The sequence below is a fragment of the Isoptericola sp. NPDC056605 genome (assembly GCF_042792795.1).
GTDB lineage: Bacteria > Actinomycetota > Actinomycetes > Actinomycetales > Cellulomonadaceae > Isoptericola.
The window spans coordinates 1-57,038 of record NZ_JBHTVT010000026.1 but is presented as its reverse complement, the minus strand read 5'-3'; the positions used below and the strand labels follow the sequence as shown (position 1 = coordinate 57,038).

Sequence of the window (57,038 nt, the reverse complement as noted above, 5' to 3'; positions counted from 1 at the left end):
CCTGCCGCGCCACCTGGGCATCCACTCCGGCGGGATGGTCATGTGCGACCGCCCGGTGATCGAGGTCTGCCCCGTGGAGTGGGCGCGGATGGAGGGGCGCACGGTGCTGCAGTGGGACAAGGAGGACTGCGCGGACGCCGGGCTGGTGAAGTTCGACCTGCTGGGTCTGGGGATGCTCACCGCCATCCGGTACGCGTTCGACTCGATCGAGGCGCACACCGGCGAGAGGCTCACGCTGCACGGCCTGCCCGACGACGACCCGGCGGTCTACGACCTGCTGTGCGCCGCCGACACGGTCGGGGTGTTCCAGGTGGAGTCGCGCGCCCAGATGGCCACCCTGCCGCGCCTGCAGCCGCGGACGTTCTACGACATCGTCATCGAGGTCGCGCTCATCCGGCCCGGTCCCATCCAGGGCGGCTCCGTGCACCCGTACATCGAGCGGGCGCGGGGCAGGGAGAAGGTGACGTACCTGCACCCGCTGCTGGAGAGCTCCCTCGGCAAGACCAAGGGGGTGCCGCTGTTCCAGGAGCAGCTCATGCAGATGGCGATCGACGTGGCCGGCTTCACCCCTGCCGAGTCCGACCGGCTGCGCCGGGCGATGGGCTCCAAGCGGTCGGTCGAGCGGATGGAGGCCCTGCGCGGGCGCCTCATGGAGGGGATGCGGGCGAAGGGGGTGGACGACCCGGCCGTGCGCGAGGAGATCTACGACAAGCTCAAGGCGTTCGCCGACTTCGGGTTCCCCGAGTCGCACGCCTACTCGTTCGCCTACCTCGTGTACGCGAGCTCCTGGCTCAAGGTGCACCATCCCGCCGCGTTCTACGCCGGCCTCCTGGCCGCGCAGCCCATGGGGTTCTACTCGCCGCAGTCGCTGGCCGCCGACGCGCGCCGGCACGGGGTGCAGGTGCTGCGGCCGGACGTCAACGCCTCCCGCGCGCTGGCCTGCGTGGAGCGTTCGGCGGAAGGCGGGGACGACGGCTCCGCCCGCGAGAATGATTCGGTCGCTCCGCTCCCTCGGCTCTCGCGGGCGGAACCGCCGTCCCCGCCTTCCGAGCATGACGATTTCGGGCCGGCGCCCGACCCGGCGCTGGCCGTCCGGCTGGGGTTGTCGGCGGTGCGGAGCATCGGGGACGACCTGGCCGAGCAGATGGTCGCGGAGCGGGAGGAGCGGGGCCCGTTCCGCGACCTGCGTGACCTGGCCCGCCGGGTCGGGCTCAGCACCGCCCAGCTGGAGGCGCTCGCGACCGCCGGGGCCACGGAGGGCCTCGGCGCCGGACGTCGGGAGGCGCTGTGGGCGGCCGGGGCGCTCGGCCAGGAGGGGCCGGGCACGTTGCCGGGAGTGTCCGTGGGGGTCGACGCCCCGACACTGCCGGGCATGACCCCGGTCGAGACGGACGTCGCCGACGCCTGGGCCACGGGCATCACGCCCGGCTCGACGTCGCCGCTGGAGCACGTGCGCGACGGGCTGGAGCGGGCGGGGGTGCTCACCGTCGCCGGGGTGTGCGCCACGGAGCCCGGCCGGCGGGTGGCGGTGGGCGGCGTCGTGACGCACCGGCAGCGCCCGGGCACGGCGGGCGGCGTGACGTTCCTGTCGCTCGAGGACGAGACGGGCCTGCTCAACGTCATCTGCACGGCGGGGCTGTGGCGGCGTTTCCGCACCGTGGCGCGCGGCGCCCCGGCGATGGTGGTCCGGGGCCGGGTGGAGAGTGCCGACGGGGCGGTCAACCTGCTCGCGGAGCACCTCGCGCCGCTGCGGCTGCCGGTGGCCACCCGGTCGCGGGACTTCCGGTGACGACGACGCCCCGCGGGCGGCGGGCCGGTCCGGTGCCTAGCCTGGCGGGCATGATCTCCGGGCTCCGGGTCGCTCCGGCCGGGGCGGACCGGTTCGACGACGTGGTGACGATGCTCAACCCGCGCGGCCGGCCGCAGGCGTGCTGGTGCCTGCACTGGCGCCAGCCGCGCGGGCTGCCCGCCGACGGGCGTCGCGACCACCTGCACGACCTGACCGGCCGGACCCCGGCACCCGGGCTCCTCGCGCACCTCCCCGACCCGGGACGTGGCGACGAGACGGTCGTGGGATGGGTGGGCCTCGCGCCGGTGTCCGCGTCGTCGTCGCTCCAGCACAGTCGGGTGCTGCCTCGCGTCGACCCCGCCGAGCGGCCGACGACGTGGGCCGTGATGTGCTTCGTCGTCCGGCCCGGGTACCGCCGCCGCGGCGTCGCCCGAGCCCTCCTGGCCGCGTCCGTGGACTACGCCCGCGACCACGGGGCGCACGCCGTCCAGGGGTTCCCGGTGGAGCCCGAGCAGGGGCGCCGTGTCCCGGTCGGCGCGGCGTTCGTGGGCACGGTGGGCCTGTTCGAGTCCGTGGGCTTCGACCGGGTCGGCGACACGTCCGCGACGAGCGGCCGCCTGCCGCGGTGGGTCATGCGCCGGGAGCTGCTCCCTTGACCGACCGGGTCGTGGACGGGCCGGCTCAGCCCGTCCTGTCCGCGGCGTCCTCCTCGCGGGGGCTCGTGGCGCGGCGTCGGGCCCGCCGGCCGCGGGCGACCTCGGTCTCGAGGGCGTCGAGCGGCTGGGCGAACGGGTCGTCGAAGCGCGCCAGCCACAGGCGCACGACGTCGAGCCCGGCGTCGTCGACGGCGTAGAGACGGCGCGTGCCCTCGGCCCGGACGGTGACGAGTCGCGCGTCCCGCAGCACCCGCAGGTGCTGCGAGACGGCCGGCTGCGAGATGCGGGTCTCCGCGCGCAGGGCGTCGACGAGCGCGCCCGCTGGCCGCTCGCCGCCGGCGAGCAGCTCGAGCAGGCGCCGCCGCACAGGGTCGCCCAGAGCCTCGAACGGACCCCGCGGCACGGCCTCGACGGGGCCACGCGGCGCGGGCCGTGCGACCCCCAGGGCCTCGGGGGCTGCCCCCGCCGACGCCGCGGTGCGCGGCATCAGGCCTCCGGCACCGTGGTGTAGAAGGCGACCGTGCGCTCGGCCGCCGCGCGGGCGACGTCCGGGTCGTCCCCGTCGGCGATCGCGGCGTCGGCCCAGCCCGCGGCGGCGAGCCGGGAGAACGCGACGCCCTCGGGCGAGAGCGACCAGGCCTCCGCGGCCTTCGGGTCGATCGCGCCGGTCGGGTCCGCGACATGAAGCCCCAGCCCGACGAGGCCGAGGTCCCAGCCGACGCCGGTGGCGCCCGGGCCGTACTGGTCCCAGAGCTCCTGGGGGACGACGGCCTCGTGCACGAGCTCGAGGACGGTGCTGTCGCCGTCGTCCGTCAGGGCGACGGTCAGCCACGAGACGGAGCCGCCGAACTCCCAGGTGACGGCGAAGCTCGCGGGGGCGTCGCAGCGCTCGACGATGCCTCCGGCGTTCCCCTCGAGCTGGTAGCGCCCGCCGACGGTCAGGTCGCCGCTGACGGGGAGGAACCAGCGGGGGATGCGTGCGGCGGAGGTGACGGCGTCCCACAGGTCGTCACGGTCCGTGGCGTAGGCGCGGCGGGCGACGGCGATCTTCGTGGGCGTGCCGTCCCGCTCGCCGGTGCGGATCTCCCGCGCCACGAGCCCTGCGGTGGCGACCGGGTCGATGGTGATGGTCATGGCGACTCCTTGATATAAGCGGACACTTATATATAACCATGTGCCGACGCCCGGGGGAAGCGGCGGACGGCGTCAGTCCAGGGGAGCGACGACGCAGATCTCGAAGGTCCCGCGTCCGCGCCGCAGGAGGTAGCGGCACCTCTCGTCGGCGATCTCGGCGGCGAGCTCGTCCCGGTACGACCAGCGGACCTCGATCCACAGCAGGGCCCAGCCGACCTCCTCGACGGCCACGAGCTCGGGCAGCGCCGCGACGGCCTCGCGTGCCCGCGGGGCGGCCGGGCGCTGCCTCCACAGGCCGAGCACGTCCTCGGGGGACGTGAGGACGGTCGAGCCCTCCTGGTCGACGAGGAGGGCGGGCAGGTCGTAGCGGTCGGTGACCGCCTCGAGGTCCTCCGCGCCGAGGACCAGGCCCAGGTCCGCGAGGAAGGAGGCGAGCGCCTCGCCGTCGTACGAGCCCGTCGGATCCGCCATCCGATCACGGTAGCCCCGTGGCATGATCGGCGCCCATGAGCCGCCGTCACGCGCGAGCCCTGGCGCCCGCCGTCGTCGCCCTGCTGGCCGTGGGCCTGTCCGCGAGCGGGTGCGCCGACCCGGCCGGGGGTTCCGGGCCGTCGTCGTCCGGCGTCTCGGACGCCCCCGCGACCGGCGAGCGGATCGCCGAGGCGGCCGAGCTCTGGGGTGCCGCCCCGCAGTACGTGCTGACGACGGCGGCTGACGGGTTCGAGGCGGTGCCGTCCGCCGCCGGGGTCTTCGGCGCCGACGGCTTCTCCGTCCAGTTCGGCGGCCGGGCCGGGCACACGTTCATGTTCTCGGCCGTCGAGGGAGCGATGACCGCGGACGACTGCGCGACCGTCGCGGTCATGGACGTCGGCGGGGGCGAGGTCGGCGGGCCCGTGACGTGCGTCGAGGAGGACGGGGCGCTCCGCAGGACGGCCGGGGACGCGGAGGAGTACGCCGTCGTGCGCGACGGCGTACTCGTGCGGGTCTCCGGGAGCTCCGCCGACCACGAGGCGCTGCGCGAGGCGGCCGGGAACGTCCACGTGCCGACGGGCGGCGAGCTCGCCGCGCTCGTCGAGGGCACGCCCGTGGATCCCGGCGCCGTGGATCCCGGCACCGTGGAGCGCGGCGACCTGCCGCCCGGCGACGGCGCTCCGGACAACTCCGTCGACGCGGGCGGCTGACGGGCGCCGTCACCAGGCCTGGGCGAAGACATCGGCGAACAGCACGTCCGGGTCCGCGTCGAGGCCGCGGGACGCGAACCACGTGCACACGTTCCGGCAGTCGCGGTGCAGCAGCTCCGCGCCGAACGGGTTCGCCACGAGGTCCACGACCTGGGGCAGGTCGATGATCACGAGGCGGCCGCCGTCGTCCGGCGTGCCGTCCTCGCCGGTGCCGTCGACCAGGATGTTGTACGGCGACAGGTCGCCGTGCGCCCACCCGAGCCGTGCGATGACGCCCATCCCGTGCCGCAGCTGCTCGAACCAGTCGGCGAGGAGCGACGGGTCGGGGCGGGTGCGGGCGAGGCGCGGCGCGGCCTCGACCGTGCCGTCCGCCGACTCCCGGCCGACGAACTCGAGCAGCAGCTCGGTGCCGTCGATCTGCACGGGGTAGGGCACGGGGGCGCCGGCGTCCCACAGGCGGGACAGGGCGAGGAACTCGGCGTCCGCCCACTGGGTCGCGGCGACGGCCTTGCCCCACGAGGACTTGCGGTCCTCGATGGCGCGCTGGTCGCGGGTGCGGCGCACGCGCCGCCCGTCGGTGTACTCGCCGTCCCGGTGGAACTGGCGGTGGTCGCGACCGCGGTACCGCTTGGCGGCCAGCAGGCTGCGACGGGTCGGGTCGTCGGGCACGGCGCGCTCGACGAGGAAGACGTCCGCCTCCTTGCCGGTCTTGAGCACGCCGAGCTCGGTGTCGAGCGCGGCGTCGGCGGTGACGACCCAGTCGGGACGGGGCTCGGGGCCGCGTTGGCCCTTGGTGACGGCGGTCCAGGTGGACCACCGTTGGTCGGGGCCGGGCTCCACGGGGAGCTCGACGCCGAGGTCTGCCTCGAAGGAACCGGAGGATGAGGCGGGGGAGAAGGGGAAGGTCGAGGGGGTGTGCTGGTGCACGCGAGACTCCTGCTCAGGTCGAGGAGCTCGGGCGCGGCCCCTCAGGATCGGGTGGTGTCCGCCCGCCGGAGAGCCTCCGGGAGGGCGCGCGAGACGACGTCGTCCATCGGTCTGCCCTCCTTCACGTGCGGGCCCGCGCCGATCGCGTGCCGCCTGCGGGGAGCATGGCAGGGGCCGCCCGCGGCGGTCCACGTCTTTTTCGTCCGTAGGGTGCGGGGATGGGGTTCGTACCGGTCGTGGAGGGTGTCCCGGGCGTCGAGGACGTCCTGGTCCGCACCGCCCGGCGGCTGCGCACCACGACCACCCTGGTGCTCGCTCCCGGGGGCGGCGTCGTCGACAACGGTCGCGCGGCGCTCCTGGTCGACCCGGCGTGGGAGGCCGACGAGCTCGTGGCGGTCGCCGACGAGACGAGCGCCCGGGGCGGCCGGCTCGTCGCCGGGTACTCGACGCACGCCCACCACGACCACCTCCTGTGGCACCCGCGTCTCGGCCCCGAGGTGCCGCGCTGGGCGACGGCGCCAGCGGCGCTGGTCGCTCGGCGGGAGCGTCCACGGCTGCTGACGGAGGCGCGCGCCGACGCCGGGAGGTACGGGGGAGCCGGGCACCCGGCCGAGGTGCTCGACCTCCTGGGGCGCGTCGCGCCCGTCCCGGCGGGCGAGCGTGGCGTCCCCGACCCGGACGGTGTCCTGCCGCCCACCGAGCTCGTGGTCCACGACGGCCACGCCCCCGGGCACGGCGCGCTCTGGCTGCCCCGCAGCCGCGTGCTGGTGGCGGGGGACGTGCTGAGCGACGTCGAGCTCCCGCTGCCGCTCGACGAGATCGCGGGCGGCGGCACTGTGGCGAGCACGGTGGCGAACACGGAGGCGGGCTCGGTGGCGGGCTCGGTGGCGGGCTCGGAGGTGAGCACGGAGGCGAGCACAGAGGGCAGCGCGGTGCGCGACGTCGAGCGCTACCTCGCCGGGCTGGACCGGCTCGCGCCGTACGCCGCCCGGTGCGCCGTCGTCGTACCGGGGCACGGGACGCCGACGGCGGACGCGGTGGCTCGCCTCGACGCCGACCGCCGCTACCTCGACGCGGTGCTGGCGGGCCACGCCGTCGACGACCCGCGGCTGGCGCTGCCGGGGGCCGCGGAGGAGGACCGCAGGCTGCGTGCCGCGCTGGCGCGCTGACGCGGGCGTGCCGGTCAGCCGCCGAAGGTGCCGGCCCAGGCGGCCGTGACCTGCTCCCAGACCGGCTGGGTGTCGAAGCCCATCTGTCCCAGGGCGGCCCAGGCCACGCCGACGACCGCGTAGAGGCTGACCGGCGTCATGACGAGCCACTCCCGCCACGACCCGGCGTCGCCGAGGATCGGCAGCGAGAGGTTGCCGCCGTCGCGCCACACGTCGTCGAAGGGCAGCACCCGGTAGCGCCGGACCCAGTAGGGGGAGCGGAACTTCAGCGGCCACAGGAGGGGGACGCCCGCGGTGGTGACGAGGTCTCCGAGCACGTGCACCGTGCAACCGAGGGCGACGGCGAGCGGCATCCAGTTCCACTCCTCGGGGGCGAAGACGGCCACGCACGCGGCGAGGAGCAGCGACAGCGTCCAGGTCCACCAGCGCTTGCCGCCGGTGACCTTCCAGGCGCGCAGCGCGAACGCGATGAGCAGGACGGCCATGACGCCGGGGCCGACCAGGACCTCGCCGAACGTCTCCGTGCTGATCGAGACCATGCCCATCACCCACGCGATCGCGGTGAAGACGGCGATGCCGAGGATGGAGTGGGTGCCGTTGCGGTGCCCGCCGGACACGGTCGCGACGAGCTTGGTGACGCCCTCGGAGACAGGGGGGAGCGAGTGCGCGATGGTGCCGCTGTGGTGATCGGCGTCGGGCAGCAGCGCGGCGCCCGCGCAGACCAGCGCGCCGGTCATCACCCCGACCTCGGAGACCGGGTGCCAGCCGAACGCGAACGGCGCCGTCGACGTGACGGCGACCCAGGCGGCCGCTCCCGACGCGGCGTGGTGCCCACCCATCATGACCTGCGGCGCTCCCGTCCACGGCTGCCGGTTCGCCGCCGTCGTCCCGTTCCTCACCCTTGACCGGTTGGTCCGGGCCGGGCAGGACGCTACACGTCGGCACCGACGCGCGAGCCTGTGACCAGGGACGGGCGTCGCGGTTTGCGAGAGGCCGCCCTCGCCGTGCTATGTTTTTCCCCGCACCGAGACGGCGCTGAGGCGCTGTCGAGGTCCACTCGTCCGGGTGGCGGAATGGCAGACGCGCTAGCTTGAGGTGCTAGTGCCCTTTATCGGGCGTGGGGGTTCAAGTCCCCCTCCGGACACTCGTTGAGACAGCGACGAACCAGCCCCCGGGGTCCACAACCCGGGGGCTTTTTCGTGCCCGGGCACGCGCTCATCTCACCGTCCCGACCCGTGTGGTCCCGACCCGTGTGGCGTAGGCCGCGAGAGCCGCACGGGTCTTGGTCTCCTGGGGCGCACCGAGGTCGACGCCCTGGCTCGCGAGGAACACCTTCGTCTCCGCCGCAGCCTGGAACGCCGCGGCCGGCGCCGCCTTGGCCGACAGCTCGAGGATGCGGTCGCCGTCGGGCAGGAACCACAGCTCGGCGGTCATGGGCCGGGGCAGCCCCGCGGGCGCGAACCGGGCCTTGAGCAGGGTGACGGGGCCCAGCACGCGCAGGTCGTCGAACCCGACGCCGGCCGGGAGGCGCGGCTCGAGCAGAGAGAGCTGCGTCCGGTCGAGCAGGCCGGGCAGGCGACCGACGTCGTCCAGCAGGGCGCGGACGTCGTCGTCGGGGAGCCGGCGCGTGGACGAGCACGAGCAGGTGAACCCGGCCGGCGACGCGTCCACCTCGACCTTGAAGCCGTCGGCCCGCCGCGCGCGGCCGGGGACGTCCGCCGGCAGCATCGGCCGCACCTTCGCGGTGACGTCGCCGGCCTTGCGCTGCGTGCGCCGGGCGCGGACGACGAGCCCGGCGGCGGACAGGTCGAGCGCGGGCGTGTCGAGGAACGCGACCTGGCGGATCGTCGCGTCGAGCGCGTCGATCCCGAGCCGGTCCAGCACGCGGCGATGGTCCGCACCGGGCACGGTGAGCTTCAGCTCGACCGCGTCGACGTCGGGCAGGACGGCGAGGACGGCTGCGAGCGTCTCGGCGTCGTACGCGGGCACCGGCGCGGACGTCGGCGCCGACGGCGCCGACGGCGCCGACGGGTCGAGGATGCTGTGAGGCTGCGGGGACGTCCCGGTCATGGTGGGCTCCTCCTGTCGCCGGGCGACGTGCGTCCATGGTCCGGCGACGGCGGCGCTCGCGCACCGGGCCACCGGTCGGGCGGGAAGAATTCACCCGGGCGGGCGGCACGCGTCGTCCTCCCACGACGGGCGGGCGCCGTGCGGCAGACTGGGCGGACGATCGGCGAGAGGAGCGCACGGGTGGCGAAGCGCACGAGCGAGAACGTCCCGGCCTGGCTGCGGACGTCGGCCGGCTGGTCGTGGAGGCTCATCGCCCTGACCGCGGCGGTCGCGCTCGTGTTCTGGGCGACGGTGCAGGTGCAGCTCGTCTTCGTGGCGGTCTTCCTCGGGCTGGTGTTCGCGTCGGTGCTCAACCCCGTCGCGGACTTCTACGCCAAGGTCATGCCGCGCCCGCTTGCCACCGCGCTCGCGATCCTCAGCGCGTTCCTCGTGCTCGGCGGCCTCCTCACGTACGTCGTCGCCTCCGTGGCCGGGCAGTGGGAGAACCTCGCCGGCCAGTTCGACACCGGCGTGCAGCAGATCCTCCAGTACGTGGAGAGCGGGCCGTTCGGGCTGTCCGTGACCGGCGACCAGATCAACGAGTGGATCGACCAGGGCCGGCAGTGGGTCGCCGACAACGCCGACTCGCTGGTCAGCCAGGCGGCGCAGAGCGCGGGCTCGGTCTTCGAGGGCTTCGCCATCTTCGCCCTGTCGATCTTCTGCACGGTCTTCTTCGTCGCGTCGGGCGGCAAGATGTGGCGCTGGTTCCTGGGCCAGATCCCGGAGGAGCACCGCACCCGGTGGCAGGCCGCCGCGGGGGCCGGCTGGTACAGCTTCTCCGGCTACGCGCGCGGCACCGTGATCATCGCCTTCGTCGACGGCGTCCTGGCGTTCATCCTGCTGACGATTCTCGGGGTGCCGCTCGCGGCCCCCCTGGCCGTGCTGGTCTTCATCGGTGCGTTCATCCCGCTGATCGGCGCGCCGCTGGCGATGATCATCGCGGCCGTCGTCGCGCTCGCGGCCAACGGGTTCGTCACGGCGCTCATCGTCACGATCGGCATCGCGCTCATCGGGCAGCTCGAGGGGCACGTGCTGCAGCCGCTCATCATGGGCAAGCAGGTGGCCCTGCACCCGCTGGTCATCGGCCTCGGGGTCACCGCCGGCACCGTGCTGGCCGGGATCCTCGGCGCGATCATCGCGGTCCCGCTCATGGCGGTCGCGTGGACCGTGTTCTCGACGCTGCGGGGCGACCGGCCGCACCCCGAGCTCGACGAGCCGCCCGGGCCGGGCGACAGGCCGCTCGCCGTGGCCCCGATCCTCGCGTCGCCGGACGCCGCCGCGGCAGGCGGGGCCACCGAGGGATCCGAGGAGACCCCGGACAAATAGCGATGAAGCCGTCGGGCCCGGCGTGCCACGATGCCCCGATGGAGCCGTTCGTCCTCGCCACCGACCGCGTCCGCCTGTCCGTCCCGACCTCCGCCGACGTCGACCGCATCGCCGACATCTGCGCGGACCCCGCGATCGCGCGGTGGACCACGGTGCCGTCGCCGTACACGCGCGACGACGCGGTCGGGTTCGTCGACAGGTTCGTCGCCGACGGCTGGGCCGAGGAGAAGGACTTCACCTGGGCGGTCCGCGCGCCAGGGGCTTCCGACACCCCCGTGCTGGCGATGGTCGGGATCTCGCGGGAGGGCGCGCCGGGCGTGCAGCCCGCGGGCGAGCTGGGCTTCTGGTGCGCCCCGGACGCCAGGGGCCGGGGGCTGATCACCGATGCGGCACGGCTCGTGGTCGACTGGGCCGTCGACCCGGAGGGCCTCGGCCTCGGTGTCGTGCGCTGGCGCGCGAACGTGGGCAACTGGGCGTCACGTCGTGTCGCCTGGAAGCTCGGCTTCCGCTACGAGGGGCTGCTCCGTCGTTTCGGCGCGCAGCGGGGCGTGCTGCAGGATTCCTGGGTGGCGTCGTACGTCCCGGGCGACCCGCGCGAGCCGAACGAGCCGTGGCCCGCGGAGGCCTCGTCGGCCGCCTGACCGGTCGGCTTTGGGCGCGCTCGTCCCCGGACCGTATGCTCCCTGCGCGCAAGGGCGCGGATCGAGGCACGCACGGCGCGCGCCGGGAGCATGGAGGCTGGCGATGGGGCTGGAACGACGGGTCGCGGTGATCGGTGCGGGGCCGTCGGGCCTGGCCGCCGCGCGGGCGCTGGACCGCGCCGGGCTCGCCTTCGACGGGTACGAGGCCCACACGGACGTCGGCGGGCTGTGGGACATCGACAACCCGCGCTCGACCGTCTACGAGTCCGCGCACCTCATCTCCTCGCGCACCACGACGCAGTTCGACGAGCTGCCGATGGACTCCGCGGCCGACTACCCGAGCCACCGCGAGCTGCTGCGCTACTTCCGCGCCTACGCGGACGAGTTCGGGCTGCGGGAGCGCTTCCGCTTCGGCACGCGCGTGACCGCGGTCGTGCCGGCCGACGGCGACGACACCGGCCGCAGCGGCTGGGTGGTGCGGTCCGAGCCCGCCGGCCCGGCGCCGGAGCCGACGGCCGGAGCCGTCGAGCGCACGTACTCGCACGTCGTCGTCGCGAACGGCACGCTCGCCGAGCCGAACGTGCCGACCCTCCCCGGGGAGTTCGCCGGCGAGGTGCTGCACTCGAGCGCGTACAAGAGCGCGGACGTGCTCGAGGGCAGGCGGGTCCTCGTCGTCGGGGGCGGCAACTCCGGCTGCGACATCGCCGTGGACGCCGTCCACCGCGCCGCGTCGGTCGACCTGTCGGTGCGGCGTGGCTACTGGTTCGTGCCGCGCTACCTGCTGGGCCGACCGACCGACACGCTCAACCAGGGCCGGCCGCTGCCCGCCCGGATCAAGCAGGCCGTCGACTCCCGTCTCCTGCGACTCCTCAACGGGGACCCGCGCCGCTTCGGCTTCCCCGAGCCGGACCACAGGATCTACGAGTCGCACCCCGTGGTGAACTCCCTCGTGCTGCAGCACGCCGGGCAGGGCGACCTGCGCGTGCGGGCCGACGTCGACCGGTGCGAGGGCCGGACGGTGCACTTCGCCGACGGCAGCAGCGACGACTACGACCTCGTGCTGCTCGCCACCGGCTACCGGCTCGACTACCCGTTCCTGGACCCGCGCCACCTGGCCTGGTCCGGCCCCGGCTCGGGCACGGCGCCGCGGCTGTTCTGCAACATCGTGCCGCCGTCGGGCAACGGACTGTTCGTCGTCGGGATGCTCGAGGCGTCCGGCATCGGCTGGCAGGGCCGCGCCGAGCAGGCCGAGCTGGTGGCGCGCTACCTCGCGGCCGAGGCGGCCGGCACCGGCGGCGACACCGCCGCCCGCGCGCGGGCCGTGCGCTTCCGACGGCGCCTGACCGAGCCGTGGCCGGACCTGACCGGCGGCTACCGCTACCTCGGGCTGGAGCGGATGAGCTACTACGTGAACAAGGACGCCTACCGCCGCACGGTGCGGCGGCTCGCGGCCGAGCTGGCCCCCGCGCCGTCCGGGGAGGGCACGGCGTGAACATCGACGACGTCGCCGTCCGCTTCGCGCCCGGGTCGATGGTCGCCCTCGACCTCGTGCTCGGCCTCATCATGCTCGGCATCGCGCTCGACACGTCGCCCGCGGACTTCCGGGCGCTGCGCCGCGCGCCGCGGGCGGCCGTGCTGGCGCTGGTCGCGCAGCTCGTCGCGCTCCCCGCCGTGACCTTCGGGCTCACGCTGCTGCTCGACGTGCAGGCGTCGGTCGCGCTCGGCATGATCCTCGTCGCGTGCTGCCCGCCCGGGAACGTGTCCCAGGTGCTGACGCACCGCTCGGGCGGCAACGTGGCGCTGTCGGTCTCGCTCACCGCCGTCGGGAACGCGATCTACATCGTCGCGATGCCGCTCAACCTCGCCCTGTGGGGGTCGCTGCACCCGACGGCGGGCGCGATCCTCACCGACGTGCGCCTGGACGCGGGACAGATGCTGCTCGAGATCCTCCTGGTCATCGGGGTGCCGTTCGCCGTCGGGATGCTCGTGCGCACGCGCTGGCCCGCGCTCGCCGCGCGGGTGCACCGCCCGGTGCGCTGGGTGAGCCTCGTGGCGCTCGTCGGCTTCATCGTCGCGGCGCTCGCGGGCAACTTCGCGGTCTTCGTCGCCTCCATCGGCGTGGTCCTGCTGGCCGTGTTCCTGCACGACGCCGCCGCCCTGGGCCTGGGGTACCTCGCCGGGAGGGCGGGCCGCCTCGGGGCGCGGGAGGTCAAGGCGGTCACGTTCGAGGTCGGCATCCGCAACGCGGGTCTCGGGCTCGGCCTCGTGTTCACGTTCTTCGGCGGGCTGGGCGGCATGGCCGTCGTCGCCGGCTGGTGGGGCGTCTGGGACATCGTGGCCGGGCTGGCGCTGGCGACCGTCTGGGCGCGCCGGACCCGGGCCCGCGCGGCCCGCACGGAGGTGGCGGCATGAGGCGCGTCCTGGTCACCGGCGGCGCCGGGTTCCTCGGGTCGCACGCGGTGGCGGCCCTCGCGGCGCACGACGACGTCGCGCACGTCGTCGCCGGCGACCTGCGCGAGGCCCGGGTGCCCGACGGCGCCGCGTGGGAGCGGCTCGACGTCACGGACCTCGCCTCGGTGCGCCGGGTGATCGACGCGCACGACGTCGACACGGTGGTGCACCTCGCGGCCATCGTGAACCCGGGCACCCTCGACGCCGCGACCGAGCGGGCCGTCGACGTCGACGGCACCCGGAACGTCCTCGACGCCTGCGTGGCGGCCGGGGTCCACCGGGTGGTGATCTCGTCCTCGGGAGCGGCCTACGGCTACCACGCGGACAACCGGGTGCCGCTGACCGAGGCCGACCCGGTGCGCGGCAACGAGGAGTTCACGTACTCGCGCCACAAGCGCGAGGTCGAGGAGATGCTCGCGCGGTACCGCGCCGACCACCCGGGCCTGGGCCAGGTGGTGCTGCGCATCGGGACGATCCTCGGCCCCGGCGTCGACAACCAGATCACGGCCCTGTGGGAGACGCGCAGGCTGCTGCGGGTGCGCGGCGCGGAGAGCCCGTTCGTCTTCGCGTGGGTCGACGACGTCACCGGCGCGGTGGTCGCCGGCGCGACCGGGGCGACCACGGGCACGTTCAACGTGTGCGGCGACGGCGCGATGACCGTGGCCGACATCGCGGCGCGCCTCGGCCGGCCCACGCTGGACGTCCCGGCGTGGGCGCTCGCCGCCGCGCTGCGCGTCGGGCACGCCCTGCGCCTCACGGTGCACGGGCCGGAGCGCGTCGGGTTCCTGCGCTACCGGCCGGTGCTCGACAACTCCCGGCTCAAGGCCGAGCTGTACGAGCCGCGGCTGACGTCGCGCGAGGCGTTCGACACCTGGGTGCGCGGCCGGGGCACGCCGGAGCCGGAAACAGGTGGCCCCCGTGCGGAGGTCGGGTAGCATCGACGCCGTCCCCGCGGCCTCCGCCGCGTGTGAGAGGGGACGGCTCCAGGACGAGAGGCGCACCACAGCGATGACGGGCATCCGGACGACCGCCTAGCGCGTCGACCCCGAGGCTCCCCGCCGCCAGCACGCTCGAGTGCCGGCCCGAGGAGCGGCGTCGACGCACCCGCCGTCCGCCGTTCCCGCACCGCTGGAGTCCTCCGTGCCCGCTACCCATCCCTCCGTCGTCCTGCAGGACGTCACCTTCTCCTGGCCCGACGGGGCCACCCCGATCGCCGGCGTGTCCGGCGCCTTCTCCCGCGGCCGCACCGGCCTCGTCGGTCTCAACGGCGCGGGGAAGTCCACCCTGCTGCGCCTCGTCGCCGGGCGCCTGCGACCGACGTCCGGGTCGATCACCGTGTCCGGCGTCGCGGACTACCTGCCGCAGCGCCTCACCCTCGACACGGACGCCACGGTCGCGGACCTGCTCGGCGTGCGCGACGTCGTCGACGCGGTGCGCGCCATCACCGCCGGCGAGGTGCCCGAGGACCGCCTCGCCGCGCTCTTCGACGTCGTCGGCGACGGCTGGGACGTCGAGGAACGCGCCCACGCCGAGCTCGCCGGCACGGGGCTGCCGTCCGGCGACGGCGTGCTCGACCGCCCGGTCGGCACCCTCTCGGGCGGCGAGGCGATGCTCGTCGCCGTCACCGGTGTGCGGCTGCGCGGCGCGGACGTCGCGCTCCTGGACGAGCCGACCAACAACCTCGACGGCGCCGCCCGCGAACGGCTGCACGAGATCGTGCGCACGTGGCGCGGCGCGCTCGTCGTCGTCTCGCACGACCGGGAGCTGCTCGAGCTGGTCGACGAGACCGCGGAGCTGCGCACCGGCTCCCTCACCACCTACGGCGGCACGTACGCGCAGTACGAGGAGCACCTGGCGGCGCAGCAGGAGGCGGCGCGGGCCGCCCTGCGCGACGCCGAGCAGGTCCTGCGCCGCGAGAAGCGGGAGCGGATCAAGGCCGAGGAGCGCATCGCCCACTCCGAGCGCCGGGGCCGCAAGGACGTCGTGGAGCGCCGCTACGTCAAGGCGGCGATCAACGACCGGCGCAACTCCGCGGAGAAGTCGCAGGCAGCCCGCCGCGGCCAGGCCGCCGGGAAGGAGTCCGACGCCCGGGCCGCGGTCGAGGCCGCGGAGCTCTCCGTGCGCGCCGACGACCGCATCGTCGTCGACCTGCCCGACCCGGACGTGCCCGCGGGCCGGCGCCTCGCCGTCCTGCGCGGCACGGACGGACGCGAGGTCGTGCTCGCCGGGCCGGAGCGCGTGGCGCTGACCGGCCCCAACGGCGTCGGCAAGACGACGCTGCTGGAGCGGCTCGTCGGGGTCGCGCCCGGGGGCACCGACGTCGGCACGGGGGCGGTCGCCGACGCGCTCACCGACCGGGTCGGCTACCTGCCGCAGCGGCTCGACGTGCTCGACGACGACCAGACGGTGCTCGACGCCGTGCGGACCGGCGCGCCGGACGTCGCGCCCGGGGAGCTGCGCAACCGGCTGGCGCGGTTCCTCGTGCGCGGCGACCAGGTGGGCCGCCCGGTCGCGACGCTGTCGGGCGGCGAGCGGTTCCGCGTCACCCTCGCGCGGCTGCTGCTGGCCGACCCGCCCGCCCAGCTGCTGGTCCTCGACGAGCCCACGAACAACCTCGACATCGCCAGCACGGACCAGCTGGTGCAGGCGCTCGCCGCGTACCGGGGCGCGCTGCTGGTGGTGAGCCACGACCGGGCGTTCCTCGACCGGCTCGGACTCGACGCCGAGCTGGTGCTGGCCGCGGACGGGACGCTCGCCGAGCGGCGGTCGTAGCCGCCCGGCGAGCGTCCGTCAGCCGTCCGTCCGGCCGGTCAGGAGCAGGGGAGGGCTCCGTCGCCCGGCGCCTGGCCGGCCCCGACGAAGCCGACCGTCACGCTCTGGCCCGCGCCGACGTGCGCGGTCCACGCCACCGGGGTGACGACGCCGCCCGCCAGCTCGCCGCCCCACATGTTCGTGGAGGTGATGCCGGCGGCGTCGACCTCCCACGTCGCCAGGTCGGCGTCGCCGGCGGTGACGACGATCTGGCCCTGGTAGCCGCCGGACCACGAGCTCGTCGTGGTGTAGGCCGCGGTGCACGCGCCGTCGGTCGTCCCGCCGTCGTCGGTCGTCGTGGTGAAGGAGGCCGTCGGCGTGGGGTCGGACACCGCCCCGGTGTTGTCGTTGCGGGCCCGCACCGTCACCTCGTAGGTCGAGCCGGGGTCCAGCCCGGTGAGGTCGACCATGGGTGACTCGTCGGTCGCCGCGAGGACCTCGCCCGTGGCGGCGTCGAGCACGTCGTAGCCCGTCACGCAGCCGGTACGGGAGACGCCCCACATGAGGTGCGCCCGGGTGGCCCGCACGTCGTGGGCCATGACCTCGCCGGGGACTCCCGGGGCCTCGTCCGGGCAGGCGGGCGGGTCCACGGGCCCGGTGTCGTCGCCGATGCCGCTGACCTCCCCGTCGCCGCCGTCGAACTCCACGTCCGAGCAGCTGTAGAAGTTCTCGCTGCTGTCCGAGCGCACCCAGTGCGTGAAGACGACGTGGCTCCCGGTGCGGTCGGCGGGCAGGGTGACGTCCCAGTAGTAGTAGTTGTCGCCTCCCGGGCCGCCGGTGTCCGGCGGGTCCGTCACGGAGTCGACCAGCTCGAGGTCCGCCCACCCGAGCGGCTGGGTCGGGTCGAAGCCCTCCCTCGTCACGTAGACGTCGAACCGGCCCGGGTGCTCGGCCCAGTTGTTGTGCTGGAACTCGTACGTGGCGCCCGCGGTGAGGTGCGTCGTCGGCCAGTCGGTGCGCGGCGCGTTGAACGCGGAGAAGTCGTACGGTCCCCGGTCGCCGCCGGAGCAGATGGTGCCGTCGGGGATGTACCCCTCGGTGCGGCCGGCGCCGTTCGAGTCCAGGTTGCCGAACCAGTTGTAGTAGGCGTTCGGTCCGCTCTCGGCGAGCGCGTCGGCGCACGCGGGGTTGCTCGGGTCGAGCTGTCCGTTCGGGGTCTGGGCGTCCACCCAGCACAGGTACTGCCGGGAACCGGGGAACACCTCCGCCCCGTGGGCGGCGGCGGGCTGGCCGACGACGGCGACGACGCCGACGGCGGCGAGCACGGCTGCCGCGAGGGATGCCGCGAGTCTTCGCATGATGGTCCTCCTCCTCGAGGTCCGTGGGTGCGTGGGCACGACGGTGGTCCACGGTGCGGACGGCGTCACCCCGGCTAAACGTTTCGCGCACGGGCGCCGGTACGGTGTCGGGGTGACGTCCCAGCCCCTCGCCCCGCGCCCGAGCACGCCTCCCACGACGCCCCCGTCCGCGCACCCCTCCGCCGAGCAGGAGGTGGTGGGCATCTGTCGTGACCTGCTGCGGATCGACACCTCCAACTACGGCAACGGCGAGGGGCCGGGGGAGCGACGGGCGGCGGAGCTCGTCGCCGGGCTGCTCACCGAGGTGGGGCTCGAGGTGGAGCTGTTCGAGTCGGAGCCCGGCCGCACGTCGGTCGTGACGCGGCTCGAGGGCACGGACCCGAGCCGGCCCGCGCTGGTGCTGCACGGGCACACGGACGTGGTGCCGGCCGCGGCCGACGACTGGTCCGTCGACCCGTTCGGCGGCGAGGAGATCGACGGGCTCCTGTGGGGCCGCGGCGCGGTGGACATGAAGGACATGGACGCGATGATCCTGTCCGTCGTGCGGCAGATGGTCCGGGAGGGCCGCCGCCCGGCGCGCGACGTCGTCGTCGCCTTCTTCGCCGACGAGGAGGCCGGCGGCGTGCGCGGCGCGCAGTGGGCCGTGCGGCAACGGCCCGAGCTCTTCGAGGGCGCCACCGAGGCGATCAGCGAGGTGGGCGGCTTCTCCGTCGAGGTCGGCGGGCGGCGTGCCTACCTGCTGCAGACGGCGGAGAAGGGCCTCGCCTGGCTCCGGCTCGTGGCCGACGGCCGGGCCGGCCACGGCTCCCAGGTGAACGCCGAGAACGCCGTGACCGAGCTCGCCGCGGCGGTCGCGCGGATCGGGCAGCACCCGTGGCCGTACACGCTGACCCCGACGGTGGAGAAGCTGCTGCGCGGGGTCTCCGACCTCACGGGGCTGCGGTTCGACGGCGAGGACCCCGCCGCCGTGGACGCGCTCGTCGCGGCGCTGGGCCCGGCCGCGAAGTTCGTGGGCGCCACGGTGCGGCACACGTCCAACCCCACGCAGCTGGACGCGGGCTACAAGGCGAACGTCATCCCCGGGCGGGCCGAGGCCACCGTCGACGTGCGCCTCCTGCCCGGCCACGAGGAGGAGGGGATGGCGACGCTGCGCGAGCTCGCCGGTCCCGCCGTGCGCGTCGAGCCGATCCACCAGGACACCGCGCTCGAGGTGCCGTTCTCCGGCGACCTCGTGGACTCGATGGTCGCCTCCCTCCTCGCCGAGGACCCGGGGGCCGCGGTGCTGCCGTACACGCTCTCGGGCGGCACCGACAACAAGTCGCTGTCGCGGCTCGGCATCACCGGGTACGGCTTCGCCCCGCTGCGCCTGCCCGCCGACCTCGACTTCTCCGGGATGTTCCACGGCGTCGACGAGCGGGTGCCGGTCGACTCGCTGCGCTTCGGCACGCGCGTGCTGGACCGCCTGCTGCGCGACTGCTGAGCGGCGTCGCCGTCGGACGTCCCCGTCAACCGCCCAGCCGGGCGAGCAGGTGGCGCGTCTGCTCGACGTACCCGCCGCCGAAGAGCACGGCGTGCACCGCGAGCGGGTACAGCTGGTGCAGCGGGACCCGCTCGCGCCACCCGGGGGCGAGGGGCCACGCGGCCTCGTAGCCCGCGAGGACCGCGTCGAGGTGCGGCGCCCCGAAGAGCGCCAGCATGGCGAGGTCGGCCTCCCGGTGCCCGCCGTGGGCGGCCGGGTCGATGAGCACCGCCTCGGCGGAGCCTCCCGGGCCCTGCGACCACAGCACGTTCCCGGACCAGAGGTCGCCGTGCACGCGGGCCGGCGCCTCTCGCGCCGCGGGGCCCGCGAGGACGCCGAGCCGACCGCACACCCGCTCGACGGCGGCCGCGTCCTGCGCGGTGAGCACGCCTCGCTCCCGGCCCTGCGCGACGACGGGCCGGAGCCGGGCGTGCGCGTAGAACGCGGGCCAGTCGCCCCAGGTCCCCGCCACCAGGGGCAGGGGGTCGTCGAGCGGACCGAAGTACCCGCGCCCCGCGCCGGGCGGAAGGACGCCGAACCCGGCGGCGCCCGCTCGGTGCAGCACGGCGAGGCGACGGCCCAGGTCGCGCGCGGCGTCGGGCGTGGGGCGCGCCGGGTCGACGCGCTCCAGGTCGAGGTGCTCCGCTCCGTGCTCCAGCACCCGGGCGACCCGCGGGCCGCCCGGCACGGTGAGCCAGCGGAGCCCGGCCGCCTCGGTGGCGAAGAACCCCGGCGGCGCGTGCGCCCGCGACTTGCGGAAGGCGTCGGCCATACGTCCTGACCTGCGTCCTGGCATGCGTGCTGACGTGCCGGCCGGTCAGAAGGTGGCGCTGACCTTGATGATCTTGCGACGCAGCCACACCCGGCGCTCGCCGCCGATGTAGAGGCGGGTGCGCGCCAGCTCCCACCGGCCGTACTCGGCCTCCTCGGTGAGCATCTTGCGCGCGTCCGGGACGCTGGTGCCCCGGTCGATGGTCAGCACGCGGTACTCGTACTGTCCGTGCTTGCGCCAGGCGGACGGCGCGCCGGGGCGCGCGTCTGCCTGCGACGTCGACGGGATCGAAGCCATCCGCTGTTCCTCCCGAAGTGCTGGCGGGCGGTTTTCGTCTGCCCATTGTGCCCCGTGGGGCGCTACGGTCAGAGCATGACCGCAGACCCGCGTGCCGCGCTGGACCGCTTCGTCGCCGCGCTGGAGGCCCACTACCACGCGGTGTCGACCCGCCGGGGCGACGACGATCCTGCGGTCGACGACGCCTACGAGGTCCTGGCCGACGCGTTCGAGGTCTACGAGGACTCGCTGGCCCAGGTCTACTCCGAGGTCACGCCCTTCTTCCTCGACGACGGGGACGACGACGGGGACGACGACGAGGACGATGACGACGACGAGGGGGACGACGACCTCGACGCCGAGCTCGACACGGACCTCGAGGGTCCCGACCTGGCGGGCTCGCCCGCCGACCGCCCGGCCGACGCCCCGGGGCAGGCCTACCAGCGCTCGGGGTAGCCGATCTCCGGGGCGGAGACGTCGTCGAGCGCGGCGTGGACCTCGCCCGGCAGGTCGAGGTCGGTGGCGGCGAGCGACGCCCGCAGCTGCGCCGGCGTCCGCGCCCCGACGATCGCGCTCGCGACCGTGTCGCGGGCCAGCAGCCAGGCGAGAGCGACCTCGAGCGGCGCACGCCCGAGCCCGTCGGCCGCGGTGGCGACGGCCTCGACGACGGACGACGCGGCCGCGTCCAGGTAGGGGTCGACGAACGCGGCGAGGTGCGCCGACGCCGCGCGGGAGTCCGCCGGGATTGCCCGCCGGTACTTGCCGGTGAGCACGCCGCGCCCCAAGGGTGACCAGGCCAGCAGCCCGAGCCCGAGGGCGTCGGCGGCGGGGGCCACGTCACGCTCCGCGCCGCGCTGCAGCAGGGAGTACTCCAGCTCGAGCGCGCTGAGCCCGGTGCCGTCCGCCTCCAGCAGGGTCGCGGCCCGGGCGGACGCCCAGCCGGGGTGGTTCGAGAGCCCGACGTAGCGGGCCCTGCCGGAGGCCACCGCGAGCCGCAGCGCCGACACCGTCTCGGCGAGCGGCGTGGCCGGGTCGGGGCAGGCGACCAGGAACAGGTCGACGTGGTCGGTGCCCAGCCGGGCGAGGGACGCGTCGAGGTCGGCGAGCAGGCCCGCCCGGGAGGCGTCGACGCGGGCGCCCGAGCGGCCCGCCCGCACGCCCCCCTTGGTGCACAGCACCACCTCGTCGCGCGAGACCTTGCCGTCCAGCAGCGAGCCGATGACGCGCTCCGCGTCCCCGTCGCCGTACGTCGCGGCGGTGTCGACGAGCGTCCCGCCCCCGTCGACGAAGTCGCGCAACTGCTCCGCCGCGTCCAGGTCGTCGGTGTCCCGGCCCCAGGTCATCGTCCCCAGGCCGAGCTCGGACACGCGCAGGCCCGTACGGCCCACCTGACGACGCTCCATGGCGGGCCACGCTACCGGGAAACCCTGCAGGTCCGGGTAGTGTGACCGCCCGTGAATGCCTGGGAAGCGATCCTGCTCGGCCTGGTCCAAGGCCTGACCGAGTTCCTGCCGATCTCCTCGAGCGCGCACCTGCGCATCGTGGGGGAGCTGCTCGGCGGGACCGACCCCGGGGCCGCGTTCACCGCGATCACCCAGATCGGCACGGAGGCCGCCGTGCTGCTCTACTACCGCCGCACCATCCGGGACATCTGCGTCGCCTGGTGGAAGTCCCTCGTGGGCACGCACGGCAGCGACTGGCGCTCGCGGATGGGCGCCCACGACGACCAGGCCCGCATGGCCTGGTACATCGCCCTCGGCTCGATCCCGATCGGTGTGCTCGGCCTGCTCTTCCAGGACCAGATCGAGACCTACCTGCGCAACCTCTGGATCACCGTCACGACCCTGGTCGTCTTCGGCCTGCTGCTCGGGTGGGCGGACAAGATCGGCCGCCGCACCCGTCGGCTCGACGAGCTCAACCCGAAGCGCGCGATCGGGTTCGGATTCGCCCAGGCGCTCGCGCTCATCCCGGGAGTGTCGCGCTCCGGGGGCACGATCACCGCGGGGCTGCTCATGGGGTTCACCCGCAAGGCCGCCGCGGACTACTCGTTCCTGCTGGCCATCCCCGCGGTGCTGATGTCGGGCTTCTACCAGCTCGCCAAGTCCGTGGGCGAGGACCCGGCCCCCGGGTCGCCGGGCGCGGGCGCGACCCTGGTCGCCACGCTCGTCGCGTTCGTCGTCGGCTACGTCGTCATCATCGGGTTCCTCAAGCTGATCACCACGCACTCGTTCATGCCGTTCGTCTGGTACCGCCTCGGCCTCGCCGCCGTGGTCGTGGTCCTGCTCCTGACCGGCGTGCTGACCGCGAACGGCGGCATCGTCGTCTGACCAGGTGATCTGGTCTCGGCGAAGGGCCGGTAGCCTGAGCGCGTGCGTTCCTGGCCCACTCCGCAGATCCCTGAGCTCCCCGAACCGGCCGACGGCCGCCGCACCCCCGTCCGGGTGCACGACAGCAGCACCGGGCGGCTCGTGGACCCGGCCCCGGGGGGCACCGCCCGCTACTACGTCTGCGGGATCACCCCGTACGACGCGACCCACCTCGGGCACGCGAACACCTACCTGGCGTTCGACCTGCTGCACCGGGCGTGGCTCGACGCCGGCAAGGACGTGACCTTCGTCTCGAACGTCACCGACGTCGACGACCCGCTGCTCGAGCGTGCGGACGCCACCGGGGTCGACTGGCGCGATCTCGCGGCCGACCAGATCGCGCTCTTCCGCGAGGACATGACCGCCCTCGGCATGGTGCCGCCCGCCACCTGGACCGGCGCCGTCGAGTCCGTGCCCGCCGTCGTGGCCGCCGTCGAGCGGCTGCTGGACGAGGGGGCCGCGTACCGGGTGCCGATCGAGCCGGGGGCAGGCGGCGACGACCCGGGCCTAGGCGACGTGTACGCCGACCTCTCCGCCGACCGCGACTTCGGGCAGGTGGCCAGGCTCGACGCGGCGACGATGGAGGCCCTGTTCGCCGAGCGTGGCGGGGACCCGCAGCGCGAGGGCAAGAAGAACGCCCTCGACCCGCTGCTGTGGCGCCGGGAGCGCCCCGGCGAGCCCGCGTGGGACGGCGCGTCCCTCGGCACCGGGCGTCCCGGCTGGCACATCGAGTGCGCGGTCATCGCCCGCGACGGGCTGGGCCTGCCGTTCGACCTGCAGGGCGGGGGAGCCGACCTGCTCTTCCCGCACCACGAGATGTCCACCTCGCACGACCGCCTGCTGGGCGGCGGCGGTGCCGGGGTGCACGTGCACGCCGGGCTCGTCGCCTACGAGGGCGAGAAGATGAGCAAGTCGCGGGGGAACCTCGTGTTCGTCTCCGCGCTGCGACGCGCGGGCGTGGACCCCATGGCGATCCGCCTCGCGCTGCTGGCGCACCACTACCGCACCGAGTGGGAGTGGACCGACGCCGACCTCGAGGCCGGCGTCGCGCGGCTCGAGCGGTGGCGCACCGCCGTCTCCGGCAACGGCGGACCCGACGCGACCGCGACGCTGGCCGCCCTGCGCGCGGCGCTCGCGGACGACCTCGACGGCCCCGCCGCGCTCGCCGCCGTGGACCGCTGGGCCGACCTGGCGCTCGCGCCCGGCCGCGACACGACCGACGACCACGAGGGCGCGCCCGGCGTCCTGGCGCGCGCGGTGAACGCGCTCCTCGGCGTCCGCCTCTGACCTCGCCGCCCTGACGCCGGGCCCGGCGTCAGGGCTTGTCGGGTCCCTTGTCGCCGCCCTTGTCGGTGCCCTTCTCGCCGCCGACGTCGCGCCGCCGCAGGTAGCGCTCGAACTCCCGCGCGATGGCCTCGCCCGTCGCCTCGGGCAGGTCGGCGGTGTCCTTCGCCTCCTCGAGCTGCTGCACGTACTCGGCGATCTCGGCGTCGTCCGACGCGAGCTCGTCGACGCCGTGCTGCCACGCCTCGGCGTCCTCGGGCAGGTCGCCGAGGGGTACCGGCGCGGCGATGAGCTCCTCGACGCGGGTGAGGATCGCGAGGGTCGCCTTGGGCGACGGGGGGTTGGCCACGTAGTGGGGCACGGCGGCCCACAGCGACACCGCCTGGAACCCGCGCCGGTCGGCCTCGTGCTGCAGCACGCCCACGATGCCGGTCGGGCCCTCGTAGGTGCTGGGCTCGACGTCGAGCACCGCCTGCAGGCCCGAGCTCTCCGTCGTCGCGGTCATGGGGATGGGCCGGGTGTGGGGCACGTCGGCCAGCAGGGCGCCCAGGGTCACGACGGTGCGGACGCCCAGCTCGGCGGCCAGGTCGAGCAGCTCGGCGCAGTACGAGCGCCACCGGAACGACGGCTCGATGCCGTGCACCAGCACCACGGTCCGGTCGGGCAGCTCGGCCACGGAGACCGTCGTGGTCGGCCAGGTGATCGAGCGCTCCCCGTCCGGGCCGGTCTCCATCACGGGCCGGTTCACCTGGAAGTCGTGGTAGTCCTCGGGGTCGAGCTCGCGCACCTGGCGGGCGTCCCACACGTGGGCGAGGTGGGTCAGGGCGGCGGTGGCGGCGCTGCCGGCGTCGTTCCATCCCTCGAACGCGGCGATCATCACGGTCTGCCGCGCGGCGTGGCGCCCGGTGGTCTCCGGCTCGGTCGTCATCCGTCCAGCGTATACAGCGCCGGCCCGGCCACGGGCAGGCCCGGGTGTCCGGTCTCACGCGTCCCGACGGGCGGACCGGCGGCGCCCGGTCCGTACGATGGACGGGTGCCCGAGACCCTCGCCCCCGCCCCGCAGACCGCCACCCCGACCCTGCCCGCGGCCGTCCTGTGGGACATGGACGGCACCCTCGTGGACACCGAGCCGTACTGGATCCGGGCCGAGCAGGAGCTGGTCGCGGAGCACGGCGGCACGTGGACGCACGAGCAGGCGCTGCAGCTCGTCGGCAACGCGCTGACCGTCTCCGCGACGATCCTGCGCGACCAGGGAGGGGTCGACCTGCCGGTCGACGCGATCGTCGACCGCCTGCTCGGTCAGGTCGTCGAGCAGGTGCGCGAGGAGGTGCCGTGGCGGCCGGGCGCGCTGGAGCTCCTCACCACGCTCGCCGAGGCGGGCGTGCCGTGCGCGCTGGTGACGATGAGCTACTCGACGCTGGCCGAGGAGGTCGTCTCGCGCGGGCCCGACGGCGCGTTCGCGACGCTCGTCACGGGCGACCAGGTGACCCGCGGCAAGCCCGACCCCGAGCCCTACCTCCTCGCCGCGGAGCGGCTCGGCGTCGACACCGCCGCCTGCGTCGCCATCGAGGACTCGCCCACCGGCATCGCCTCGGCGCGCGCCGCCGGGATCGCGACGCTGGGCGTCGAGGCCGTCGTGCCGGTGCCGCACCTCGACGGGCTCAGCCGCGCCGCGTCGCTCGAGAAGGTCGACCTGGCGACCCTCGCACGCATCGGCGCCGGTGAGGTCGTGGACCTCACGTCCTGACCGGGTCCACCCCGAGCCGCTCGCGCAGCGCGTCGGCGGGAATCACGGGCGGCGTGCCGCCGAACTCGGGGCAGAGCGACTGGTGTGCGCACCATCCGCACAGGCGGCTGCGGCGCGGCCGCCAGTCCCCGCTGTGCGCGGCGTCCTGGATCGCCGACCACAGCGCACGCACCTTGGTCTCCGTGGCCTCGAGCTCCCGCTCGGCCGGCTCCGCGCGCAGCGCCTGGCCGTCGCCGAGGTAGAGCAGCTGCAGCATGCGCGGCACCTCGCCGCGCTCGCGCCAGAGGACCAGGCCGTAGAACCGCATCTGGAACAGGGCGGCGCCCTCGAAGCCCGGCCCGGGCGCCCGGCCCGTCTTGTAGTCGACCACGCGCAGCGCGCCGCCGGGCGCGACGTCGAGCCGGTCGACGATCCCGCGCAGCACCGGCCCGTCGTCGAGCGACGTCTCGACGCGCAGCTCCCGGGACTCGGGCTCCAGCCGGTTGGGGTCCTCCAGCGTGAAGTACGTGCCGACGAGCCGCCGCGCCCGGCCGAGCCACTCCGACGGCGTGGTGCCGGCCGCGTCGCCGCCCTCGTCGAACAGCGTCGCGTACCGCGGCTCCGCCTCGACGAGGCGCTCCCACTCGACGGGCAGCAGGGCGGCCGCCGCCTCCGGCGTGCGCTCGCCGCGCGGCGCGTCGTAGAGCCGCTCGAGCACGGCGTGCACCAGCGTGCCCCGCGCGGCGGCCGACGCCGGGGGCTCGGGCAGCCGGTCGACCACGCGGAACCGGAACAGCAGGGGGCAGCGCATGAAGTCGGCGGCGCGCGACGGCGACAGCGCCGGGACCCGTGACGCCGTCGGCGACGGGTCGGGCGCGGCGGTCGTCGTCATGCGCGCCACCCTACGGGCGAGCGCCGACAGGCCGTAGGGCGGCCGGCGCCGGATAGCCTGACCGGGTGACCTCTCGCTCCCGGGGATGGGTGGTCGGCCGCATCGCGGGCGCGCCCGTCCTCGTCACCCCGTCGTGGTTCCTCGGCGCCGTCGTCCTGACCCTCGTGTTCGCGCCCTCGGTACGGACGTGGTTCGCGCCCCAGCTGGGCACGACGGCGGTGCTCGTCGTCGCGGCCGCCTTCGTGCTCCTGCTCTTCGGGTCCGTGTTCCTGCACGAGGTGGCCCACGCCCTCGTCGCTCGGTCGCGCGGGCACCGCGTCACCGAGATCGCGTTGACCCTCTGGGGCGGTCACACCGCCTACACGGGGTCGGGCGGGCGCCCGCTCGACGGTGCCCTCGTGGCCGTCGTCGGCCCGCTGACCAACCTCGTGCTCGCGGCCGCGTTCTGGGTCGTGTACCTCCTGCAACCGGTGTCGTCCGTCGCGACGGCCCTGCTCCTGGCCGGGGCGTTCTCGAACGCGTTCGTCGGGTTCTTCAACCTGCTGCCCGGGCTGCCGCTGGACGGCGGGCAGATCCTCGAGTCCGCCGTCTGGGGCGCGACGGGCTCGCGCTCGCGGGGCACGCTCGCCGCGGGCTGGGTGGGGCGCGTGGTCGCGGTCGGCGTGCTGGCGGTGGCGCTGCTTTGGCCGCTGCTCGAGGGGCGCAGGCCGTCCTGGGTGACGGTCGCGTGGGCGGCGCTCATCGGCGCGTTCCTGTGGTCCGGGGCGGGCGAGGCCATCAAGGGCGCGCAGACCAGGGCCCGGGTCGCGGGGCTGTCCGCGCGGGGCCTCGCCGTACCCGCCGTCGTGCTCCCGGTCACCGCCACGGTCGCCGGGGTCTCCGACGCGGCCGCGCGGCAGCCGGGCGCGGTCGTGGCCGTCGTCGGGCCGGCCGGGGAGCCCGTGGGCTGGGTGGATCCCGGCGCCGTCGCGAGCGTGCCCGCCGACCAGGCCGCCGCCACGCCGGTGGAGGCCGTCGTCGTGCCGTTCCCGCCCGGCTCGGCGGTGGGTCCCGAGCTCGAGGGCGACGAGCTGCTCGACCGCCTCGCCCACGGGTCGTCGGGCGCGCGGGTGGTGCCGGTCGTGGACGAGGGCCGTCTCACGGGGGTGCTCGACGTGGCGCGGGTCGCGGCCGCGCTCCGTCGATGAGGTGCCGGCGGGCGGGCCGGTAGACTCGCCCGTCGTGACCGACGCCGACGCCACCGCGCCCGAGAACCGCCCGACCGTCGACCCGACCGGCAGCGCCACGGGTGCGGACCTGCGCCGGGGCCCGCTGCGCGAGGGGGACCGGGTGCAGCTCACGGACCCCAAGGGGCGGCTGCACACCATCACGCTCAAGCCCGGCGGCACGTTCCACACGCACAAGGGCTACTTCCGCCACGAGGACCTCATCGGCCGGCCCGAGGGGTGGGTCGTGACCAACACGGCGGGGATCGAGTACCTCGCCCTGCGGCCCCTGCTGAGCGACTACGTGCTGTCCATGCCGCGCGGCGCCGCCGTCGTGTACCCCAAGGACGCCGGCCAGATCGTGCAGATGGCCGACATCTTCCCCGGTGCACGCGTCGTCGAGGCGGGTGTCGGCTCCGGGGCGCTGACGATGTCGCTGCTGCGCGCCGTGGGCGACGCCGGCGAGCTGCACTCCATCGAGCGCCGCGAGGACTTCGCGGCGATCGCGCGCGGCAACGTCGAGTCGTTCTTCGGCGGCGAGCACCCGGCGTGGCGGCTGTCGGTCGGCGACCTCGCGGACGTGCTGCCCACCGTGGCGGAGCCGGGCAGCGTCGACCGCGTCGTGCTCGACATGCTCGCGCCCTGGGAGAACGTCGACCCCGTGGCGCGCGCGCTCGCGCCGGGCGGCGTGCTCGTCTGCTATGTCGCGACCGCCACGCAGCTGTCCCGCACGGCCGAGGACCTGCGCGCCGACGGCCGGTTCGCCGAGCCGCAGGCCTGGGAGTCGATGGTGCGCGGCTGGCACCTCGAGGGCCTCGCGGTCCGCCCGCAGCACCGGATGATCGGGCACACCGGCTTCCTCATCACGGCGCGGCGGCTCGCCGACGGCGTCGCGCCGCCCGAGCGCACCCGCCGCCCGGCCAAGGGCTCCTACCCCGCCCCGGACGCCGAGTGGTCGGAGGAGGAGCTGGGCGAGCGCGCCGTGTCGGACAAGAAGATCCGTCGTGTGCGGCGCGACCTGGGGGTCGCCCCGGACGACGCGCAGGGCTGAGGTCGTTCGGGAGGCCGCGGAGCCGCGGCAGGTCACCGGAAGGTCTCGGTCGTGTGAACCTCGCGACCGCTCCGTGAAATGAACCCCCGGACACCCGTGTTGATGTCTAGGGTGCTGTACTCCGGGGGCACCTTCCCGTCCGGGGAGGCGGCCACCCGGGCCGCACGAGAGGGGATGCGATGTCCGACAACCCTGTCCGCCCGGAGCCTCGACCGGAGCAGCCGGCGCTGCCCACCGGACCGAGCCACGACGCACAGCTCGCCCTCCTCGCCGCCAAGAACGAGCGGCTCGCCGAGGCGCTCCGCGCCGCCCGCGACCAGATCGTGGAGCTCAAGGGCCAGATCGACGAGCTCGCCAAGCCCCCGGGGACGTACGCGACGTTCCTCGCCGCGCACGACGACGGCTCGGTCGACATCTCGTCGGCCGGCCGCAAGATGCACGTGCAGGCGAGCCCGGGGCTCGACGTCGCCGAGCTGCGGCCCGGCCAGGAGGTCAAGCTCAACGAGGCCATGACGGTGGTCGAGGTCGGCGGCTACGAGCGGACCGGTGAGCTGGTCACCGTCAAGGAGGTCCTCGACGCCGAGCGGGTGCTCGTCGTCGGCCGCGCCGACGAGGAGCGGGTCGTGCGGCTCGCCGGGTCGGTCGTGGACGCCGAGCTGCGGGTGGGCGACGCGCTCACGGTCGACCTGCGCAGCGGGTTCGTCTACGAGGTGGTGCCGAAGTCGGAGGTCGAGGAGCTCGTCCTCGAGGAGGTGCCCGACATCGCCTACGAGGACATCGGCGGGCTGGGGCCGCAGATCGAGCAGATCCGCGACGCCGTCGAGCTGCCGTTCTCCCACCCCGACCTCTTCCGCGAGCACGGGCTGCGGCCGCCCAAGGGCGTGCTGCTGTACGGGCCGCCCGGGTGCGGCAAGACGCTCATCGCCAAGGCGGTGGCCAGCTCGCTCGCCGGGATGGTCGCCAGCGCGCAGGGCGGCGACCCCACGGCCAAGAGCTACTTCCTCAACGTCAAGGGCCCGGAGCTGCTCAACAAGTACGTGGGCGAGACCGAGCGGCACATCCGCCTGATCTTCGCGCGCGCCCGGGAGAAGGCGACGCAGGGGGCGCCCGTCGTGGTGTTCTTCGACGAGATGGAGTCGCTGTTCCGCACCCGCGGCACCGGCCTCTCGTCGGACGTCGAGACCACGATCGTGCCGCAGCTGCTCGCCGAGATCGACGGCGTCGAGCGGCTCGACAACGTCATCGTCATCGGCGCCTCGAACCGCGAGGACATGATCGACCCCGCGATCCTCCGGCCGGGCCGGCTGGACGTGAAGATCAAGATCGAGCGGCCGGACGCCGAGGGTGCCACCGAGATCTTCGGCAAGTACCTCACGCCCCAGCTGCCCATCCACCCCGACGACCTGGCCGAGCACGGCGGCAGCCACACCGAGGCCGTCGCGGCGATGATCAACAGCGTGGTGGAGCGGATGTACTCCGAGGACGAGGAGAACCAGTTCCTCGAGGTGACCTACGCGTCGGGCGACAAGGAGACCCTGTACTTCAAGGACTTCAACTCCGGCGCGATGATCCAGAACGTCGTGGACCGGGCCAAGAAGTCGGCGATCAAGGACTTCCTGGCCACGGGTCAGCGGGGCATCCGGGTCGAGCACCTCCTGTCGGCGTGCGTCGACGAGTTCAAGGAGAACGAGGACCTGCCGAACACCACCAACCCCGACGACTGGGCGCGCATCAGCGGCAAGAAGGGCGAGCGCATCGTCTTCATCCGCACGATCGTCCAGAAGAAGGGCGGCGACGGCACGCCGCGCACCATCGACACGGTGACCAGCACGGGGCAGTACCTGTAGTCCCCGCGCCGCCACGAGATCGAGGTGCCCGTCACGAGGCCGACCCACCGTGGGTCGACTTCGAGACGGGTACCTCGATCTCGTTCGTGGCCACCTAGGGTGGTGGCGTGAGCGTTCGTCGCGTGATGGGGATCGAGACCGAGTACGGCGTGCTGGCACCGGGGCGGCCCATGGCCAACCCGATGCTCATGAGCTCGCAGGTGGTCATGACGTACCGCGCCCTGGTGGCGCGGGCGGGCGCCCGTCCGCCGGCCCGGTGGGACTACGACGACGAGGACCCGCTGCAGGACGCCCGGGGATTCCACCTCCAGCGCGCGTCGGCGCACCCTTCGCTCCTCACCGACGACCCGTCGCGCCCCGCGCCCTCCGGCCCGACGACGGGCAGCACGCCGGCGTCGGCCCAGGTGGCCTCCGCGGCCGGCACCCCGGGCGGCACGGCGCGCGGGCGCGCGGCGCGGGCCGCGCGGCAGGAGCCGGAGGAGGTCGAGCGGCCGTCCGTGGAGGACTACGACGACCCGAGCGCCGCGAACTGCATCCTCACCAACGGCGCTCGTCTCTACGTGGACCACGCGCACCCCGAGTACTCGTCGCCCGAGGTCACGGGGCCGCGCGACGGCGTCCTGTGGGACGTCGCGGGGGAGCGGGTCATGCTCGCGGCGGTGCGGTCGCTCGCGGAGGTGCCGGGCGGCGAGGTGGTGCTCTACAAGAACAACGTGGACGGCAAGGGCGCCAGCTACGGCACGCACGAGAACTTCCTGGTGGACCGGGCGCTGCCGTTCGGCACGCTCGTCGAGCTGCTGACGCCGTTCCTCGTCACGCGGCAGGTGTTCGCCGGGTCGGGTCGGGTCGGGCTCGGCCCGACGGGCTCGGAGGCGGGCTTCCAGCTCTCCCAGCGCGCCGACTACATCGAGGCGGAGGTGGGGCTGGAGACCACGCTGCGCCGCCCGATCGTCAACACCCGCGACGAGCCGCACGCGGACCGCACGCGGTGGCGGCGCCTGCACCTCATCATCGGCGACGCGAACCTCTTCGAGGTCGCGACGTTCCTCAAGCTGGGCACCACCTCGCTGGTGCTGTGGGTGCTCGAGCACCTCGACGAGCTGGCCGAGGCCGGCGTGCCCGCCCGCGAGGAGCTCGCCGCGCTGCGGCTCGCGGACCCGGTCGCCGACGTGCAGCGGGTGTCGCGCGACCTCGCCCTCACCGCGCGGCTCGACCTCGCCGACGGCCGCCGGCTCACGGCGCTGGAGATCCAGGAGGCGTACGCGGACGTCGTCGCCCGGTCGGTCGCGGCGCTCGGGGGTCCGGGTGACGGCTCGGTCGACGTGCCCGGGGAGACGCCGGGCGACGACGAGACCGCGCAGGTGCTGGACCGCTGGCGGTCGGTGCTGCAGCGGCTGGGCACGGACCCGGCGACCTGTGCGCGCGAGGTCGAGTGGGTGGCGAAGCGACGGCTCCTGGAGCGGATGCGGTCGCGGGACGGGCTCGGCTGGGACCATCCCCGGCTGCACGCGATGGACCTGCAGTGGACGGACGTGCGGCCCGAGCGCGGCGTCTACCACCGGCTCGTCGCGTCCGGCGCCGTCGAGCGGCTCGTGGACGACGAGCGGGTGGCGGACGCGGTGCACCACGCACCGGCGGACACGCGGGCGTGGTTCCGCGGCGAGGTGATGGCCCGGTACGCCGACCAGGTCTCGGCCGCGAGCTGGGACTCGGTGATCTTCGACGTCCCGGGGGCCGCCGCCCTGCAGCGGGTGCCCATGCTCGACCCGTCGCGGGGCACGCGGGCCCACATCGGCGCCCTCCTCGACGCCAGCCCCGACGCGGCGGCGCTGCTCAAGGGGTTGCGCGGCGAGGGATGAGCGCGGGCCGACCGTCCGCTCACCCGCGCTGACCGGCGCTGACCGGCGCTGACCGGCGACGACGTCCTCCGGACCGTGCGTGGACCGTGCGCGGGTGGAGTCGTTCAGCCCTCGGCGCAACCGGCGTGGACGTCGCCGCGCGGTGTCGGCCGCAGCGCATAGGCTGGCGTCGCGAGACTCTCCCGGAGCTCCTCACGGGGGCTCCGCAGCAGCGAAGGAGGCGGACCATGGCCGGTCAGGAACGGATCAACCCGCAGCACGAGGACCGCACGCCCGACGACGACGCGGACGCCCCCGCCCCGGTCGCCCCTGCGGCGTCCGAGCGCGACGCCGAGGTGGACGCCCTGCTGGAGGAGATCGACGAGGTCCTCGAGACGAACGCCGAGTCGTTCGTCCGCGGCTTCGTGCAGAAGGGCGGTCAGTGAGCGCCCATGACCCACGCTGACACCTCGGGACGGCTGCCGGACGCGTTCCTGCGCCCCGGCTCGTCCTCGTTCGTGGACTTCCTCGCCGGCCACGCGCCCGACCTGCTGCCGGGGCGTCGCGACGTCGGCGGCGCGGGTGCGCCCGCGGACGGCCTCGCGCCGCACGCCACCACGATCGTCGCGCTGACCTTCGGCACGGACGACGGCGGCCGCGGCGTGATCATGGCGGGCGACCGCCGCGCCACGGCGGGCAACCTCATCGCCAGCCGGGAGATGGAGAAGGTCTTCGCCGCCGACGCCTACTCGGTGGTCGGCATCGCGGGGTCCGCCGGCGTGGCGATCGAGCTCGTGCGCCTCTTCCAGCTCGAGCTGGAGCACTACGAGAAGATCGAGGGCTCCCTGCTGTCGCTCGACGGCAAGGCCAACCGCCTGTCCACGATGATCCGCGGCAACCTGCCTCTCGCCCTGCAGGGGCTCGCGGTGGTGCCGCTGTTCGCGGGCTACGACCTCGACCGCGGGTACGGGCGGCTGTTCAGCTACGACGTCACCGGCGGACGGTACGAGGAGCACGACCACCACACGGTCGGCTCGGGCTCCGTGTTCGCGCGCGGGGCGCTGAAGAAGCTGTGGCGGCCCGGGCTCGACGCCGACGCCGCGGTCGGCGTCGCGGTCGAGGCGCTCTACGACGCGGCCGACGACGACAGCGCGACCGGGGGCCCCGACCCCGTGCGCCAGATCTGGCCCGTGGTGACGGTCGTGACCGCCGACGGCGTGCGCCGGGTGGCGGACGACGAGCTCGCCGCGACGGTCGCGCGGATCGTCGACGAGCGCGGGGCCGCCCACCGGGCCGCCCACGGCGACCGCCCCGCCGGCGGTCCCCGGACCGGGAACCAGGGGGGTGCGCACGCATGACGATGCCGTTCTACGTCTCGCCCGAGCAGCTGATGAAGGACCGGGCGGACTTCGCCCGCAAGGGCATCGCCCGCGGTCGGTCCGTCGTCGTGCTCGCCTACTCCGGCGGGATCGCGTTCGCCACGGAGAACCCGTCGCGCGCGCTGCACAAGATCTCGGAGATCTACGACCGCATCGCGTTCGCCGCGGTGGGCAAGTACAACGAGTTCGAGAACCTGCGGGTCGCCGGCGTGCGCTACGCGGACCTGCGCGGGTACTCGTACGACCGCACCGACGTCACCGCGCGGGGGCTCGCCAACGCGTACGCGCAGACGCTCGGCACCGTGTTCACCACCGAGTCCAAGCCGCTCGAGGTCGAGCTGGTCGTGGCGGAGGTCGGGGACACCCCGGCCGCCGACCAGATCTACCGGCTGTCCTACGACGGCTCGGTCGCGGACGAGCACGGGCACGTCGTCATGGGCGGCCAGGCCGAGCAGCTGGGCGCGCGGGTCGCGGAGGCCTGGCACGAGGGGATGACGCTCCCGCAGGTGCTCACGCTCGCCGTGCGCACCCTCGGGGCGGTGGGGTCGGACGGGTCCGTCGCCGCCGAGGGGGAGGAGCGCGAGATCGCGCCCGCCGGCCTCGAGGTGGCGGTGCTGGAGCGAGCGGGCCGGCGGCGCGCGTTCCGCCGGCTGCAGGGCGCGACGCTGGCCGGGCTGCTCGAGCAGCAGGGTGAGTGAGACAGGCGCCTGAGACGGGCGAGCAGGTCGGGCAGCACGTCCGGCAACAGGGCCGAGCGAGGGGAGACGTCGTGGACCGCAGGATCTTCGGTCTGGAGACCGAGTACGGGGTGACGTGCGCGGCGGACGACGGGCGCGGCCTGTCCGCGGACGAGGTGGCCCGTTACCTGTTCCGCAAGGTCGTGGCGTGGGGGCGGAGCTCGAACGTCTTCCTGCGCAACGGCTCGCGCCTCTACCTCGACGTCGGGTCGCACCCCGAGTACGCGACGGCGGAGTGCGACGACGTGCATCAGCTCGTCGCGTACGACCGGGGCGGCGAGCGCATCCTCGAGGGGCTGGTCGCCGACGCGCAGCAGAGGCTCGAGCACGAGGGCCTGTCCGGCAAGGTGCACCTGTTCAAGAACAACACCGACTCCGCCGGCAACTCCTACGGCTGCCACGAGAACTACCTCGTGCGCCGGCAGGGCGACTTCTCGCGCCTGTCCGAGGTGCTGGTGCCGTTCCTCATCACCCGCCAGGTGCTCACGGGCGCCGGGAAGGTCCTCGCCACCCCGCGCGGCGCCGTCTACTGCCTGTCCCAGCGCGCCGACCACATCTGGGAGGCCGTCTCCAGCGCCACCACCCGCTCCCGGCCGATCATCAACACGCGCGACGAGCCGCACGCCGACGCGGAGAGCTACCGGCGCCTGCACGTCATCGTCGGCGACTCGTCGATGGCCGAGCCGACCACGATGCTCAAGGTCGGCGCCACCGACCTCGTGCTGCGCCTGGTCGAGGCGGGCGTGCCGATGCGCGACCTCACCCTCGAGAACCCCATCCGCGCGATCCGCGAGATCAGCCACGACCGCACCGGGCTGCACCCCGTCCAGCTCGCCAACGGGCGCACCGCCACCGCCGTCGACATCCAGTGGGAGTACTTCCACCGCGTGCGTGAGCACGTCGACGCGCACTCCGGTGCCACCCCCGTCGTCAAGCAGGTCCTCGACCTGTGGGAGCGCGGGCTGCGCGCTCTCGAGTCGGGCGACCTGACCCTCGTGGACCGCGAGCTGGACTGGGTCATCAAGCTCAAGCTCATCGAGCGGTACCAGGCCAAGCACGACCTGCCGCTGGACGACCCGCGCATCGCCCGGCTCGACCTCGCCTACCACGACATCTCCCGCACCGAGGGGCTGTACAACCTCCTCGCCGCGCGCGGCATGGTGGAGCGCGTGGTCACCGACCTCGAGGTGTTCGAGTCGACGGCGGTGCCGCCGCCCACCACCCGCGCCAAGCTGCGGGGAGACTTCGTGCGTGCCGCGCAGGAGGCGCGCCGGGACTACACCGTGGACTGGGTGCACCTGAAGCTCAACGACCAGGCGCAGCGCACCGTGCTGTGCAAGGACCCGTTCAAGAGCGTCGACGAGCGCGTGGACCGGTTGATCGAGTCGATGTAGTTCGGGCGCGGGGCGCGGCAGTTTCTCCGCGCGGACGCGTTCACGGGCGCCAGGGCGCCCTCCACTTCGGGAGGGATACGTCCGCGCGGAGAAACCGCCGCGCCCCGCTCGGTGCACCGGCTCCGGGCCGACGTCGGCGAGGCGACCCCCGCGGACACTGCAGGTCGTCGGCCTGCGGCCAGGTGCGGGCGCGGACCGCTGATCAGGGTGAGCGGCGGGCGTGGCAGACTGTCGCGGTGCTCCGCCGTCTGTCCCTGTTGATCTCGCTGCTGCTCGGCGGTGCGCTCGTGCTCGGCGGGTGCGGCTCGTCGGTGCTGGAGGACCTGGGCAAGCGGCCGTCGTCCGCGCCGTCGGCGGCGCCCGTGCAGGTGTCGGGAGCGGTGGGGGAACCGCCCGCCCTCGACTACGAGCAGCCCTACGACGTGGTGCAGGCCGGGGCGCGGACGGTGTGGCCCGGGTCCGGCGATCCCGTCGTGGACGGGGAGCCCGTGCTGCTGAACATGTATGCCGAGGACGGCCGCGACGGCACTGTGATCTCGAGCACGTACATCGACGCGCCGGGGTGGTACACGATGTCGCCGGAGTCGCTCGGCTCCAACCTCTACGACACGCTGCGGGGCCAGAAGGTGGGGGCGCGGATGCTCCTGCTGGAGGAGGACGGCGGGGTGCCCGTGATCCTCGTCGTCGACGTGCTGCCCACGCACGCGGCGGGCGCCGAGGTGACCGCGGCGAAGGGGCTCCCCACCGTCGAGCGCCGCGACGACGGCACCCCGAGCGTGACCGTGCCGACGAAGGCCGACCCGCCCTCCGACCTGCAGGTGCAGCCGTTGGTGCGGGGCACGGGACCGCAGGTGCAGGTGGGGCAGGTCGTCACGATGCGGTTCACCGCGGTGCGGTGGAGCGACGGGCGGCAGTTCGACACCACGTGGAGCGCCGGGACGCGGCCGCAGTCCGCGACGGTCGGCATCGGCCAGCTCGTCGACGGCCTCGACCAGGGGCTGATCGAGCAGACCGTGGGCTCGCAGGTGCTGCTCGTGGTGCCCCCGGGCCTCGGCTACGGTGGCACCAGCAGCGACCTCGCCGACGAGACCCTGGTCTACGTCGTGGACATCCTGGACGCGCACTTCCAGGTGACCGAGGACGAGTCGACCGGCCAGGGCAAGGGCGACGACGGCGGCGACCCGGAGAAGGACGCACCGGAGGAGCCGCCCGGCGACTAGCCGGCGAGAGCAGCGACGACAGCAGCAAAGGAAGGGTGAGTCCCGCATGTCCGTGGCCGTCCGCGTGATCCCGTGCCTCGACGTCGACGACGGACGGGTCGTCAAGGGCGTCAACTTCACGAACCTGCGTGACGCGGGCGACCCCGTGGAGCTGGCCTCCCGGTACGACCGTGAGGGCGCCGACGAGGTGACGTTCCTCGACGTGTCCGCCTCGTCGGGCGACCGCGCCACCATGGTCGACGTGGTGCGCCGCACAGCCGACCAGGTGTTCGTGCCGCTCACGGTGGGCGGCGGCGTCCGGTCCACGGACGACGTCGACCGGCTGCTGCGCGCCGGGGCCGACAAGGTCGGCGTCAACACCGCCGCCATCGCCCGGCCCGAGCTGGTGGCGGAGATCGCCGCGCGCTTCGGGCGCCAGGTGCTCACCCTGTCCGTGGACGCCCGCCGCGTCACCGGGGAGACCGTCACCGCCTCGGGCTACGAGGTCACGACCCACGGCGGCCGCCGCGGCACCGGGATCGACGCCGTCGAGTGGGCCGCGCGCGCCGCGCACCTCGGCGCGGGCGAGATCCTGCTGAACTCCATGGACGCCGACGGCACCACCTCCGGCTTCGACCTCGACATGCTCGCCGCGGTGCGGGAGAGGGTCGACGTGCCGCTCGTGGCGTCGGGAGGCGCCGGGGTGCCGGAGCACTTCGTCGCCGCGGCCCGGGCGGGCGCCGACGCCGTGCTCGCCGCGAGCGTCTTCCACTTCGGCACGCTGTCGATCGGTCAGGTCAAGGCGGCGCTCGCCGAGGCGGGCATCGAGGTGCGGAGGTGAGCACGGGGTCGGTCGGACGACACCCTCGCGGACGACGAGCGGAGCCGTGACGACCGCGCTCACCGGGTCGAGGCTGCGCCGCTCGGCGACGCTCGTCTGGCGCGGCATGCGCTCCGAGCCGCGGCTGTACGTGCTGGCCGTGGGCGCGTCCGCCGTGTTCGGCGCCGCCACGGTCGCGGTGAGCCGGGCCGTCGGCTGGGCCACCGACGCGGTCGTCGTCCCGGCGATCGCGGGCGACCCGGACGCGCGCTCGCGCGTCTGGGTCGCGGGGCTCGTGCTCGCCGCGGTGGCGCTCACGCTCGCCCTCGGCGTCGCCGGGCGGCGCATCTGGGCCGGCTACGGTTTCGCGGCGATCCAGGCGCACCACCGGCGCGGGCTGTCCCACCAGTACCTGCGCCTGCCGGTCTCCTGGCACCGCGCGCACCCGGCCGGCCGGCTGCTGTCCGCGGCGAGCGCCGACGTCGAGGCCGCCACCGGTGTCTTCAACCCCCTGCCCTTCGCGCTCGGCGTCGTGGTGATGATCGGCGTCGCGGCGGGGACGCTGCTCGCGGTGGACGTGTGGCTGGCGGTCGCGGCCCTCCTGGTCGTGCCGGCCGCGATCGCCGCGAACGTCGTCTTCCAGCGCCACATGACGCCCGCCGTCACGCGCGCGCAGCAGCTGCGGGCCGAGGTGGCCGACGTCGCGCACGAGTCGTTCGAGGGCGCCCTGCTCGTGACGTCGCTGGGCACCGCCGACCGCGAGGAGCGCCGGTTCGCCGAGCGCGCCGACGCGCTGCGTGCCGCGAACGTCCGCGTCGGCACCGTGCGGGCCGTCTTCGACCCGGTCATCGAGCTGCTGCCCTCCCTGGGCACGCTGGCCGTGCTGGGCGTGGGCACCTGGCGGGCGTCCACCGGGGCGGTCGACGCGGGCGACGTCGTGACGGCCGCCTACCTCCTGACCGTCATGGCGGTGCCGGTGCGCGCGTTCGGCTGGGTGCTCGGCGAGCTGCCGCGCGCCCTCGTCGGGTACGACCGGATCGCGGGCATCCTCGACGCCTCGTCGACGCTGCTGCCGGGCACGCGGGCGCTCCCGTGCGCGGCGGGCGGCCTGGCGGTCCGTCTCGAGGGCGTCGGGGTGGTGGTGCCGGCGGCCGGCACCACGGTCACCCTGCTCGACGCCGTCGACCTCGACGTCGCGCCCGGGAACACCGTGGCCGTGGTGGGCAGCACCGGCGCGGGCAAGACGACCCTCGTGTCGCTGCTCGCGCGACTCAGCGACCCGAGCCGCGGCCGGGTGCTGCTGGACGGCGCGGACGTGCGCGACCTCGCCGCGGGCGAGGTGCCCGCGCAGGTCGCGCTCGTGACGCAGCAGACGTTCGTCTTCGAGGACACGGTGCGCGCCAACGTGACCCTCGCCGACCCCGGCGACGACGGCGTGCCGGACGACGCCGAGGTCTGGGAGGCGTTGCGCGTCGCGCGCGTCGACGACGTCGTGCGCGCGCTGCCCGGCGGGCTCGACGCGCCCCTGGGCGAGCGCGGGGCCAACCTGTCCGGCGGGCAGCGCCAGCGCCTCGCCGTCGCCCGGGCGCTGGTCCGCCGCCCCCGGCTGCTCGTGCTCGACGACGCCACCTCGGCCGTCGACCCGCGCGTCGAGGCGGAGATCCTCGGGTCCCTCGCGTCGGCGCGCGGCGACGGCCGGGGAGAGGCACGGGGCACGACCGTCGTGATGGTCGCCTACCGCATGTCGTCGGTCGCCCTCGCGGACGTCGTCGTGCACCTCGAGGGCGGCCGTGTCGTCGACGTCGGGCCGCACGCGGACCTGCTGGCGCGCGACCCCGGGTACCGCGCGCTCGCCACGGCCTACGAGCGGGAGACGGAGCGCCGGGCGCGCGAGCTCGCCGACGAGGCGGCCGCGGGGGAGCGGCTGCCGGAGGCCGAGCCGGAGCCCGGGACGGACGTCGAGGAGCGGGAGGGGACACGGTGAGCGCGACACGCATCGCCGCCGCCAGCGAGCTGGGCGTCCTCGCCACGCTCCGGCGGGGCGTGCAGATCTCGCCGCAGATCGTGGACGGACTGTGGCTCACGCTCGCGCTCGCCGTGCTGGCGGCCGCGGGCCGGGTCGTCGTGCCGGTCGCGGTGCAGCGCACGATCGACGACGGCATCCTCGCCGGCGGCGGGCCCGACGCGGGACGGGTGGCGCTGCTGACCGGGCTCGCGGCGGGCGCCGTCGTCGTGGCGGGGCTGTGCACCGCCGTCGTCAACGTGCGTCTCTTCCGCCGTACCGAGGCGGGGCTCGCCGCGCTGCGGGTGCAGGCGTTCCGGCACGTGCACGACCTGTCCACCCTGGCGCAGGGCACCGAGCGCCGCGGCGCGCTCGTGTCCCGCGTGACCTCCGACGTCGACACGATCTCGCTGTTCGTGCAGTGGGGCGGCATCCAGCTGCTCGTCTCGACCTTGCAGGTGCTCGTGGCCACCGCCCTCATGGCCGTGTACTCGTGGCAGCTCACGCTGGTGGTCTGGGCGTGCTTCGTGCCGCTGTTCCTGGTGCTGCGGCGCGCGCAGGGCACGGTGAACCGCGCCTACGCGGCGGTGCGGCAGGCGGTCGGCGCGATGCTCGGCGCGATCTCCGAGGCCGTGGTGGGCGCCGAGACGGTGCGGGCGTACGGCGTGGCCGCGCGGACCGGGCGCCGGGTCGACGCGGCCGTCGAGAGGACTCGCGCCACGCAGGCCCGTGCCCAGCTCCTCGTCTCGTCGGTGTTCTCGAGCGGCGTGCTCGTCGCCAACCTGGTGCTCGCCGTGGTCGTCGTGGTGGGCACGCTGCTCGGCGTCGGCGGCGGCCTGACCGCGGGCCAGGTCGTCGCGTTCCTGTTCCTCGTGCAGCTCTTCACCGGTCCGGTGCAGCAGGCCACGGAGATCCTCAACGAGCTGCAGAACGCCGTCGCGGGCTGGCGGCGCGTGCTCGCCGTGCTGGAGACGCCCCTCGACGTGGCGGACGCCGACGACGCGACGGCGAGCCCCCGGGGCCCGGCCAGGGTGACGCTGCGCGGGGTGCGGTTCGCCTATCCGGACGGGCCCGAGGTGCTGCACGGGGTGGACCTGGAGCTGCCCGCACGCCGCAAGGTCGCCGTCGTCGGACGCACGGGCTCGGGCAAGACCACGGTCGCCAAGCTGGTCGCCCGCCTCATGGACCCGACGGCCGGGGCGGTGCTGCTCGACGGCGTCGACCTGCGCCGCCTCACGCTCGCCTCGCTGCGCGAGCGGGTCGTCCTCGTGCCGCAGGAGGGCTTCCTCTTCGACGGCACGGTGGAGCAGAACGTCGCCTACGGGCTGCGCCCCGAGCCGCCGTCCGACCCGCGCGAGACCAGGGCCCGCGTCGCGGGGGCCGTGGACGCCCTCGGCCTCACCGACTGGGTGGCGGGGCTGCCGCAGGGGCTGGACACGCCCGTCGGCCAGCGTGGCGAGGCGCTGAGCGCGGGGGAGCGGCAGCTGGTCGCCATCGCGCGCGCCTACCTGGCCGCCCCCGACCTGCTGGTGCTGGACGAGGCCACCTCGGCCGTCGACCCCGCCGCCGAGGTGCGGATCGCGCGGGCGCTGGACTCGCTCACGTCCGGGAGGTCGACCCTCACCATCGCCCACCGGCTCTCGACGGCGGAGGCGAGCGACCTCGTGGTCGTCGTCGACGACGGGCGCGTGGTCGAGGTCGGCGGGCACGCGGAGCTGGCGGCCGCGGGCGGCGTCTACGCGCGGATGCACGCGAGCTGGGTGGCCCAGACCCGTTGACGGGCGTGCCGACGGGGCGGACGGTGCGCCCCGCGCCCCGCCGCGCCGTGGGAAGATGCACAGGTGCCCGATCTGACCGACGCCTCCCTGCCCGGGGCTGCTCTCGACCCCGCGCTCGACCCCGCGATCGCCGACCGGCTCAAGCGGGACGAGCACGGCCTCGTCGCCGCGGTCGTGCAGCAGCACGACACCGGCGAGGTGCTCATGCTCGGCTGGATGGACGACGAGGCCCTGCGCCGCACCCTCACCGAGGGCCGCGTGACGTTCTGGAGCCGGTCGCGCGAGGAGTACTGGCGCAAGGGCGACACGTCCGGGCACGTCCAGCTCGTCCGGTCCGTCGCGCTGGACTGCGACGGCGACGCCCTGCTCGTGCGCGTCCACCAGGTGGGCGCCGCGTGCCACACCGGCTCGCGCACCTGCTTCGAGGCGGGCGGCGACCTGGGGGCCGTCGTCGGCCCCGACGCGCCCGCCGCCTGACCGCGCCCCTCGCCACCGGCGGCGCACCACGCGCCGCACCGCCCAAGCCCGACCACCCACGTACAGCTCGACGATCCTCAGGAGGACCGGTGACCACGCCCACCGTCGCGCAGCCCCACCCCGCCCCGCGCACCGCCCCCGTGGCGGGCCCGTCGGAGCAGGACCTGGCGTGGGGCGCGACGTGGCCGGGTCTCGGGACGTTCCGCGAGCTGGCCGCCGACCGCCGGGTGATCCCCGTGGTCCGGCGCGTGCTGGCGGACGACGTCACGCCGGTCGGCCTCTACCGGACGCTCGCCCAGGACCGCCCGGGCACCTTCGTGCTCGAGTCGGCGGAGTCGTCCGGCGGCTGGTCGCGCTGGTCGTTCGTGGGCGTCGACTCGCGCGCCACCCTCACGGCGTCCGACGGGCACGCCGTGTGGCACGGCGACGTCCCGGCGGGCATCCCGCTCGAGGGCGACGTCGTCGAGGTGCTCGGCGCGGCGCTGGAGGCGCTGCGCACGCCGCCGATCGAGGGACTGCCCCCGCTGACGGGCGGGCTGACCGGCGCGCTCGGCTGGGACGTGGTGCGCCACTGGGAGCCCACGCTGCCCGCGAACGCCCCGGACGAGCTCGGCGTGCCGGAGGTGGCGCTGAGCCTCGCCACGGACCTCGTGGCGGTCGACCACCACACGGGCAGCGCCTGGCTCATCGCCAACGCCATCAACGGCGACGGCACCGACGAGCGGGTCGACGAGGCGCACGCCGACGCCGTCGCCCGCCTCGACGCGATGCAGGCGCGGCTGGCCACGCCGGCCCCGCCGCAGCCGACGGTGCTGCGCGGGCCGGACGAGGTGACCGAGCCCGCCCTGGAGTTCCGCTCCACGCGCGAGGAGTTCGAGGCCGCCGTGCGCACCGGGCAGGAGGCGATCCGCGACGGCGAGGTGTTCCAGGTGGTGCTGTCGCAGCGCCTCGGCCTGGACTGCCCGGCCGCGCCGCTGGACGTGTACCGCGCGCTGCGCACCATCAACCCGAGCCCGTACATGTACTACTTCCGGCTCACCGGCCCCGACGGGCGCGACCTCTCCGTCGTCGGCTCCAGCCCCGAGACCCTGGTGAAGGTGACGGACGGGCACGTCACGACGTACCCGATCGCCGGCTCGCGGCCGCGCGGCGCGACCGTCGAGGAGGACGTGGCGTTCGGCGAGGAGCTCCTCGCCGACCCCAAGGAGCGCGCCGAGCACCTCATGCTCGTCGACCTGTCGCGCAACGACCTCGTCAAGGTCTGCGAGCCGACGTCGGTCGAGGTGGTCGAGTTCATGGCCACCCGCCGGTTCAGCCACATCATGCACCTGTGCTCCACCGTGGTGGGCCGCCTGCGACAGGGCGCGACGGCGCTCGACACCCTGCGCGCGACGTTCCCCGCCGGCACCCTCTCGGGGGCTCCCAAGCCGCGTGCCATCGCCCTGATCGACGAGCTGGAGCCTGCGTCCCGCGGGATCTACGGCGGCACCGTGGGCTACTTCGACTTCGGCGGCAACATGGACATGGCCATCGCGATCCGCACCGCGTGCATCCGCGACGGCAAGGCGTGGGTGCAGGCCGGCGGCGGCATCGTCGCCGACTCGGTGCCGGCTCTCGAGTACGAGGAGTCGCGCAACAAGGCGGCCGCGGCGGTGCGCGCGGTGCAGCTGGCCGCGCGGTTCCGGGCGCTCTGAGCGCGGCACGGACCAGCACGACGGACGGGCAGGCGGACATGGACGACGACAGGGCACGGGCCGCGCACGACGGCACCCACGACGGCGCGCACGAGGGCGACGGCGGTCGCCCGCCGGGCCGCGGGCCGCTGCGCGCGCGGTCGCGGGCGGTGTGGTCGGTGGTGGCGGTCGGCGGGCTCACCCTCGCGACGGCGTCGCCGACCTGGGTGAGCACGACGGTGTCGACGGCCCTCGAGCCGACGGTCGACGTCGCGGTCACGGGCACGACGGCGGCGCCCGCCGTGGGCGCCGCCGCGCTCGTGGTGGTGGCGGGCGGCGTCGCCCTCGCCATCGCGGGCCGCGTGGCGCGCTGGGTCGCGCTGGTCGTCGTCGCGCTCGCGGGCGCCCTGGCCACCGCCTCGGCGGCGGCCGTGCTGCTCGACCCGCTGCCCGCCGCGACGTCGGGCGCGTCGGCGACCGCCGGCGTGACGGACCTCACGTCGCCCGTCTCCGTCGCCGTGTGGCCCTGGCTGACCGCGGTGCTCGGCGTGGCGGCGGTGCTCGTCGCCGCGCTCGCGGCGGCGGGCGCGCCCGCCTGGGGAGCCACCTCCGGGCGGCACGAGCGCGCCGATGCCGCACCCGGCCCGGGCGGCAGCGCCCCGAGCGCCGAGGCGCCGCCGTCGGGGGACGACCCCGACGCGCCTGGTCAGCACGACCCCCACGACGCCTGGGACGCGCTCTCCCGGGGAACCGACCCGTCCGCGGACCGCTAGGCTGGACCGCGCACCACGTCACGAAAGGGCATCACATTCCCATGACCGAGAACCGCAACGCCGAGGTCGCCTACCTGCCCCCGGCCGTCCCGCCGACCAACCACGGCCACACGACCGCCGCGTGGACGGCGATGATCGGCATCATGCTGGGCGTGGCCGTCGGCGCCGTCGGGATGCTGCCCCCGGTCCCGGACGCGGTGGTCTGGGTCGGTGCCGTGATCGTGGCCGCCTCGCTCGTGCTCGGCCTCGTGCTGCGCAACATGGGCCTCGGACAGCCGAAGGACGGCGTGACGCCGCGCCGGGCTCCTTCCGGCCACTGAGCTTCCTCCCGGCGGCGGCTCCGCCCGCCCGCCGGCACGAGGACGGCGCGCCCCCGACCCACGGGGGCGCGCCGTCGTCGTCTCACGCTCGGAGACGTGTCCGGGCCGTCCCGCGGACGGGCCTACGATGGCAGGCAGACGTCGGTGCGGCGTCAGGGGACGGGGAGGCAGACCATGACGGTCCTGGAGGACATCGTCGCGGGGGTCCGTGAGGACCTCGCGGTACGCCAGGCGCGGACGTCGCTCGACGAGCTCAAGGAGCGCGCGGCGCGCGTGCCGGGCGCGCTCGAGTGCTGCGGCCGGCTGCTCTCGGAGGATCGCGTCGCCGTGATCGCGGAGGTGAAGCGATCCAGCCCCAGCAAGGGCAACCTGGCGTCGATCTCCGACCCCGCGGCGCTGGCCGAGGAGTACGCCAGCGGCGGGGCCAGCGCGATCTCCGTGCTCACGGAGCAGCGACGGTTCGGCGGCTCGCTCGCCGACCTGGACGCCGTCCGCGCCCGCGTGGACGTGCCCGTGCTGCGCAAGGACTTCGTCGTCACGCCGTACCAGGTGTGGGAGGCACGGGCCCACGGGGCGGACCTCGTGCTGCTCATCGTCGCGGCCCTGGAGCAGACCGTGCTGACGTCCCTGATCGAGCGGGTGCACTCGCTCGGCATGACGGCGCTGGTCGAGGCCCACACCGACGACGAGGTGCGTCGCGCCCTCGACGCCGGGGCGCGCGTGGTGGGCGTGAACGCCCGCGACCTCAAGACGCTCGAGGTGGACCGCACGACCTTCGCGCGCCTCGCCCCGCTCATCCCCGACGACGTCGTCCGCGTCGCCGAGTCCGGCGTCCGCGGCCCGCACGACGTCCTCGACTACGCCCGGTCCGGCGCGCACGCCGTGCTGGTCGGCGAGGCGCTCGTGACCGACGGCGCCCCGCGCCGGTCGGTGGCCGACCTGGTCGCGGCCGGGCAGCACCCCGCGCTGTGGTCGGTCCGCCCGGCGGCCCAGCCGTAACCACCGCAGCACGTCGCACGACCACGGCACAACACCACACACGGCACACCATCCCGACGCGTCCTGGACGGCGGGCGGCGGAGGCCCGGGCGACCGGTACCCTCTGACGACCCCTCGTGCAGAGCGCCGAGCGGTGCCGACGAGAGACGGAGGACCCGTGCCCGACCAGCCCGTACGGGAGGCCCTGACCGAGACCCTGGCGCACCAGGTGCTCGGGCGGCTCGCGGACGTCGAAGGCCCCTACTTCGGCCAGTTCGGCGGCCGCTTCGTGCCCGAGGCCCTCATCGCCGCGCTCGACGAGCTGGAGACCGAGTACCGCAAGGCGCTCGGCGACCCGGCGTTCACGGACGAGCTGGCACGCCTGCACCGGGAGTACACCGGGCGTCCCTCGCCGCTCACCGAGGTGCCGCGCTTCGCGGAGCACTGCGGGGGCGCCGAGGCCGGTCACCGGGTGTTCCTCAAGCGCGAGGACCTCAACCACACGGGGTCCCACAAGATCAACAACGTCCTCGGCCAGGCCCTGCTGGTCAAGCGCATGGGCAAGACGCGGGTGATCGCCGAGACCGGGGCCGGGCAGCACGGCGTGGCCACCGCGACGGCGGCCGCCCTGCTCGACCTCGAGTGCGTCGTCTACATGGGCGAGGAGGACACGCAGCGTCAGGCGCTGAACGTCGCCCGGATGCGGTTGCTGGGCGCCGACGTCGTGCCGGTGAAGATCGGCTCGCGCACCCTCAAGGACGCGATCAACGAGGCGCTGCGCGACTGGGTCGCGAACGTCGACTCCACGCACTACCTGCTCGGCACGGTCACGGGCCCGCACCCGTTCCCGGAGATGGTCCGCGAGTTCCACCGCATCATCGGCGAGGAGGCGCGCGAGCAGATCATCGAGCGCATCGGCCGGCTGCCGGACGCCGTCGCGGCGTGCGTGGGCGGCGGGTCGAACGCGCTCGGCATCTTCAACGCCTTCCTCGACGACGAGGGGGTGTCGCTGCACGGCTTCGAGGCCGGGGGCGAGGGCATCGAGTCCGGCCGGCACGCGGCCCGCTTCTCCGGCGGGGCCCCGGGCGTGCTGCACGGCGCCCGCTCCTACCTGCTGCAGGACGACGACGGCCAGACGCTGCCGAGCCACTCGGTCTCGGCCGGGCTGGACTACCCGAGCGTCGGGCCCGCGCACTCGTGGCTGCACGACCTGGGGCGCGCCACGTACGAGCCCGTGACGGACGACGAGGCCATGGAGGCCTTCCGGCTCCTGTGCCGCACCGAGGGGATCATCCCGGCGATCGAGTCCGCGCACGCGCTCGCCGGAGCCGTACGGCTGGGTCGCGAGGCGGCCGAGGCCGGTCGTCCCGGCCAGTTGATCCTGGTGAACCTGTCGGGTCGCGGGGACAAGGACGTGGCCACCGCGGCGCGGTGGTTCGGGCTGCTCGACGAGGACCGGACGGACGACACGGCGGAGGGGGACCAGTGACCACGACCGACACCACTCCGGCGGCGACGTCGACCACCGGCGCGCGCCTCGACGCCCTGCGCGACGAGGGCCGCGGCGCACTCGTCGCCTACCTGCCCGTCGGGTTCCCGGACGTCGAGCGCTCGATCGAGGCCGTCCTGGCGACCGTGGACGCGGGCGCCGACGTCGTCGAGATCGGCGTGCCGTACACCGACCCGGTGATGGACGGACCGGTGATCCAGCGCGCTGCGGAGGCCGCGCTCGCCGCCGGCACCCGGGTCCGCGACGTGCTGCGCGTCGTCGAGGCCGTCGCCGAGCACTCGGGCGGGCGCGTGCCCGCCCTCGTGATGACGTACTGGAACCCGGTGCTGCGCTACGGGGTGGACGCGTTCGCGCGCGACCTCGCGGCCGCCGGGGGCGCCGGTCTCATCACCCCCGACCTCATCCCCGACGAAGGCGCGGACTGGATCGCGGCGTCGCAGGAGCACGGCCTCGACCGCGTGTTCCTCGTCGCGCCGAGCTCGACGCCCGAGCGCCTGGCGCTGACCGCCCGCGCGTCGCGGGGCTTCGTCTACGCGGCGTCGACGATGGGCGTGACCGGCACCCGCGACCAGGTGGGCGACCGAGCCGAGCAGCTCGTCGCCGACACCCGGGCGGCGGGCGCCGACCACGTGTGCGTCGGGCTCGGCGTCTCGTCCGGCGACCAGGCCGCCGAGGTGGGCCGGTTCGCCGACGGCGTCATCGTCGGCTCGGCCCTCGTGCGCCCGCTGCTCGCCGACCGTCCGTGGTCCGACCGGCTCGACACGCTGCGGGCGACCGTGACGGACCTCGCCGACGGCGTGCGCCGTGCCCGCGGGGGGCCGGGGGAGGGCGCGTGAGCGCGTCCCTGCTGGCGTCCGCGGCGTCGGTGCAGGCGGCGATCCCGAGCCCGTCGCAGCACACGTGGTACCTCGGCCCGGTGCCGCTCCGCGCGTACGCGCTGGCCATCCTGGCCGGTATCGCGGTCGCGATCTGGATCACCACCAAGCGCTGGGTCGCCCGGGGCGGGGACGCGGACGACGTCCTCGACATCGCGTTCTGGGCCGTCCCGTTCGGCATCGTCGGTGGCCGGCTCTACCACGTGATCAGCACGCCCGAGCCGTACTGGGGCGAGGGCGGGGACCCCGTGCGCGCCCTGTACGTCTGGGAGGGCGGCCTCGGGATCTGGGGCGCGGTGGCGCTCGGCGCCGTCGGCGCCTGGATCGGCTGCCGCCGCAAGGGCGTGCGGCTGAGCTCGTTCGCGGACGCGCTCGCACCCGGGCTCCTCGTCGCGCAGGCGATCGGACGCCTGGGCAACTGGTTCAACCAGGAGCTGTTCGGCGCCCCCACGACGCTGCCCTGGGGGCTCGAGGTCTCCCCGGCCGTGATCGAGCGGCTCAACGCGGACACCGGCACGGCGTTCGCGGCGGGGACCCTGTTCCACCCCACGTTCCTGTACGAGCTGCTCTGGAACCTCGGGGCGGCCGCACTTCTCGTCTGGCTCGACCGCCGGTACAGGCTCGGTCATGGGCGGGTATTCTGGGCCTACGTCGCGCTCTACACTCTGGGCAGGGTGTGGATCGAGATGCTCCGCATCGACACCGCCGAGCACGTGCTCGGGCTGCGTCTGAACGTGTGGACGTCGATCGTCGTGGGCCTCGGTGCCCTCGTCGCCTTCGTCGTCATCGGCAGGCGCTACCCGGAGCGTGAGGACGGGGTGGAGCTGCCCGGCCGCAGCCGCGACCGGCAGGAGGAGGACCGTCGGTCCCGGGACGACCGGGTCGACGCCGAGCAGGACACCGGGCAGGACACGGGGCACGACCCCGAGCCCGACACTGAGCTTGACACCATGAGCACCGCGCACGCCGGGGCCGCCGCAGGCGCCTCCGGCCGGGACGACGGCCGCGACAGCGGCGGCGGACCGCACCGTGCGGACGCGCAAGGACCCGGTCCCGACCAGGGACCGACCGACCGCGCCTGAGGCGACTCCGACCGGGGCACCACCCGGGCGGGGCCGCCTATGTTTCCGACGGGCCGACGATGTCCCGACCACCTTTGAGCATGACGCGCCCGCGTGCGGGCGTGCAGGAGGACGGTGTTGATGACCACGCCGCAGCATCGGGTCGCGCGGCCCTCGGCCCAGGGCCTCTACGACCCCGCGTCCGAGCACGACGCGTGCGGTGTCGCGTTCGTCGCGACCCTGCGCGGGACGCCCGGCCGCGACATCGTGGACGCGGGCCTGACCGCACTGTTGAACCTCGACCACCGCGGAGCGGTCGGTGCGGAGGAGAACAGCGGGGACGGGGCCGGGATCCTCACGCAGATCCCGGACGCCTTCGTCCGTGACGTCGTCGCCGCCGAGCTCCCGCCCGCCGGCCACTACGCGATCGGCATGGCGTTCCTGCCTCAGGCCGTCGCGGAGGCCGACGCGGCCGCCCGCCGGTTCGAGGCGATCGCCGCGGAGGAGAAGCTCGACGTCCTCGCCTGGCGCGACGTGCCGGTCACGGCCGACCTGGTCGGCCCGACGGCGCGCGCCTCGATGCCCCTGTTCCGGCAGGTCGTCGTGGCGGACCCGTCGCGCGAGCTGTCGGGGCTCGAGCTCGACCGGCGCACCTACCGCCTGCGCAAGCGCGCGCAGAACGAGCTCGACCTGTTCCTCGCCTCGCTGTCGAGCCGCACCCTCACGTACAAGGGCATGCTCACGACGGCGCAGCTCGAGCCGTTCTTCCCCGACCTGAGCGACCCGCGCTACGCGTCGGAGATCGCGCTGGTCCACTCCCGGTTCTCCACGAACACGTTCCCGTCGTGGCCGCTGGCGCAGCCGTTCCGGCTCGTGGCGCACAACGGCGAGATCAACACCGTGCGGGGCAACCGCAACTGGATGGCCGCCCGCGAGAGCACCATGGCCAGCGAGGTGCTCGGCGACCTGGCGCCGCTGCTGCCCGTGTGCACCGAGGGGTCGAGCGACTCGGCCAGCTTCGACGAGGTGCTGGAGCTGCTGCACCTGTCCGGCCGCTCGCTGCCGCACGCCGTGCTGATGATGGTCCCGGAGGCGTGGGAGAACCACGCCGAGATGGACCCGGCCCGGCGCGCGTTCTACCAGTACCACGCGAACCTCATGGAGCCGTGGGACGGGCCCGCCTGCCTCACGTTCACCGACGGCACCCTCATCGGCGCCGTCCTCGACCGCAACGGCCTGCGTCCGGGCCGCTACTGGGTCACGGAGGACGGCCTCGTCGTGCTCGCGTCGGAGGCCGGCGTCCTGGACCTCGACCCCGCGACGATCGTGCGCAAGGGGCGCCTCGAGCCGGGGCGCATGTTCCTCGTCGACACGGAGCAGGGCCGGATCGTGGAGGACGACGAGCTCAAGTCGCAGCTCGCCGCCCAGCGGCCGTACGGCGAGTGGATCGCCGGCAACACGATCACGCTGGACTCGCTGCCGGAGCGCGAGCACGTCGCGCACTCGCCCGCGTCCGTCCAGCGGCGGCAGCGGGCCTTCGGGTACACCACCGAGGAGCTGAAGATCCTCCTCACGCCGATGGCCGACACCGCCGCGGAGGCGCTCGGGGCCATGGGCTCGGACACGCCGATCGCCGTGCTGTCGAGCCGGCCGCGGCTGCTGTTCGACTACTTCACGCAGATGTTCGCCCAGGTGACGAACCCGCCGCTGGACTCCATCCGCGAACAGCTCGTCACGGCGATCGACAGCACGATCGGCCCCGAGCCGAACCTCCTCGAGGAGGTCGCGAGCCACGCCCGCAAGCTCGACCTGCCGTTCCCGGTGCTCGACAACGACGAGCTCGCCAAGATCGTGCGCATCGACCGGGACCCGCGGCTGGAGGGCGAGTTCCGCGCCGGCATCGTGCGCGGCCTGTACGAGGTGTCCGGCGGCGGCAAGGCGCTGCAGGCCCGCCTCGAGGAGATCTTCGCCCAGGTGGACGCGGACATCGCGGCCGGGGTGACGCACGTCGTCCTGTCCGACCGCGACTCCGACTCGGAGCTCGCGCCGATCCCGTCGCTGCTGCTGACCAGCGCCGTGCACCACCACCTGCTGCGGCAGGGCACCCGCACCCGGATCTCGCTCGTCGTGGAGGCGGGCGACGTGCGGGAGGTGCACCACGTCGCGCTCCTGATCGGGTACGGCGCCGCCGCGGTGAACCCGTACCTCGCCATGGAGACGGTCGAGGACCTCGCGCTGCGCGGCTACCTCGCCGTCACGCCGGAGAAGGCGGTCGCCAACCTCATCACCGCGCTCGGCAAGGGCGTGCTCAAGGTGATGAGCAAGATGGGTATCTCGACGATCATGTCGTACCGCGGCGCCCAGATCTTCGAGGCCGTCGGGCTCTCCCACGAGCTCGTCGAGGACTACTTCACCGGCACGACGAGCCGTCTGGCCGGCATCGGCCTGGACGTCATCGCGGCCGAGGTCGCGGCGCGGCACGCGGAGGCGTACCCGGCGTCGGGCAACCACGCGCCGCACCAGCGGCTGACCAGCGGCGGCGAGTACCAGTGGCGTCGGGACGGGGAGGAGCACCTCTTCGACCCCGAGACGGTCTTCCGCCTCCAGCACGCCACCCGCACCGGGCGGATGGACATCTTCCGCCAGTACACGCGGCGCGTGGACGAGCAGTCCCGTCGCCTCATGACGCTGCGCGGCCTGCTGCGCTTCACCCCGGACCGCGAGCCGGTGCCGATCGACGAGGTCGAGTCGGTCGAGGAGATCGTCAAGCGGTTCAACACCGGCGCGATGTCGTACGGGTCGATCTCCGCGGAGGCGCACGAGACCCTCGCGATCGCCATGAACCGGCTCGGCGGCCGGTCCAACACCGGTGAGGGCGGCGAGGACCCGGAGCGCCTGTACGACCCGGAGCGCCGCTCGCGGGTCAAGCAGATCGCGTCGGGCCGGTTCGGCGTGACGAGCGAGTACCTGACCAACGCCGACGACATCCAGATCAAGCTCGCCCAGGGCGCCAAGCCCGGCGAGGGCGGTCAGCTGCCCGGGCCCAAGGTGTACCCGTGGGTCGCCAAGACCCGGCACTCGACGCCCGGCGTGGGGCTCATCTCGCCGCCGCCGCACCACGACATCTACTCGATCGAGGACCTGGCGCAGCTCATCCACGACGCCAAGAACGCCAACCCGGCCGCGCGCGTGCACGTCAAGCTCGTCTCCGAGTTCGGCGTCGGCACCGTGGCGACGGGCGTGTCCAAGGCGCACGCGGACGTCGTGCTCATCTCCGGTCACGACGGGGGCACGGGCGCGAGCCCGCTGACGTCGCTCAAGCACGCGGGCACGCCGTGGGAGATCGGCCTCGCCGAGACCCAGCAGACGCTCGTGCTCAACAACCTGCGCGACCGCATCGTCGTGCAGGTCGACGGGCAGATGAAGACCGGCCGCGACGTCGTCGTGGCGGCGCTGCTCGGGGCCGAGGAGTTCGGCTTCGCGACCGCGCCGATGGTCGTCTCGGGCTGCGTCATGATGCGGGTCTGCCACCTGGACACGTGCCCGGTCGGCGTGGCGACGCAGAACCCGGAGCTGCGCAAGCGGTTCACGGGCAAGCCGGAGTTCGTCGTGAACTTCTTCGAGTTCATCGCGCAGGAGGTGCGCGAGCACCTCGCCTCGCTCGGCTTCCGGTCGATCGAGGAGGCCGTCGGGCACGTCGAGGCCCTCGACACGCGCAAGGCCGTCGACCACTGGAAGGCGCAGGGCCTGGACCTCGCGCCGGTGCTCGCCGCGCCCGAGGCGGTGCCGGGCACCACGCTGCACCAGGTGGCCACGCAGGACCACGGCCTGGCCAAGGCGCTGGACAACCAGCTGATCGAGAAGGCGCGCCCCGCGCTCGAGGACGCGCTCCCCGTGCGGATCGAGGTGCCGGTGCGCAACGTCAACCGCACGGTCGGCACGATGCTCGGTCACGAGGTGACCAAGCGGTACCGCGGCGCCGGTCTGCCCGACGACACGATCGACGTGACCCTCACGGGCTCGGCCGGCCAGTCGCTCGGGGCGTTCCTGCCGCGCGGTGTCACGCTGCGCCTGTACGGCGACGCCAACGACTACGTCGGCAAGGGCCTGTCGGGCGGGCGCATCGTCGTGCGTCCCGACCGGTCGGCGGTGCTCGAGGGCGCCGCGAACGTCGTGGCGGGCAACGTCATCGGCTACGGCGCGACGTCGGGCGAGATCCTGCTGCGGGGCCGCGTGGGCGAGCGCTTCGCCGTGCGCAACTCCGGTGCGACGCTGGTGACCGAGGGCGTGGGCGACCACGGCTGCGAGTACATGACCGGCGGGACGGTGCTGGTGCTCGGCCCCACCGGCCGCAACTTCGGCGCCGGCATGTCGGGCGGCGTGGCGTACGTGCTCAACCTGCGCGACGTCGCGATGAACATCCAGGCGGTGAAGAGCGGCGAGCTCGAGGTGGGCGCGCTGGACGACGCCGACTGGGACCGTGTGCGCGGCCTGCTGGAGCGGCATCTCGCGGAGACCGGCTCGCCCGTGGCGGCCGAGCTCCTCGAGGACGACGGCGCACGGGCCCGTTTCTCGCGCGTCCTGCCCGCGGGCTGGGCCCGCGTGCGCGCCGCGCTGGCCGACGCCGAGGCCGCAGGGAAGACGCTGGGCGAGGGCGACGACTTCGACCCGGCGATGTGGGAGCAGATCATGGAGGTGGCGCGTGGCTGACCCCCGCGGATTCCTGAAGGTGCGGGAGCGCGAGCTGCCGCCGAACCGCCCCGTCGAGGTGCGGCTGCGTGACTGGAAGGACACGCACGCCCACCGCGAGGACGGGCAGCCGTTCCTCAAGGAGCAGGCGGGCCGCTGCATGGACTGCGGCATCCCGTTCTGCCACCAGGGCTGCCCCCTCGGGAACCTCATCCCGGAGTGGAACGACCTGGTGTGGCGCGACCAGTGGGCCGACGCGATCGAGCGCCTGCACGCGACCAACAACTTCCCGGAGTTCACCGGGCGCGTCTGCCCGGCCCCGTGCGAGACGAGCTGCGTGCTGGGGATCAACCAGCCCGCCGTGACGATCAAGAACGTCGAGGTCTCGATCATCGACGAGGCGTTCGCGCGTGGCCTGGTGACGCCGCAGGTGCCCCAGCGGCTCACGGGCTCGACCGTGGCCGTCGTCGGCTCCGGCCCGGCGGGGCTGGCCGCCGCCCAGCAGCTCACGCGCGCCGGCCACACGGTCGTCGTGTACGAGCGGGACGACGCCATCGGCGGGCTCCTGCGCTACGGCATCCCCGACTTCAAGCTCGAGAAGACGCACATCGACCGTCGACTCGAGCAGATGGAGGCCGAGGGCACCCGCTTCCGCCCGGGGGTCGCCATCGGGCGCGACATCACCTGGGACGCGCTGCGCCGCCGGTTCGACGCCGTGGTCCTGGCCACGGGCGCCACCGTGCCGCGCGAGCTCACGGTGCCGGGCCGCGACCTGGGCGGCGTGCACGTCGCGATGGACTTCCTGACCCCGGCGAACAAGGCCGCGGCGGGCAACCCCGTCGACGGCGCGCCGTCGGCCGCGGGCAAGCACGTCGTGATCATCGGCGGCGGCGACACCGGCTCGGACTGCCTCGGCACGTCGCTGCGGCAGGGCGCCGCCAGCGTCACCACCCTGGCGATCGGCAAGCAGCCCCCGCTCGAGCGGTCGGCGAGCCAGCCCTGGCCGACGGACCCGATCGTCTTCGAGGTCTCGACGTCCCACGAGGAGGGCGGGGAGCGCAGCTACCTGGCCTCGACGGTAGAGTTCGTGGGCGGCGAGGACGGGAACGTCCGGGCCCTGAAGGTCGCCGAGACCGAGTACCTGCCGGACGGCCGGCGGGTGCCGAAGGCGGGCACCGAGCGGGAGATCCCGGCGGACCTGGTCCTCATCGCGATGGGGTTCACCGGCCCGGAGACCGACGAGCTGGTGACCCAGACCGGCGCGGAGCTCACGACTCGCGGGCTGGTGCGGCGCGGCGACGACTACGCCACCAGCCTGCCCGGCGTCTACGCGACGGGTGACGCGGGCCGGGGGCAGTCGCTGATCGTCTGGGCGATCGCCGAGGGCCGCGCGACGGCGGCCGCCGTGGACGCCTACCTGCAGGGCAGCTCCGAGCTGCCCGCGCCGGTCGGCCCGCGGACGGTCGCGCTGCGAGGATAAGAAGAACAACGACGAAGCAGTACCCGGGGCCGTTCGGGCGCCCGGGCGCCGCCCCGGCTCGCGCCGGGGCGGATCGACGACGAGGCTGGAGACATGCGCAGAGCGAAGATCGTGTGCACCATCGGACCCGCGACGGCGTCCCCGACCAAGCTCCGTGAGCTGGTCGACGCGGGCATGGACGTGGCCCGGATCAACCGGAGCCACGGGGAGCAGGCGGAGCACGAGGCCGTCTACCACGGTGTCCGAGAGGCGGCGAAGGAGTCCGGCCGCAACGTCGCAGTCCTCGTCGACCTCCAGGGCCCGAAGATCCGGCTCGGCCGGTTCGCGGGCGACCAGAAGCACTTCCTCAACGAGGGTGACACGTTCACCATCACCACCGAGGACGTGGAGGGCACCAAGGAGCTCGTCTCGACGACCCACAAGGGCCTGGCGGGCGACGCCCGCGTCGGCGATCCGCTCCTCATCGACGACGGCAAGGTGCGCGTGCGCGTCACGGCCGTCGAGGGCCCGCGCGTCGTGACGACCGTCGAGGTCGCCGGCCCGGTCTCGAACAACAAGGGCATCAACCTCCCCGGCGTCGCGGTCTCCGTGCCGGCGCTGTCGGAGAAGGACACCGACGACCTGCGCTGGGCGCTGCGCATGGGCGCGGACATCATCGCGCTGTCGTTCGTGCGGTCCGCGAAGGACTACGACGACGTCGCGGCGATCATGGCGGAGGAGGGCCGTACGGTCCCCGTCGTCGCCAAGATCGAGAAGCCGCAGGCGGTCGAGAACCTGGAGGAGGTCGTCGCGGCCTTCGACGGCTTCATGGTGGCGCGCGGCGACCTCGCCGTGGAGATGCCCCTGGAGCAGGTGCCGCTGGTGCAGAAGCGCATCGTGGAGCTGGCCCGCCGCAACGCGAAGCCGGTCATCGTCGCCACGCAGGTGCTGGAGTCCATGACCACCAGCCCGACGCCGACGCGTGCCGAGGCCTCCGACTGCGCCAACGCGGTGCTCGACGGCGCGGACGCGGTCATGCTCTCGGGCGAGACCAGCGTGGGCGACTACCCGATCATCACGGTCCAGACGATGGCCCGGATCATCGAGGCCACCGAGGAGATGGGCCGCGAGCGCATCGCGCCCCTGGGCTCCTCGCCGCACACCCGCGGCGGCGTCATCACCCGCGCGGCCGCCGAGATCGGCGAGACGCTCGGCGTGAAGTACCTCGTGACGTTCACCCAGTCGGGTGACTCGGCCAAGCGCATGTCGCGCCTGCGGTCGGGCATCCCGCTGCTGGCGTTCACGCCGGAGGAGAGCGTGCGCAACGTGCTCGCGCTCACCTGGGGCACCACCACCTACCAGGTGCCGAAGGTCGAGAGCGTCGACGCGATGGTCGGCCAGGTCGACTCCACGCTCCGTGCCAACGGGCTCGCCGAGCCCGGCGACCGCGTCGTGATCGTCTCGGGCGCTCCGGTGGGCGTGCCCGGCACGACGAACTCGATCCTCGTGCACCAGGTCGGCAGCCACTCCGACGTCTGACCTCCGACGGCCCGTGCCCCTCGGCTTATAGCCCAGGGGGCCGGGGCGGCGGCGGGGGGCGGCGGGGGGCCCCGGGGGGGGGCCCCCCGGGGGGGGGGGGGGGGGGG

At 74.6% G+C, this 57,038-nt stretch carries 50 protein-coding genes and 1 tRNA gene (1 of these 51 running past the window's edge); 39 read left to right on the top strand and 12 right to left on the bottom strand.

Features of this window, described 5'->3' with window-relative positions; translation table 11 throughout:
• Positions 1-1,789, top strand: the end of a protein-coding gene (locus ACFQ8Y_RS20280; protein WP_430586558.1) for an error-prone DNA polymerase. It extends 2,024 nt beyond the left edge of the window; 1,789 of the gene's 3,813 nt are visible here — the last part of the coding sequence; its start codon lies off the left edge, out of view; the stop codon is at positions 1,787-1,789.
• Positions 1,790-1,839: 50 nt separating this feature from the next.
• On the top strand, positions 1,840-2,445 hold the full coding sequence (locus ACFQ8Y_RS20275; RefSeq protein WP_430586557.1) for a GNAT family N-acetyltransferase: 606 nt from the start codon (positions 1,840-1,842) through the stop codon (positions 2,443-2,445).
• 25 nt (positions 2,446-2,470) lie between these two features.
• Here ACFQ8Y_RS20275 and ACFQ8Y_RS20270 read toward each other — a convergent pair whose 3' ends face one another.
• The 3 genes from ACFQ8Y_RS20270 to ACFQ8Y_RS20260 all read right to left on the bottom strand — a co-directional run bounded on the left by ACFQ8Y_RS20270 (position 2,471) and on the right by ACFQ8Y_RS20260 (position 4,050).
• Positions 2,471-2,932, bottom strand: coding sequence for an ArsR/SmtB family transcription factor (locus ACFQ8Y_RS20270; RefSeq protein ID WP_430586556.1), 462 nt, complete (start codon positions 2,930-2,932; stop codon positions 2,471-2,473).
• Positions 2,932-3,579, bottom strand: a complete 648-nt coding sequence (locus ACFQ8Y_RS20265; protein ID WP_430586555.1) for an SRPBCC family protein — start codon at positions 3,577-3,579, stop codon at positions 2,932-2,934. Before ACFQ8Y_RS20265 ends, ACFQ8Y_RS20270 begins: the two co-directional genes overlap by 1 nt.
• A 72-nt stretch (positions 3,580-3,651) precedes the next feature.
• Positions 3,652-4,050, bottom strand: coding sequence for a hypothetical protein (locus ACFQ8Y_RS20260; RefSeq protein WP_430551822.1), 399 nt, complete (start codon positions 4,048-4,050; stop codon positions 3,652-3,654).
• A 35-nt stretch (positions 4,051-4,085) separates the two neighbouring features.
• Between ACFQ8Y_RS20260 and ACFQ8Y_RS20255 the strand changes: the two genes are divergently transcribed.
• Positions 4,086-4,760, top strand: coding sequence for a hypothetical protein (locus ACFQ8Y_RS20255; RefSeq protein ID WP_430586554.1), 675 nt, complete (start codon positions 4,086-4,088; stop codon positions 4,758-4,760).
• A gap of 9 nt (positions 4,761-4,769) precedes the next feature.
• Here ACFQ8Y_RS20255 and ACFQ8Y_RS20250 read toward each other — a convergent pair whose 3' ends face one another.
• Complete coding sequence (locus ACFQ8Y_RS20250) at positions 4,770-5,687, bottom strand: serine protein kinase RIO (protein ID WP_430586553.1); 918 nt, start codon at positions 5,685-5,687, stop codon at positions 4,770-4,772.
• Between the two features lie 218 nt (positions 5,688-5,905).
• Here ACFQ8Y_RS20250 and ACFQ8Y_RS20245 point away from each other — a divergent pair, with 218 nt between their 5' ends.
• Positions 5,906-6,856 carry an MBL fold metallo-hydrolase gene (locus ACFQ8Y_RS20245; protein ID WP_430586552.1) on the top strand — a complete coding sequence of 317 codons (951 nt, stop codon included), beginning with the start codon at positions 5,906-5,908 and terminating at the stop codon, positions 6,854-6,856.
• Positions 6,857-6,870: 14 nt separating this feature from the next.
• Here the strand turns inward: ACFQ8Y_RS20245 and ACFQ8Y_RS20240 are convergent, their stop codons facing one another.
• The gene (locus tag ACFQ8Y_RS20240; protein WP_430586551.1) at positions 6,871-7,755 is read right to left on the bottom strand and encodes a metal-dependent hydrolase; all 885 of its coding nucleotides are present in this window, start codon (positions 7,753-7,755) and stop codon (positions 6,871-6,873) included.
• A 160-nt stretch (positions 7,756-7,915) separates the two neighbouring features.
• Here ACFQ8Y_RS20240 and ACFQ8Y_RS20235 point away from each other — a divergent pair.
• Positions 7,916-8,000: transfer RNA gene (locus ACFQ8Y_RS20235), tRNA-Leu, on the top strand.
• Positions 8,001-8,071: 71 nt separating this feature from the next.
• On the opposite strand, the gene ACFQ8Y_RS20230 is transcribed toward ACFQ8Y_RS20235, so the two are convergent.
• Positions 8,072-8,926 carry a hypothetical protein gene (locus ACFQ8Y_RS20230; protein ID WP_430563738.1) on the bottom strand — a complete coding sequence of 285 codons (855 nt, stop codon included), beginning with the start codon at positions 8,924-8,926 and terminating at the stop codon, positions 8,072-8,074.
• Between the two features lie 180 nt (positions 8,927-9,106).
• Here ACFQ8Y_RS20230 and ACFQ8Y_RS20225 point away from each other — a divergent pair, with 180 nt between their 5' ends.
• From ACFQ8Y_RS20225 to ACFQ8Y_RS20200, 6 genes are all read left to right on the top strand, one after another.
• Positions 9,107-10,291 (top strand): AI-2E family transporter, encoded by a 1,185-nt coding sequence (locus ACFQ8Y_RS20225; RefSeq protein ID WP_430551828.1) that lies wholly within the window; start codon positions 9,107-9,109, stop codon positions 10,289-10,291.
• A 38-nt stretch (positions 10,292-10,329) separates the two neighbouring features.
• On the top strand, positions 10,330-10,932 hold the full coding sequence (locus ACFQ8Y_RS20220; protein WP_430551829.1) for a GNAT family N-acetyltransferase: 603 nt from the start codon (positions 10,330-10,332) through the stop codon (positions 10,930-10,932).
• 103 nt (positions 10,933-11,035) lie between these two features.
• A complete protein-coding gene (locus tag ACFQ8Y_RS20215; RefSeq protein ID WP_430586550.1) occupies positions 11,036-12,424 on the top strand; it encodes a flavin-containing monooxygenase in 1,389 nt (462 codons plus the stop codon).
• Positions 12,421-13,344, top strand: a complete 924-nt coding sequence (locus ACFQ8Y_RS20210) for a bile acid:sodium symporter family protein (RefSeq protein WP_430586549.1) — start codon at positions 12,421-12,423, stop codon at positions 13,342-13,344. The genes ACFQ8Y_RS20215 and ACFQ8Y_RS20210 overlap by 4 nt, the downstream gene beginning before the upstream one ends.
• Entirely contained in the window at positions 13,341-14,318 is a 978-nt protein-coding gene (locus ACFQ8Y_RS20205) for an NAD-dependent epimerase/dehydratase family protein (protein WP_430586548.1), read from the top strand. The genes ACFQ8Y_RS20210 and ACFQ8Y_RS20205 overlap by 4 nt, the downstream gene beginning before the upstream one ends.
• A gap of 205 nt (positions 14,319-14,523) precedes the next feature.
• Entirely contained in the window at positions 14,524-16,155 is a 1,632-nt protein-coding gene (locus tag ACFQ8Y_RS20200; RefSeq protein ID WP_430586547.1) for an ABC-F family ATP-binding cassette domain-containing protein, read from the top strand.
• 38 nt (positions 16,156-16,193) lie between these two features.
• Here the strand turns inward: ACFQ8Y_RS20200 and ACFQ8Y_RS20195 are convergent, their stop codons facing one another.
• The gene (locus ACFQ8Y_RS20195) at positions 16,194-17,492 is read right to left on the bottom strand and encodes a lytic polysaccharide monooxygenase (protein WP_430586546.1); all 1,299 of its coding nucleotides are present in this window, start codon (positions 17,490-17,492) and stop codon (positions 16,194-16,196) included.
• A 112-nt stretch (positions 17,493-17,604) separates the two neighbouring features.
• On the opposite strand from ACFQ8Y_RS20195, the gene ACFQ8Y_RS20190 reads away from it, so the two are divergent.
• Positions 17,605-18,972 (top strand): M20/M25/M40 family metallo-hydrolase, encoded by a 1,368-nt coding sequence (locus ACFQ8Y_RS20190; protein WP_430586545.1) that lies wholly within the window; start codon positions 17,605-17,607, stop codon positions 18,970-18,972.
• A gap of 25 nt (positions 18,973-18,997) precedes the next feature.
• On the opposite strand, the gene ACFQ8Y_RS20185 is transcribed toward ACFQ8Y_RS20190, so the two are convergent.
• Both ACFQ8Y_RS20185 and ACFQ8Y_RS20180 read right to left on the bottom strand, forming a co-directional pair.
• Positions 18,998-19,783 carry a fructosamine kinase family protein gene (locus ACFQ8Y_RS20185; RefSeq protein ID WP_430586544.1) on the bottom strand — a complete coding sequence of 262 codons (786 nt, stop codon included), beginning with the start codon at positions 19,781-19,783 and terminating at the stop codon, positions 18,998-19,000.
• Positions 19,784-19,828: 45 nt separating this feature from the next.
• Positions 19,829-20,080, bottom strand: coding sequence for a DUF5703 family protein (locus ACFQ8Y_RS20180; RefSeq protein ID WP_430551837.1), 252 nt, complete (start codon positions 20,078-20,080; stop codon positions 19,829-19,831).
• A 75-nt stretch (positions 20,081-20,155) separates the two neighbouring features.
• Between ACFQ8Y_RS20180 and ACFQ8Y_RS20175 the strand changes: the two genes are divergently transcribed.
• On the top strand, positions 20,156-20,515 hold the full coding sequence (locus tag ACFQ8Y_RS20175) for a primosomal protein (RefSeq protein WP_430551838.1): 360 nt from the start codon (positions 20,156-20,158) through the stop codon (positions 20,513-20,515).
• On the opposite strand, the gene ACFQ8Y_RS20170 is transcribed toward ACFQ8Y_RS20175, so the two are convergent.
• Complete coding sequence (locus ACFQ8Y_RS20170) at positions 20,497-21,462, bottom strand: aldo/keto reductase (protein ID WP_430551839.1); 966 nt, start codon at positions 21,460-21,462, stop codon at positions 20,497-20,499. The two genes, ACFQ8Y_RS20175 and ACFQ8Y_RS20170, sit on opposite strands and share 19 nt — an antisense overlap.
• Positions 21,463-21,513: 51 nt before the next feature.
• On the opposite strand from ACFQ8Y_RS20170, the gene ACFQ8Y_RS20165 reads away from it, so the two are divergent.
• Both ACFQ8Y_RS20165 and mshC read left to right on the top strand, forming a co-directional pair.
• Positions 21,514-22,386 carry an undecaprenyl-diphosphate phosphatase gene (locus ACFQ8Y_RS20165; RefSeq protein WP_430551840.1) on the top strand — a complete coding sequence of 291 codons (873 nt, stop codon included), beginning with the start codon at positions 21,514-21,516 and terminating at the stop codon, positions 22,384-22,386.
• Between the two features lie 42 nt (positions 22,387-22,428).
• A complete protein-coding gene (gene mshC, locus ACFQ8Y_RS20160) occupies positions 22,429-23,712 on the top strand; it encodes a cysteine--1-D-myo-inosityl 2-amino-2-deoxy-alpha-D-glucopyranoside ligase (protein ID WP_430586543.1) in 1,284 nt (427 codons plus the stop codon).
• Between the two features lie 28 nt (positions 23,713-23,740).
• Here the strand turns inward: mshC and ACFQ8Y_RS20155 are convergent, their stop codons facing one another.
• Entirely contained in the window at positions 23,741-24,637 is an 897-nt protein-coding gene (locus ACFQ8Y_RS20155) for a PAC2 family protein (RefSeq protein ID WP_430551842.1), read from the bottom strand.
• 105 nt (positions 24,638-24,742) lie between these two features.
• Between ACFQ8Y_RS20155 and ACFQ8Y_RS20150 the strand changes: the two genes are divergently transcribed.
• The gene (locus ACFQ8Y_RS20150; protein ID WP_430551843.1) at positions 24,743-25,456 is read left to right on the top strand and encodes an HAD family hydrolase; all 714 of its coding nucleotides are present in this window, start codon (positions 24,743-24,745) and stop codon (positions 25,454-25,456) included.
• On the opposite strand, the gene ACFQ8Y_RS20145 is transcribed toward ACFQ8Y_RS20150, so the two are convergent.
• Positions 25,446-26,327, bottom strand: a complete 882-nt coding sequence (locus tag ACFQ8Y_RS20145; protein ID WP_430551844.1) for a RecB family exonuclease — start codon at positions 26,325-26,327, stop codon at positions 25,446-25,448. The two genes, ACFQ8Y_RS20150 and ACFQ8Y_RS20145, sit on opposite strands and share 11 nt — an antisense overlap.
• 65 nt (positions 26,328-26,392) lie before the next feature.
• Here ACFQ8Y_RS20145 and ACFQ8Y_RS20140 point away from each other — a divergent pair, with 65 nt between their 5' ends.
• The 23 genes from ACFQ8Y_RS20140 to pyk all read left to right on the top strand — a co-directional run bounded on the left by ACFQ8Y_RS20140 (position 26,393) and on the right by pyk (position 56,931).
• Entirely contained in the window at positions 26,393-27,514 is a 1,122-nt protein-coding gene (locus tag ACFQ8Y_RS20140) for a site-2 protease family protein (RefSeq protein ID WP_430563726.1), read from the top strand.
• Positions 27,515-27,623: 109 nt separating this feature from the next.
• The gene (locus ACFQ8Y_RS20135; RefSeq protein WP_430551867.1) at positions 27,624-28,583 is read left to right on the top strand and encodes a tRNA (adenine-N1)-methyltransferase; all 960 of its coding nucleotides are present in this window, start codon (positions 27,624-27,626) and stop codon (positions 28,581-28,583) included.
• Between the two features lie 179 nt (positions 28,584-28,762).
• A complete protein-coding gene (gene arc, locus ACFQ8Y_RS20130; protein ID WP_430551846.1) occupies positions 28,763-30,430 on the top strand; it encodes a proteasome ATPase in 1,668 nt (555 codons plus the stop codon).
• A gap of 125 nt (positions 30,431-30,555) precedes the next feature.
• On the top strand, positions 30,556-32,289 hold the full coding sequence (gene dop / locus ACFQ8Y_RS20125) for a depupylase/deamidase Dop (protein WP_430563759.1): 1,734 nt from the start codon (positions 30,556-30,558) through the stop codon (positions 32,287-32,289).
• A gap of 227 nt (positions 32,290-32,516) precedes the next feature.
• Positions 32,517-32,714, top strand: a complete 198-nt coding sequence (locus ACFQ8Y_RS20120) for a ubiquitin-like protein Pup (protein ID WP_430551847.1) — start codon at positions 32,517-32,519, stop codon at positions 32,712-32,714.
• Positions 32,715-32,720: 6 nt separating this feature from the next.
• Positions 32,721-33,626, top strand: coding sequence for a proteasome subunit beta (gene prcB / locus ACFQ8Y_RS20115; RefSeq protein WP_430563725.1), 906 nt, complete (start codon positions 32,721-32,723; stop codon positions 33,624-33,626).
• Positions 33,623-34,345, top strand: coding sequence for a proteasome subunit alpha (prcA, locus tag ACFQ8Y_RS20110; protein WP_430551849.1), 723 nt, complete (start codon positions 33,623-33,625; stop codon positions 34,343-34,345). Before prcB ends, prcA begins: the two co-directional genes overlap by 4 nt.
• 71 nt (positions 34,346-34,416) lie before the next feature.
• Entirely contained in the window at positions 34,417-35,778 is a 1,362-nt protein-coding gene (gene pafA, locus ACFQ8Y_RS20105; protein WP_430551850.1) for a Pup--protein ligase, read from the top strand.
• 236 nt (positions 35,779-36,014) lie between these two features.
• On the top strand, positions 36,015-36,998 hold the full coding sequence (locus ACFQ8Y_RS20100) for an FKBP-type peptidyl-prolyl cis-trans isomerase (protein WP_430586542.1): 984 nt from the start codon (positions 36,015-36,017) through the stop codon (positions 36,996-36,998).
• Between the two features lie 46 nt (positions 36,999-37,044).
• Positions 37,045-37,818: an imidazole glycerol phosphate synthase subunit HisF gene (gene hisF, locus ACFQ8Y_RS20095; protein ID WP_430551852.1), complete on the top strand. Its 774-nt coding sequence runs from the start codon at positions 37,045-37,047 to the stop codon at positions 37,816-37,818.
• A 106-nt stretch (positions 37,819-37,924) separates the two neighbouring features.
• Positions 37,925-39,781 (top strand): ABC transporter ATP-binding protein, encoded by a 1,857-nt coding sequence (locus ACFQ8Y_RS20090; protein ID WP_430586571.1) that lies wholly within the window; start codon positions 37,925-37,927, stop codon positions 39,779-39,781.
• A complete protein-coding gene (locus ACFQ8Y_RS20085) occupies positions 39,778-41,577 on the top strand; it encodes an ABC transporter ATP-binding protein (RefSeq protein ID WP_430551853.1) in 1,800 nt (599 codons plus the stop codon). The genes ACFQ8Y_RS20090 and ACFQ8Y_RS20085 overlap by 4 nt, the downstream gene beginning before the upstream one ends.
• 72 nt (positions 41,578-41,649) lie before the next feature.
• Positions 41,650-42,054: a phosphoribosyl-AMP cyclohydrolase gene (hisI, locus tag ACFQ8Y_RS20080; RefSeq protein ID WP_430551870.1), complete on the top strand. Its 405-nt coding sequence runs from the start codon at positions 41,650-41,652 to the stop codon at positions 42,052-42,054.
• A 140-nt stretch (positions 42,055-42,194) separates the two neighbouring features.
• Complete coding sequence (locus tag ACFQ8Y_RS20075) at positions 42,195-43,748, top strand: anthranilate synthase component I (protein WP_430586570.1); 1,554 nt, start codon at positions 42,195-42,197, stop codon at positions 43,746-43,748.
• Positions 43,749-43,786: 38 nt separating this feature from the next.
• Positions 43,787-44,500 (top strand): Trp biosynthesis-associated membrane protein, encoded by a 714-nt coding sequence (locus ACFQ8Y_RS20070; protein ID WP_430586541.1) that lies wholly within the window; start codon positions 43,787-43,789, stop codon positions 44,498-44,500.
• A 41-nt stretch (positions 44,501-44,541) separates the two neighbouring features.
• Positions 44,542-44,820 carry an HGxxPAAW family protein gene (locus ACFQ8Y_RS20065; protein ID WP_430551855.1) on the top strand — a complete coding sequence of 93 codons (279 nt, stop codon included), beginning with the start codon at positions 44,542-44,544 and terminating at the stop codon, positions 44,818-44,820.
• Positions 44,821-44,994: 174 nt separating this feature from the next.
• The gene (gene trpC, locus ACFQ8Y_RS20060; protein WP_430551856.1) at positions 44,995-45,819 is read left to right on the top strand and encodes an indole-3-glycerol phosphate synthase TrpC; all 825 of its coding nucleotides are present in this window, start codon (positions 44,995-44,997) and stop codon (positions 45,817-45,819) included.
• Positions 45,820-45,976: 157 nt separating this feature from the next.
• Positions 45,977-47,287, top strand: a complete 1,311-nt coding sequence (trpB, locus tag ACFQ8Y_RS20055) for a tryptophan synthase subunit beta (RefSeq protein WP_430586540.1) — start codon at positions 45,977-45,979, stop codon at positions 47,285-47,287.
• Complete coding sequence (gene trpA / locus ACFQ8Y_RS20050) at positions 47,284-48,144, top strand: tryptophan synthase subunit alpha (RefSeq protein ID WP_430551858.1); 861 nt, start codon at positions 47,284-47,286, stop codon at positions 48,142-48,144. Before trpB ends, trpA begins: the two co-directional genes overlap by 4 nt.
• The gene (gene lgt / locus ACFQ8Y_RS20045; protein ID WP_430586539.1) at positions 48,141-49,265 is read left to right on the top strand and encodes a prolipoprotein diacylglyceryl transferase; all 1,125 of its coding nucleotides are present in this window, start codon (positions 48,141-48,143) and stop codon (positions 49,263-49,265) included. Before trpA ends, lgt begins: the two co-directional genes overlap by 4 nt.
• Before the next feature lie 120 nt (positions 49,266-49,385).
• Positions 49,386-53,954, top strand: a complete 4,569-nt coding sequence (gene gltB / locus ACFQ8Y_RS20040) for a glutamate synthase large subunit (RefSeq protein WP_430586538.1) — start codon at positions 49,386-49,388, stop codon at positions 53,952-53,954.
• Positions 53,947-55,413, top strand: a complete 1,467-nt coding sequence (locus tag ACFQ8Y_RS20035) for a glutamate synthase subunit beta (RefSeq protein ID WP_430551861.1) — start codon at positions 53,947-53,949, stop codon at positions 55,411-55,413. Before gltB ends, ACFQ8Y_RS20035 begins: the two co-directional genes overlap by 8 nt.
• 93 nt (positions 55,414-55,506) lie before the next feature.
• Complete coding sequence (gene pyk, locus ACFQ8Y_RS20030) at positions 55,507-56,931, top strand: pyruvate kinase (RefSeq protein WP_430551862.1); 1,425 nt, start codon at positions 55,507-55,509, stop codon at positions 56,929-56,931.
• The last annotated feature ends 107 nt before the right edge of the window (positions 56,932-57,038 follow it).

What these genes read in the sequence shown, in the direction of transcription:
- ACFQ8Y_RS20275 (WP_430586557.1), top strand. Translation starts at nt 1,840, where the DNA reads ATGATCTCCGGGCTCCGGGTCGCTCCGGCCGGGGCGGACCGGTTCGAC.
- ACFQ8Y_RS20270 (WP_430586556.1), bottom strand. Translation starts at nt 2,932, where the DNA reads ATGCCGCGCACCGCGGCGTCGGCGGGGGCAGCCCCCGAGGCCCTGGGG.
- ACFQ8Y_RS20265 (WP_430586555.1), bottom strand. Translation starts at nt 3,579, where the DNA reads ATGACCATCACCATCGACCCGGTCGCCACCGCAGGGCTCGTGGCGCGG.
- ACFQ8Y_RS20260 (WP_430551822.1), bottom strand. Translation starts at nt 4,050, where the DNA reads ATGGCGGATCCGACGGGCTCGTACGACGGCGAGGCGCTCGCCTCCTTC.
- ACFQ8Y_RS20255 (WP_430586554.1), top strand. Translation starts at nt 4,086, where the DNA reads ATGAGCCGCCGTCACGCGCGAGCCCTGGCGCCCGCCGTCGTCGCCCTG.
- ACFQ8Y_RS20245 (WP_430586552.1), top strand. Translation starts at nt 5,906, where the DNA reads ATGGGGTTCGTACCGGTCGTGGAGGGTGTCCCGGGCGTCGAGGACGTC.
- ACFQ8Y_RS20230 (WP_430563738.1), bottom strand. Translation starts at nt 8,926, where the DNA reads ATGACCGGGACGTCCCCGCAGCCTCACAGCATCCTCGACCCGTCGGCG.
- ACFQ8Y_RS20220 (WP_430551829.1), top strand. Translation starts at nt 10,330, where the DNA reads ATGGAGCCGTTCGTCCTCGCCACCGACCGCGTCCGCCTGTCCGTCCCG.
- ACFQ8Y_RS20215 (WP_430586550.1), top strand. Translation starts at nt 11,036, where the DNA reads ATGGGGCTGGAACGACGGGTCGCGGTGATCGGTGCGGGGCCGTCGGGC.
- ACFQ8Y_RS20205 (WP_430586548.1), top strand. Translation starts at nt 13,341, where the DNA reads ATGAGGCGCGTCCTGGTCACCGGCGGCGCCGGGTTCCTCGGGTCGCAC.
- ACFQ8Y_RS20195 (WP_430586546.1), bottom strand. Translation starts at nt 17,492, where the DNA reads ATGCGAAGACTCGCGGCATCCCTCGCGGCAGCCGTGCTCGCCGCCGTC.
- ACFQ8Y_RS20185 (WP_430586544.1), bottom strand. Translation starts at nt 19,783, where the DNA reads ATGGCCGACGCCTTCCGCAAGTCGCGGGCGCACGCGCCGCCGGGGTTC.
- ACFQ8Y_RS20180 (WP_430551837.1), bottom strand. Translation starts at nt 20,080, where the DNA reads ATGGCTTCGATCCCGTCGACGTCGCAGGCAGACGCGCGCCCCGGCGCG.
- ACFQ8Y_RS20175 (WP_430551838.1), top strand. Translation starts at nt 20,156, where the DNA reads ATGACCGCAGACCCGCGTGCCGCGCTGGACCGCTTCGTCGCCGCGCTG.
- ACFQ8Y_RS20170 (WP_430551839.1), bottom strand. Translation starts at nt 21,462, where the DNA reads ATGGAGCGTCGTCAGGTGGGCCGTACGGGCCTGCGCGTGTCCGAGCTC.
- ACFQ8Y_RS20155 (WP_430551842.1), bottom strand. Translation starts at nt 24,637, where the DNA reads ATGACGACCGAGCCGGAGACCACCGGGCGCCACGCCGCGCGGCAGACC.
- ACFQ8Y_RS20145 (WP_430551844.1), bottom strand. Translation starts at nt 26,327, where the DNA reads ATGACGACGACCGCCGCGCCCGACCCGTCGCCGACGGCGTCACGGGTC.
- arc (WP_430551846.1), top strand. Translation starts at nt 28,763, where the DNA reads ATGTCCGACAACCCTGTCCGCCCGGAGCCTCGACCGGAGCAGCCGGCG.
- dop (WP_430563759.1), top strand. Translation starts at nt 30,556, where the DNA reads ATGGGGATCGAGACCGAGTACGGCGTGCTGGCACCGGGGCGGCCCATG.
- ACFQ8Y_RS20120 (WP_430551847.1), top strand. Translation starts at nt 32,517, where the DNA reads ATGGCCGGTCAGGAACGGATCAACCCGCAGCACGAGGACCGCACGCCC.
- prcB (WP_430563725.1), top strand. Translation starts at nt 32,721, where the DNA reads ATGACCCACGCTGACACCTCGGGACGGCTGCCGGACGCGTTCCTGCGC.
- prcA (WP_430551849.1), top strand. Translation starts at nt 33,623, where the DNA reads ATGACGATGCCGTTCTACGTCTCGCCCGAGCAGCTGATGAAGGACCGG.
- hisF (WP_430551852.1), top strand. Translation starts at nt 37,045, where the DNA reads ATGTCCGTGGCCGTCCGCGTGATCCCGTGCCTCGACGTCGACGACGGA.
- ACFQ8Y_RS20090 (WP_430586571.1), top strand. Translation starts at nt 37,925, where the DNA reads ATGCGCTCCGAGCCGCGGCTGTACGTGCTGGCCGTGGGCGCGTCCGCC.
- ACFQ8Y_RS20070 (WP_430586541.1), top strand. Translation starts at nt 43,787, where the DNA reads ATGGACGACGACAGGGCACGGGCCGCGCACGACGGCACCCACGACGGC.
- ACFQ8Y_RS20065 (WP_430551855.1), top strand. Translation starts at nt 44,542, where the DNA reads ATGACCGAGAACCGCAACGCCGAGGTCGCCTACCTGCCCCCGGCCGTC.
- trpC (WP_430551856.1), top strand. Translation starts at nt 44,995, where the DNA reads ATGACGGTCCTGGAGGACATCGTCGCGGGGGTCCGTGAGGACCTCGCG.
- gltB (WP_430586538.1), top strand. Translation starts at nt 49,386, where the DNA reads ATGACCACGCCGCAGCATCGGGTCGCGCGGCCCTCGGCCCAGGGCCTC.
- pyk (WP_430551862.1), top strand. Translation starts at nt 55,507, where the DNA reads ATGCGCAGAGCGAAGATCGTGTGCACCATCGGACCCGCGACGGCGTCC.